Below are 57,514 nucleotides of genomic sequence, written 5' to 3' on the forward strand. Positions count from 1 at the left end.
ATTTTGCGTGAGGAGATATTCGGTCCGGTATTGGCGATCGCAACGTTCGACACCGACGATGAGGCGGTGTCGTTGGCGAACGATACCGAGTACGGGTTGGTGTCGTATGTCTACACCGAAGATTTCGCGCGCGGCCAGCGCATGATCGAGCGTCTGCAGACCGGGATGATGGGCTTGAACGTGGGTGTGGTGTCCAACGCCGCGGCACCGTTCGGTGGGTGGAAGATGTCGGGTCTGGGCCGTGAAGGTGGAGCCGAAGGCATCCACGAGTATCTGCAGACCAAGTACACACTGACACCGTCGCCGTTTTCCTGACGCCTGTCCGCATCTTGTTCGTGACGGAGCGGACCGTTCGCCACCGGGAACAACCGCATTCGACGTAGTCAGTCCGAGGTGAAACCTCCTGCATGACTGGGCGGATAGCGTGCGAGCAGGTCAGCACGTCGCTCTAGTGTGCCGATCCGGCTTCTATCAGGAGAACTCCTCCGACAATCAACCCGATGCCGACGAGCATGAGTCTGGTCAGTGGCTCTCTGAAAAGAAGACGGCTCAGCACAGCGGTCAGGCAAATTCCGACGGCAGTCCATATCCCGTACGCGACACCGATGGCCATGCCCCTCGCCAAGGCTCCCGACAGGCAGACGAAAGCGGCCGCATATCCGAGTATCACGACTAGGTACAACCGCCGCCGGCCCAACGCGGCGAGGCGAAGACATAGCGTGGCGGCCACCTCGATCGCGATCGCAGCTGCCAGAAATGCCCATGTCATGAGTCGGCCTCCACGGACTCCTGAGCCCACTTTGCACGCTGCGATCCGAGTTCGACAACCAGTACCCCGGCGATGATCAACATCATCCCTGCGGTCATCAGCGGTGTGAACGGGTCACCGTAGAGCCATGTGGACGCGACCGCTGTCGCAGCGACTCCGGCTGCACCCCAGATCCCGTAGGCGACGCCCAGTGCCATCCCGCGACGGAGGACGAAGCCAAGGCAGAGGAACGCGGCCGAAAAGCCGCTCACGACAACAATGTAGAGAGCAGGCTCGGTCAGGGCAGCCTCGAGCGAAAGGGACGCCGTTACTTCGGCGACGATCGCGATCGCGAGAACTATCCATTTGGCCATGTCTGCAATGGTATTCGTTTGCGTCCGGCGTTCGATGACCGCGTATAACGATCACCCGCATCCCTGAGGAATGCGGGTGATCGTCTGTTGCAGGATGTTCGTTCTCGTAGCCGAAATCGAGTATCGAAGCCACCGACGCTCAGTTGCCGAAAAGACCTGCGAGTATTCGGTCCAAGCCCATCGGGCCGGCGTTCGACGAACCTGCCGATCCGGAGCCCGGACCGGCAGGCGCACCGACCGTGACCAATGTGGGGGAACCCTGGGGCGATCCGGCGATCTGCTCGTAGACGATGCCGTCGTCGCCGAAACAGCCCCACATCACCGCGTAGGTGCCGGGATCGGTGGGGCCGACGATGATCGGGGCCGGTGGCGCATCGAAGGTGAGGGGAGTTGCCGCGCTGGCGATCAACGGTCCACCGCCCTCAGGACGAACGTCGTATTGACAGAACACGTTTTCGTACGCGCTCGACCGAAGTGTGAATTGCAGCGCGATCTGCGTCGCATCACCGGTGGCGTCCAGAGTGGCAGGTTGGGGAGCGGCACCGGCGGGTGCCGCAGCCAGGAAGCAAAGCGGGACCGCTGCAGCAGCAGCCAGGACGGTTCGGGTGACAGACGCTCTCACAGTAGAACTCCTCGACTATCTGGCCCCGACGTCGGAGTGTCCGACGGCCTCGCCAAGTAGACCACGTCCGCCGCCGCGTGGATGTCGTTTCGCGTGAGATTCGATAATTGTTGCAAGAGAATGTATTTCGAAGTTACTGAGGTCTCCGCCGGATAGTGCTCTATCGAACGTGCAGGGGGTGCGGAGTTGCACCTTCCGTAGCGCCATGTGGTGCAGTGGACGTATCCCGCCCACCGAGGAAGGCTCCGCACATGTTTTCGTCCTTCACCCCGCCGCGCCACGTCACTATCGGGGGTGCGGCCGCCTTCCTCGGCACCACGCCGCGAGCGATCCGCCACTACCATCAGATCGGCCTGTTGCCGGAACCGGAGCGGGGGAGCGACGATCGCCGGCGCTACGGCTAAGGCTAAAGTTACGACGAGATGATCCGGCTGCTGTGGATCGCAACGGACGCTGACATTCGGGCCCTCGCCGCGGCGTATCGCACACCACAACGGTGCACGAAAGAGGACATCGCCGTTTCTCGTGCCCCGTCTTGATCAACACACGCGTCGGCGTCTTAGCGGCCCTCTACCGGGGCGACAGGGGTCACTTGCGGTTCAGCGGTAGAACTCAGTGATTGCTGCGGCTACGGCCTCCGGGTTCTCGAGCGTCGGGAAGTGAGTTCGGCCCGGAATGTGGTGCGGGTCGAACCATGGGTTCTGACTGGCAAACTCCTCCTGGTAATCGCGGTATTCGGAAGAAAGCGGTTGTGAGTAGATGTGCCGGACGTCGAGGCGTTCGGACAGCGGTGTCATTCGTTTGAGCGGGTCACCCCACGTGGCGTAGGCCTTCTCGATCTCCCGGCAGGCGCGTCGCCACATCTCACCACCGAACCAGGTCATTTCCCGGTTGACGTGATCGACCACATCGAGGTTGTCCGTCGATGCGGTCCACTCGTCGAACATGCTGCGTCGGGCTGCGTAGTACGTAGCCTCCTGATGCCCTTCGCGGATCTGGCGATGGAATTCGTCGAATGGAGCCATCAGCCAGTCGATTACGACGGTTTTGCCCAAGCTGGCATCTCCCAGCCGATCGTGCACGTCGACGTTGACCCAACAACCGTGGGAAGTCGATACCAGTCGAACGTCCGTCAAGGAGAGGTGTTCGATGATGGCCAGGACGTCCGATGCCATGTCCGAAGCAGTGAAGTCGCCATTGTCGGTCAACAGTCCGTCGTGTCCTCTGAAGTTCACGCGGAGCACGCGAAATTCCTGGGCAAGAATGGGCTCGAGGTTCTTGAACAATCTGTGGTCCTGTGCCCAGCCGGTGAGCAAGATCAGGGTGCGTTCGTGCTCGGTGCCGGAGTCGGTGTATTCGATAGGCCAGCCGTCGACGGTGAGAGTCTTCATGGTGTGGATTCCTTTCGTGGTGATGTTTTACAGAGGGGCGATGTATTACAGAGTGGCGCTGGTAGTCAGTGGGGTGTCGAGCGGTCGTGTGGCTCGACGGGGCGTGGCGAGGGCAATGCAGGCGCACGCTGAACTCACCGCTGCGAGGCACACCCAGGCAGTGGTGTAACCCAGGGCTGGAACGAGAAGTCCGAACGCCCACGGCACAACGAAACCACCGACGCCGGCGATCGTGAGCATCAGTCCTACAGCCGTCGCTATATGGTGTGGCGGTATCGAGCCGTCCTCTCCCGGAACGGTTTGCCAGACTGCAAAGCAGCCGTTGAACCCGAACCCGATCAAGAAGGCGGCGGCCCACAGCCACGAGGGAGCGATGAATGGAACTAGCATCAAACCAATTGACATCAGCAGCAGCTGTCCGATGACGAAGGTTGTTCGCTGGCGTAAACGGTCTGACAGCCAGCCTGTGAGGATGCTTCCGGGGATTCCTGCGAGTCCGACTACCAGCGATGCGATGTTGGCCTGACCAACGTCGATACCCCGCTCATCGACGGCATAGCTGGAAATCAACTGTGACGCAGCAAAGTACGCACCGTAGCCGCCGAAAAATGCTAGACCGAAGAACCACAAGTTTCGATTCTGGAGAATCTGTCGAATCTCGCTGCCGGACAAGGCGATTCCGTGTAGAGATCGAGACCCAGCAGGTACCCGGTAGAACACGGCAATCGCCAAACCTGAAATGATGCACAGGACACCGCCGATGATCAGCGCTGTCCGCCAATCGGTCGCGGCTACGAGATCGGCCCAGGTGTAAAGGCCGATTGCAACTCCGAGGCTGAATGCTGCGGACACCAGACCCAGCGCCAACGCATGCGCGCGGCCTACGAACCAGATGCTGACTGCGGCGATGCCGAGTCCCGCGTAGACGGACGCACCGACGCCGCTGACTATGCGCAGCGCAAGCAGTTGTTCGTAATTGCGCGCAAGGCCAGATCCAGCTGCCGTCACCCCCTGCAGCACGAGTCCCGCAGCCAAGGCGGTTCGTAGTCCGATCTTGGCAGCAAGAAAGCCGGCCGGGACGTGCATCAAGCCGTACCCGACGACGAAAGCCGAGATCAACAGCGCAAGCGAGGGGATGCCGACGTCGAATTCGGTAGCAAGGTCTCCGAAGGTGGTGGAGATGTTGAACCAGTTCATGGTCATCATGACGAAGCCGACTGTCACCAGGGTCAGCATGGCCCATGCTTTGGTGCCTGCCAGATGCGGTTCTGTGGGTCGGGAGCCCACGACGGGATTATGCATGTTATGGAGTCCAATTCTGTAGGAAGTGCATCGAAAGGCGAAGGCTCGCAAGGATCTTTCCTCGCAGCGGTGTGCAGTAATCGATGCGTCCGGCAGGGACGCCCACGTGGGAACGTGCTAGGTGGTTGCTACGTCGCTTCAGGCTCCACAGCAGCTGAAGTCCACGCCTGAAAGCTATACTGCAAAATGGACGACCGTCAAGAGGGTGTCATGTTACATCTGGAAGTCAGCGTTCGGCGATCTGGTCTTCGATTATGGCCGTCAACTCGCGAAGCATCTCCACTACCTCCACGCGGCGGTCCGGGGCGAACCTTAGGAGTGCGTCCCTCTGGAAGTACCGGAGCAGAGCGCGTTTGGATTCCCACAATTGCCGGCCTGATTCGGTGAGCTCGACAAGAACGGCACGCTCGTCCTGCGGGGAGGGAGAGCGCACGACCACACCTTGCTTTTCGAGAGCGTTGAGCATGCGGGACACAGTCGGTTGCGCAACTCCGGCCAGGTCGGCGATCGCTTTGACGCCCAAAGGACCGTTCTTGGCGACCGATTCGAGCATGGCGATCTGCGACTCGCTCAAGGACGCACCGTCCGCTCTGGTGCCGACGGTGCCACGGCCCCTCTTGAGCACGAGGAACAGCGCGTTGCACGCATCTCCGAATGCTTCGTCGAGGTCGTGCTCGGTTCCAAGTAGTTCTGACACGGACCGAGTGTACCGAGGGGGCGAATACCAATTTAGGTAAAAACCACATTACATAGCTTGCTATCTATTAGGGTGGTGCGTAGCGTCCGACCTGTTGCGTGAGGCAGTCCCACAGCGAGACCTCAACGGCCACGGCAATTTTCGGCAGGTTTTTGCCCCGGTCGAACGTCACCCTGCGTTATTCGAGCTGTGAAAGGGAATTAATGAAACAGCAACCACGTAGAGCCGAAGTCATAGGCGGCGGGGTCGGCGGACTGACCGCCGCGGCTGCTCTGGCGCGCCAAGGCTGGTCTGTCATTCTGCACGAGCGGGATCCGGAGATACGAGCCTTCGGTTCGGGAATTTACCTCTGGAGTAACGGGCTAGCCGTCCTCGACCGGCTGGGTGTCCATGACCAGGTTATCGATGGCGCCCACTACGGCCAAGCCATCGAAACCCGCAACAACCACAACACCACTCTTGCGTCGATTCCCGTCAATGGCGCGGGCGGAGTCAAGGTACTGACCGTACTGCGCGAAAACCTGATCAATGGCTTGGTAGACGCCTGCCGTGCCTACGGCGTCAAGCTCGAAACGGGATCTGCGGCTGTCGCAGTGACGCCAGAGGGATCTGTGACGTTCGAGTCCGGACGCACGGAGTCCGCGGATCTCGTTGTCGTCGCAGACGGAATCAACTCCAGGCTGCGGGACGGACTCGGACTACTGAACCGTAGGCGTAGCATCGGACAGCGCTGCGCGCGGGTACTGATCGACAGAGCACCCGGACTGGTGCCGGATGCAGACGAAGCCAACTACGTCGAGTACATGTCCGGCAAGCGCTTCCTGCTCTACACCCCAAGCAGCGCGACTCAGGTCTACATCGCATTCGTCTGCCCGACGGACGATACGTCAGCACAAGGCCCGGTGCTGCCCCGACATCAGTGGATCAGTTCGTTCCCTCACCTACGACCACTCATCGAGGCGACGGAAGGAAAGCTCAGGTGGGACGAATTCGAGCAGACCGAGCTCAGGTCCTGGTCATCGGGGAAGGTGGCAATACTCGGTGACGCAGCCCATGCGCAACCGCCTTATCTCGGACAAGGCGGTGGCTGCGCAATGACCAATGCGTTCGGCCTTGCGCACGCGGTGAGCCACACGCACGATTCTCTGACTGCTGGACTGGCGCAGTGGGAGGCAACCGAACGACCGCTCATCGAGCACACACAACGGTTCTCGTGTCGAGTCGCTCGATTGAACAACGTCCCCAACTTGCCCCGCACCGCCCTGATGACCGTACTGAGCAAGTCATCGGCCCTGGGCCGCTCGCGCCTGCGTGCTGCCACCTCGGTGCCAACAGGCTTTTCTGCATAGGGATTGGGGGACGCCCACCGGAGTCCCCCAACCCCTTGTCTCACAAAGGCTTCAGCTCAGCAAATGCTCGATCGCCAACACAATATCCAGCCAGATTGGCGAATCTGGATCGATGACATGGAAGTGTCCGCCTACGCCCTCCACCACCTGTACCTGATCGGCCGCTGTCAGTGCGGCCGCGCAATAGGCGCGGCTGATCTCGAGCAGGTTCGGATCGTCCGACAGTGCGCACGCCACCACCTGTGGAATACCAAGTGGAAGACGCGATATGGGCGAGGATTCGTCGTAGATGGTAGGCATGTCGGTGTAACTTCCGCCAATGGCTGCTGATACAGCCCCTTCGCCGAGCCACCGTTCGTCCCCAAGTTTCAAATCCAGCACCCCAGCCAGGCTCACAGCCAATGCTGGTGCGACTCGGGAATCGACCGCCTGCGCCGCCAGGTGCAGAGCGAGTTGTCCACCGGCGGAGTGGCCCATAACGACTATTCGTCCCAGATCCAGGTCAACGGGCACAGCTTCCACGGCGGCGAGAGCGGCAGCAACGTCGGCGGTCATCGCCTCCCATCCATGGGCGTCCGGACGTCTATATTCGACGTTCCACGTTGCGAAACCGCGTGCGGTCAGATCCACCGCCAGTGCATCCATCAAGTCGAACTCCCACCGCGAACGCCAATAGCCTCCGTGCAGCAGCATCGCAACAGGAAACGGCCCATCACCTTCCGGCGTGCGCAGTTCTGCCTGCTGGTCAGGGTGATCGCCGTACTCGACGATGGTTCCGGGGTGGAAGCGATGGAAATATACACTGTCGATAGCGAACCGGAGTCCGTCGAGACCACGTCCGCGGATATGGGTACGAATACCATCACTACGGTCGGGCGGGCATTGTCCGAGATCTACCCGGACGACACTGTCGTAACCTGTTGTATCGCAGGGCCTTCCCGCGCCAGGAACGATGATGACCTCATCCGTCTCGCTCGGAGCCTCCGTGATCCCGCCGCCGAGTCCGCGCGCGTCGAGTGCTCGTGCGATCAGGGCCTCGGCCGTACCGGCATCGGCGAACACGTCGGGACCGATCAGCACGTCGATCTTCTTCGAGGGTTCATTCATGGTGTGGTTCTTCCTGTGTATGTCATGTACATAGACCCTCTCGTTCCACTACAGCCTCTTGTGCCGCACAGCATGCTCCAATAGTGACGGTAGCCGGATAGCCGACATAATTAGTTAACTTCACGCTTGCCATGCGACGCAAGCAGATCGCTGGATTCTGGTGCGTATATGTCGAGCGTAAGGGGCGTGCACACGAGGTCCGCGGTGAAAAGGAACCGATCGATGCTCCGACCGCGCAGGGAATCCGGCCACTGTCGACAGCGATGCGGTTTGGAATCGGGTGTCTCGCGGAAAGGCTGCTACACGTCGGGACATAAACGGCTGATGACCGACGTGCGAAGAATCTCGATTGTTATGTTCGATGGACTCGAATTGCTCGACGTATTCGGTCCCGTCGGCCTTGTCGGCCATGCACCGGGCCTGATTTCGGTGGAGTTCGTCGGCCCGTCCGCGGGACCAGTGCGGAGTAGTCAGGGCACCGAGACCGTGGCGACCGTGAGTTACGACGAGGCGGCGACGCTTGATGGCGTCGACCCACTCGCGTAGCTGTGCCGAACAGACGTTGTCGAGTTGCTCGTCGACCGCGTCGACGACTGGTTCGAACGGCACGACGACGTCCTCGCTGCTCGGAGCGCCTGCGTGTCCGGCGGGCGAGCACCGGGGGACCAAGGTCGTTCGATGACCGTGTGGTTGGATCGTCTGGTGGTGGATTTCGACGGCTCCGACATGATGGGTGATGCCGACTCGGGCGACGGTGCAGCAGAACTCACCGATCGGTCGCTACCGCCACGGTCGCTGATCGTCACCGTAGTGGGGCTCTACGTGCGCGAGTTCGGCGGATGGGTCAGTGTCAGCAGCCTGATCCGTCTTCTCGAGCCAGTGGGGGTGGACGCGCCCGCCGTTCGGTCTGCGGTGTCGAGACTCAAACGGCGCGGAATTCTCGTTGCCGAAAAGCGTGGCACCACAGCGGGATACGCGCTCTCGACGGTAGCCCGCGATATCCTGACCATCGGTGACCGACGGATCTTTGCCCGGCCGGCGGCAGTCGAGGAAGACTGGACCATGGTCGTCTTTTCGGTCCCCGAAAGCGAACGCCGCAACAGGCACGCATTGCGAACGCGGCTGGCGGGTCTCGGATTCGCCAACGTCACATCAGGAGTGTGGATCGCACCGACCCACCTCGCCGACGACTGCGCGACAGCCTTGGCGGCGGACGGGCTCGACGCGTACGCCGACGTTTTCGTCGGTGCGCGCCTGAGGTCCGAGGATCTGTCGACGCGGGTGTCGCAATGGTGGGACCTCGACGCGCTCGGTGCCGCCTACGCTCGGTTCGTCACCCAGTTCGAGGAACTCCGCGAAAGGTGGAACGAGGCGTCGCCCGCCCAGGATCCGGGGGAGGCGTTCGCGGACTACATTCGCGTACTCACTGCCTGGAGGCGGCTGCCGTATCGCGACCCGGGTCTGCCCGCTCACCTTCTTCCTCAACCCTGGCCTGGTGAGCGGGCCACTGCGCTGTTCGCGGATCTTCGAGCGCTGCTGGAGAAGCCGGCGCACACCTTCGTCGACCGAGTGTGACCGCAGGTCCTACGGACGGATCAGACGAGCCTCGGGAATCACTGCGACAGCGGTGATTTCGATCAAGGCCTCGGCTTGCCACAGGCCAGTGGTGCCAATTCCGGCCATTGCCGGGTAGACCGGCCCGGCGAGTTCGCGCCACACGCGTCCGATTTCGCTACCGTGCGCCTGATAATCGGGAATGTCGGTCAGGAAGATCGTGATGTTGACCAGGTCCTCGGGCTGCCCACCTGCTGCGGCCAACGTGGTCAGAACATTCGAGAACGACTGGCGGAACTGCTCCACTATCCCGCCCGGGACGATGTTCATGTTCTTGTCGAGGGCTGTCTGTCCGCCCAGGTAGAGCGTGTTGCCGGCCAGTGTGCCGTGTGAAAAGCCCTTGGGTGTCGGCAGTTCGGACGGATTTACGGTGTGGTGGGCCATGGATGGTCCTTCCCGAGAGTCGTCGAATGAGTACGTCGACGATAAGTATTGCGCACTCGCGACGATCGTGCAAAACTCGACACAAGATCACGTCGGAAGGAACACGATGAGGCTGGCGACACTTCGACTCGACAGCGGAGACACCGTTGCGGCGGCGGCGAGCGCAGACGGCTGGGTGGCGCTACCTGCGCCGTCGCTGTCCGAGCTGCTTCGCACAGGCTGGTCTGCGCCCAGCTCGGGCGTTGCCCTGGGCCCACAGGTGCTCGGCGCACTCGCACTGCCGCTCCCGTCACCGGGCAAGGTGATCTGCTGCGGCTTGAATTACGGCGAGCACATTGCCGAGACGGGTCGCGACCGGCCGACCCATCCGACGTTGTTCGCCAAGTTCGCCGACTCCCTCATCGGGCCTACGGACGAGGTAGTGATATCGGGCGAGGTCAGCGCCGACTGGGAAGCCGAACTCGCCGTGGTCGTCGGCCGAACGCTGACGCGTGCGTCGCGCGACGAAGCAGCGGAGGCGATCCTTGGCTACACCGTCGCGAACGACGTGTCGATGCGAGACTGGCAGCGTCGCACTCTCCAGTGGTTCCAAGGAAAGGCCTGGGACGCAACCACTCCGGTCGGCCCGGTGGTCGTGACGGCCGACGAGATCGACCCGGCCGCCGGCCTGACCATCACCTGCCGGGTCAACGGCATCGAGGTCCAGCGCGACAGCACGAACACATTGGTGTTCGACTGCGCCGAACTTCTCTCGTACATATCGACGTTCACCACGTTGCGTGCCGGTGATCTCGTACTCACCGGCACTCCTGGCGGGATCGGCATGGCTCGCGAGCCTGCCTGGTTCCTCGCCGACGGCGACGTTCTCGAAACGGAGATCGAGGCCATCGGCACTCTCACCAACACGGTCCGGGTCACCGAGCCGGCCTCTCGAGCAAGGAGAACAGCATGACCACGCAATTCGATTCCAACGCCGGATACCTTCTGGACGGGGACAACTCGATCTACGCAGGTGCCAGCGGGCAGGTCGTTCCTGTCGTGACGCGGGCCGGTGAAGAAGACGGCAGGACCGGTCAGACCGAGGGCGCGGTGCGCATCTCGGGCGTCAGTCCACAACACACGCCGGCGACGAAGATCTGGTACGGAAAGGTGAGCAACGAACCGGGATATCGTTCTCTTGCACACCATCACGGAGAAGCAGAGACCGGTGGTTACGTCCTCTCGGGTCACGCCCGCATCTACTTCGGCGAGAACTACTCGGAGTACATCGACATGAACGAGGGCGACTGGGTCTTCGTGCCGCCGTTCATGCCGCACATCGAGTGCAATCTCAGCCGCACGGAGCCGTTGCACTGGCTGACCACCCGTACGCCGGACAACATCGTCGTCAATCTTCCTGTGGTGGACGACGCCTCGCTTCCCGACTGGTCCGACCGACCGTGACGCAGTCGGTGGCGACCTCCGCCATGCTCACCCGGTGCGTGTCGTTGACCGAGACCGAGCCGCGCAGTGCGGATCTCGGTTTCACCGCACGGACTCAAGCGTGTCCGTGGCCCAAAGCGTACGGCGGCGACATGGTCGCCCAGGCGGCAGCCGCGGCCATGCGATCGGTGACCGACGGCAAGTCGATGAACTCGATGCACTCGTATTTCCTGCGGCCCGTCGACATCGATGCCGAGGTGCACTACGACGTGGAGGTGATTCGGGACGGACGCCGATTCGCCACCCGGCAGGTGCGCGCGTATCAGAACGACAAGGTCACCTACATCGGCATGGTGTCCTTCGCAGCCGGTGGTTCCGGCGGATCACTGAGCAGTACGGCCCCCAGCGATGTTCCTGCGCCCGAATCTCTTCCGTCGTCCGCGCAGTACCTGGACGACCACGCCATCTCGGACGCGAACACGATGACCGAGGTCTCCAAGGAGTACTGGTCGGTCGGTCGTAGCTTCGACATGCGGCACGTGCCCGGTCCGGTGTACCTCGATATCGAGGGCGGGCGAAGCGCGCACCAGGCAATCTGGGTACGCCCCTTCGACCGATTGCGTCCGGTGGACGGTCTGTCCGATGCACAGAGGGACCTCGCCGCCCTCGCGTACGTCTGCGACTACACCATCCTCGAGCCCGTGCTGCGTGCACTAGGGCATGCCTGGGCCGAGAAGGGGCTCGTCACAGCCAGTCTCGATCACGCGATGTGGTTTCACCGCACCCCCGAGCCAGGGGCGATGGACGGTTGGTTGCTCTACGCCCAGGAGGCAGTCGCCGCCGATGGAGGTCGCGGCGTCGGCCTGGGTAAGTTCTTCACCCCCGAAGGAATCCACCTGGCCACCGTCGTCCAGGAGGGCATGATCGATGCCGAGACGACAGGAGCCGTGAAATGACCGCGGACACAGTACAAGCCCTCACCCGTAGCGCACACGTGGACACGTTCGCGCGAGAGAACCTTCCGCCTGCCGAACTGTGGCCGGTCCTCGAATTCACGACCCCCGAGCTGCAGTACCCGGAGCGGCTCAACGCGGGAGCCGAGCTGATCGAGCGCGCTGTCGAGCGATTCGGCGAGCAACACCATGCTCTTCGCACCCCGGGCGGAATCGCCTGGACGCTCGGTGAACTCCGTGACCACACGCACCGGATCGCTCGGGTGCTCACCGAGGACCTCGGTCTCGTGCCGGGCAACCGCGTCCTGTTGCGCTCGCCCAACACTCCGATCGCAGTTGCCGCGTGGCTCGCGATCATCGAAGCGGGCGGGATAGCGGTGGTGGTGATGAGCGCCCTGCGCGCTCGCGAACTGGCACCGATCGTGGACAAGACCACGCCGGTCATCGCACTGGTGGACTCGAGATTCGCAGACGATCTGCGGACGGTACGCGACGAGGGCCATCCCGAACTGGTGGTGGTTCCCTTCGGAGGGGACGATTCCGACGATCTGATGGTGCGTTCGGCGGGCAAGCCGACCGGCTTCGTGGCAGTCGATACCGCTGCGGACGACGTCGCGTTGCTGTGTCCGACATCCGGCAGCACGGGAACCCCGAAGATCACGATGCACTTCCACCGCGACGTGCTGTCGATAGACAACACGTTCGGCACACACGGTCTCGGCCTCCGGCCGGACGACGTCGTCGCGTGCACTGCGCCGATGGCGTTCACCTTCGGACTGGGAATGCTGGTGGTGTTTCCGTTGCGGGCCGGGGCCTGCGCTCTGCTCACCGATGCGGTGGCACCTGCCGAACTCGCCGATGTGGTGCGCAGCGAGGGGGTTTCGGTGCTTGCCACCGCTCCCACGGCATACAAGCAGATGATCAAAGCCGGCAAGATCTCACAGCTGTCCGGCCTGCGCACAGCGGTCAGCGCGGGCGAGCACATTTCGGCCGGGGTGTGGAACCACATCCGGGACGCCGTCGGTCTCGAGATCGTCGACGGCATCGGTGCCACGGAACTACTTCACATCTTTCTGTCCACCGCTGCAGCGAGCGAGACACGGGAGGGCTCGACCGGTAAGCCGCTGCCCGGCTATCGGGCCGAAATACTCGGCGACGACGGCGAACCGGTGGCAGCGGGCGTGCCCGGTCGACTGGCGGTGATCGGCCCGGTCGGGTGTCGATACCTAGCCGACGATCGTCAGCACGAGCGGGTCGAGAACGGGTGGAACGTCACCGGTGACACCTTCTATCGCGACGAGGACGGCTACTTCTTCTACTGCGCCCGCACCGATTCGATGATCGTGTCCTCGGGTTACAACATCGGTGCTCCGGAAGTGGAGGCCTGCATCGATATGCATCCGGACGTCGTGGACTCGGCGGTCATCGCCGAGGCAGACGCCGAACGCGGGCAGATCGTCAGCGCGTTCGTGGTACTTCGGTCGGGAGTCGCTCAGGACTCGGAGGCCGTGAAATCCATTCAGAACCATGTGAAAGCCGAACTGGCACCGTACAAGTACCCCAGACGGATTCGCTTCATCGACGCTCTGCCGAGGAATTCGAGCGGCAAACTCCAGCACTTCAAGCTTCGCGAAACGATAGAGGAGAGCACATCATGAGGATTGCCATCGTGGGTGGAGGGCCCGGCGGTCTCTACTTCGCCGCCCTCGCCAAACAACTCGATCCCAGTCATCGAATCGACGTGTGGGAACGCAACGCGCCCAACGACACCTTCGGCTTCGGTGTCGTGTTCTCGGACGAGACACTCGGCAGCATCGAAGGTGCAGACGCCGTCGTGCACACCGAGATGGAGCGGCGTTTCGCTCGGTGGACGGATATCGATGTCGAGATCGACGGCCGTCCGTACACGGTGGGCGGGCAGGGATTTGCGGCCATGAGCCGCAAGGAGCTGCTGGCCATCCTGCAGCAACGCGTCGCCGAGTTGGGCGTCGAGGTGCAGTACCGGAGCGAAGCACCGGACACCGATGTGCTGCGGGCGTCGTACGACCTTGTGATCGCCTGCGACGGTCTGAATTCCGCCGTCCGTACCCGGTACGCGGATGCGTTCCGGCCGACGCTCGATCGTCGCGACAACAAGTACATCTGGTTCGGTACCGACAAGGTGTTCGAGGCATTTCAATTCCTCGTCAGGAACACCGAATTCGGAACGATGCAGATCCACGGATATCCGTACTCGGATCAGGGTTCCACCTTCATCGTCGAGATGCACGAGGATGTCTGGCGGCGAGCCGGTCTCGACGCGACGGAGGACCAGCACTTCCCTCCTGGCGTGTCCGATACCTACGCGGTCGAACGTATTCGCGAGATATTCGCGGACGATCTCGGTGGTCACGACATTCTGACCAACAACTCGAAGTGGTTGTCTTTCCAGACTGTTCGCAACGAGCGGTGGTTCGACGACAACGTGGTGCTGCTGGGCGACGCGGCACACACGGCCCACTTCTCCATCGGGTCGGGAACCAAGCTCGCGATGGAGGACGCGCTGGCACTGGCCGCCTGCGTGCACGAACACTCGAACATCGCCGACGCCCTCGCTGCGTACCAGGCCGAGCGGAAGCCGGTGGTGGAAAGCACCCAGCGGGCGGCGCAGGCTTCGCTGGAGTGGTTCGAGAACATCGGTCTCTATGCCGATCAGGAAGACACGCAGTTCGTCTTCAATCTGTTGACTCGTTCTCGCAGAATCACATTCGACAATCTCGGCGAGCGCGACGGCGAATTCGCTGCACTGGTGCAGCAGCGGTTCGCCGATACGGTTGCGGGTGGAAAGGCAGCCGATTCGGCACCCGCGATGTTCCAGCCGGTGCGTATCGGCGAACTCGACCTGGTCAACCGCATCATGCTCTCGCCGATGGACATGTACACGGCCGTGGACGGTCTGCCAGGAGAGTTCCATCTCGTCCATCTCGGTTCCAAGGCGCTCGGTGGAGCAGGTCTGCTCATGACCGAGATGACCTGTGTGTCGCCGGAAGCTCGGATCACACTGGGCTGCCCGGGATTGTGGACGGACGGGCAACGCGATGCTTGGGCTCGGGTGACGTCATTCGTACACGGCAACAGTGCTGCGAAAATCGGAGTGCAGATCGGCCATTCGGGTCGCAAGGGATCGACGAAGCTGATGTGGGACGGTATCGACGAGCCGCTCGATTCGGGCAACTGGGAGCCGATCGGACCGTCGCCGCTACCGTACGGCGACGGATGCCATGTTCCGCGTGAGGCAACTCGCGAGGACATGGACGTCGTGGTGGCCGATTTCGTCACAGCGGCGGAGCGGGCCGTGGCCGCCGGCTTCGACCTGATCGAAGTCCATGCGGCACACGGGTATCTGCTCTCGTCCTTCCTGTCTCCGGTGGCGAACGTCCGAACGGACTCCTACGGCGGCAGCCTCGAGAACCGCCTGAGGTTCCCGCTCGAGGTCTTCGACGCCGTCCGGCGCGCGGTCCCGTCGAGCTTCCCCGTCTCCGTTCGTATCTCGGCGACCGACTGGGCTCCGGACGGAAACACCGTGGAGGACGCCGTCGAGATCGTTCGGGCGTTCGTCGAACACGGTGCCGCCGCCATCGACGTGTCCTCCGGACAGGTGACCAAGGACGAGAAGCCGGCGTTCGGGCGGTCGTATCAAACTCCGTTCGCCGATCGGATACGTCACGAGGTAGCCGCGGCCGCGGGAGTGGCGGTCATCGCCGTGGGGGCGATTTCGTCGTACGACGACGTCAATTCCATTCTCCTTGCCGGCCGAGCAGACATCTGTGCGCTCGGCCGTCCGCACCTCTACGACCCACAGTGGACGCTGCATGCTGCAGCGGAGCAGGAGTACCGAGGACCCGGAGCGCAATGGCCGGTGCAGTGGCACGCGGGCCGGCGACGCCCACCGACCTCTCGTACCGACAAGGTCCCGCCGCGCCTGTCGTTGCTTCGGGACGGTTCGGAGAACGCCGCCCATGTGCGCTGGCAACCGAGAAGTACAGTGCCTGCATGACTTTCTCGTTGACGGGCCGGGTCGAATGGGTGGATACCGATGCCGCAGGCATCTACCACAACAGCACAGTCGTCCGGTTCGTGGAATCCGCCGAGGCCGCACTCGTTCGCGAGTGTGGCCTCGTCGGCTATTTCCCGGTGGCCCCCCGAGTTCGGTACGAGGTCGATTTCCACGCACCGCTGTATTTCGGGCAGGAGGTCACGACGGACCTCGACATCGCACACCTCGGATCGTCGTCGATGCGGTTCGAGTTCTCGATCTGGGGTGAGGCGTTCGAGGGGCGAGACCGTGAACTTGCGGCACGAGGTTCGTACGTGACGGTGCACATCGATCGCTCAGTCTCGAAAGCCGTTGCCACGCCGTGGCCGTCGCAGTGGCGAGACGTTTTGCAGCGTCTGGTGGAAGACCCTGCTGGGCCTGCTCAGGACGCGAGAGTCTGAGACGGGCTCAGGCCGAACTCGGCGCGATAGAACTGCGAGAACCGGCCGAGGTGGAAGAACCCCCACCTGGTCGCAACTTCGGTGACGCTGGTTCCGTCGGGAGCAGCGTCGAGTAGATCGGCGTGCGCTCGTGCCAGGCGAGCTCTCCGCAGTTCCTCGAGCGGCGTCGTTCCGCGCTCACGTTGGAAGGCGGCCTGCAGTGTTCGCGGACCCACGCCCACTCTGGTAGCCAATTCAGCAACGCGCCAGGGGTATTCGGGCTGTTCGTGGATCAGATCCAGTGCGCAACGAACTGTTCGAGACGTCACAGCAATGTGCGTCGACTGCGATGGCTGCGTGGAAGAGTTCGGTTGCGCTGCAAGCAGTCCCGCTACGATGACCTGCTCGAAGTGGCTTGCGGCCAAGGGGGAGGAGAGTATCCCGGTTTCTCGTTCGGCCTCGTCGCAGGCAAGATGCACGATTCTCATCCAGCTCGACATCGCCGGTGAATTCATGTCCACGAGTGGGTGGAACACGACGGGATCGGACGAGCCACCGGGCTCGGATGATGCTGCCGACTGAACCGCGTCGCGTGGGATGTGCACGAGAAGTTGTTCGCAGTCGGCCGACCATTCCATGTCGACGTGCAGGGTCGGTGACGGCAGGGAGGCGAACCGTCGGTCGGATTGCACGACGGTATCGCCCACCTGGACTCGCGCGGTGCCGTTGAGCGGGATCTGCACGAGGTAGAAGGACTCGAAGGCACCGGGGGTGATGCGCACGTCCTGCCCGTAGCGGAGGTAGTTGATGCCGATTCCGCCGACCGAGGCAGCATTGTGGACCACTGACAGCGCACCTTGACGGGACTTGACCGTCAGCCGATGCGGGCAGAACGACCGGCCGACGGACGAGCGTGCCTCGTCGAGGTCGGCTGTGGCCAGCACGGGGTGACGGCGAAGCAGAGCGGGCATGACGGTCCTCACCTTCCGGGCTGTGTGACCTCCATCATAGCCGCGGAATGTTGCGAGGATGTATCGATCGTCGAAAATCGACGATACTGTTGCTCGCCTCTGTGGGTCCGGCTTCTCAGTGACCCCGGTATCTCAATGACCCTTGAACGCCTCGGCGAGCCACCATGCACCGCCGTCTGCGGCGATCTTGGCATCGACGACCATGACCCCCTCCGGTGCTGCCGCCCAGCTACGCACCTCGTCCAGGTCGTCGAGACTGCGTACCGTCACGCCGCGGGCACCGAATCCTCGTGCGACAGCGGCGATATCGATGTCGGGGAAAGTGACTGTCGTCAGATCTGCAGGCGCTCCGTCATTCGGTAGGTGTTGGAAGTGGTGTACCTCTGCGCCGTACGCCGCGTCGTTGTACACCGCGACGATCATCGGACGGCCGAGTCGGACCGCCGTTTCGAGTTCCGAGATGCCCATCATGAATCCGCCATCACCGGTGCCGATCACCGCAAGGCGGTCGGGTTGTGCCAGTGCTGCTCCGATGCCACTGGACAATCCGAGGCCGATGGATTGAAACGCCTGGGTGAAGCAGAAACCCATGTGATCGGGTACGCGAAGGTACGTCGACGGATAGCCCATGAAATTTCCGGAGTCGATGGCCACTACACGGTCCGTGGGCAGCATCTCGTCCAAGGCCTTCGTGAACGGGCGCGGATCGATGGTCGCCGAGGTGGACAGGTCCTCGGTCTCGGTGTCGTTCCACCATCGACGAGCCTCGAGCTCGGTCGAGACCTCCGGCGTCCGGTAACCGGTGCGCGCCGCGGACCGACCACTCAGTTCGGTGAGAACGTCGATCGCGGTCGATGCGCAGTCGCCGTGAATTCCGAGGTCGACCGGTCGATGCGCACCGAGGGCGGAGGCGGTGTCGTCGATCTGAACCACTCGGGCGTGCGATCCGATCAACGATCCGTGTCGCATCGTCCACATGTTCAGCGCGCAACCCCACCCCACCACGAGGTCGGCGTCGGAGATCAGTTGTGCGGTCAGCGGCGCGGAGAACCCGCCGGAGATTCCCAGATCGAATTCCTCGCCCCGAAACAGGCCGTTGGCGACGGCAGAGGTCGCGACAAGTGCGCCGGCATGCTCGGCCAGGGCCGAGATCTGCGAGCCTGCAGCGCGTCCGCCACGGCCGGTGACGAACACCGGTCGCGACGCTCCCTCCAATAGGGCCACGAACTGCTCGACCGCCGACTGCGCCGGACGCACCGGCTCGGGAGCCGCGGGTCGCGTGGCGGTACCGACGTATTCCGGTGCGGGAGAGGACTGTACGTCGAGCGGTAGGTTTAGCACCACGGTACGACGGTCGTGCACGGCGGTCTGCCACGCTCGGGTCACGTCCGCGACGGCGGTCGCGGCCGAGTGCACCCGCTCGGACACAGCGCCGACGCTGCGGGCCAGTGCGTCCTGATCGATGCGGAAGTTCGACAATCGTGACGATGCAGCAACGTCTGCGGCCAACACGATGACGGGGGTGCGGCTCTTGGCGGCCTCGCCGATGCCGGTCATCGCATTCGTCAGCCCGCAACCCTGGTGCACGCTGACGATTGCGGGTAACGACGCAAGCCGAGCGAATCCGTCGGCCATCGACGCAGCGCCCCCTTCGTGGCGTGCTGCGGTGTAGGGGATGCCGCGTGCGATGAGGGCGTTGGTGACGTCGAAGTTACCGCTACCGACGACACCGAAGATGTGGCCGACGCCGAGATCGGCGAGAACGTCCGCCACCAGGTGCGCAACCGTGCGCGTCATGCCGGCACGAACGCGAGAACGCGTGCAGGAGAGCCGGTTCCGCCGACGATCGGGAGCGGTGACACCACGAGTACCGCACCCGTGACGGGGAGTTGGTCGAGGTTCTGCAGTTGGGTGACCCCGTACTTGTCCGCACCGAGCAAATGGTGGTGGACAGGAAACATCGGTTCCATCGCGGCCGCCTGGCCGGCGTCCACGCCCACGGTCTCGACGGCGAATCCGGAGATGGCCGACTCGGCGAGCCACTGCGCACCTGCCACCGACACGCCGGGACTGTGGGGGCCGCTGTCGTCTGCATTCAAGAACGCTTCTGCGTCCTGGTTGCGAGCACTCCATCCGGTGCGGAAGACCAGCCAGGCGTTGTCCGGAAGGGGGCCGTTCTTCGCTACGAACTCCTCCAGATGGGCGGGCTCGAGCAGAAAATCCGGATTCGACGCGACCTCGGCGGTGAAGTCCAGCACCACGGCGGGGCCGACGAGTCGCGAAGGGGGAATCGTGTCGACGGTGTGACCGCTGCGGCCCGTCGCCCAGTGGGCGGGCGCATCGACGTGCGTTCCGGTGTGCTCGCCGGTGTGAATGTTGTTCCATCCCCAGCCCGGTCCTGCATCGTCGAAGTTGCTGACGGGCTCGAGTGACAGGGAGATCGTGTTCGCGAACGGTGCCGGCAGCGCCAGCACCGGTGTCGTGGACGACAGGGGTGCCGTCAGGTCGACGACGCGTATTGCGCCGTTGGCCAGATCGGTCAACAGGCTGGTCAGTGTCGAGGTTGTCGCTGGAGCGGTCATCGGTCGAGCCTTTCGTCGGTTCTGTCGAAGTTGGTGTTCGAGCTGGGTCGATATCTCATGCCCGTAGGCCGCGCTGTCGCAGACGGGGCAGAACCTCGTCGACGAAGTACGGCAATTCTGCTGCATAGTCGACGAATGCCAATGTCGTCCCGGCCAACCCGCTCGCTGCCAGTTTCTCGATACTGTCCGTGATCTGATCGGGGGTGCCGACGAGGGGGTAGCTACCGTGGCCTGCGGCGAAGCGAGGGCGGAAGTTGGCGAGCATCTCGGGTGAGAACGATTGAGCATGCAAGCCCTGGAGCGCCATGAGGTTGTCGACGGCCTGCCAGTCCGCGTTGGTGTCCGCGTAGTACTCCAGGTAGTCCAGGGCCTCCTGCTCGGTCGGGCGACACACCACGTGGGAGAGCGTCAACACCCCGATCGACCGGTCGTTCGTTTCGGCAGCGGCGCGGACATCGGTCACCGTCGCGGCAGCATTGTCGAAGTCCTGCACCGGGGTGAACAGGAAGTCTGCGTTCTTCGCCGCGAACGCCCGACCCTGTGGTGATGCCCCCGCGTTGAGGACCGGCACCCGCCCGTTCACAGGCTTCGGATCGGAGTGGACGCCTTCCAGATGAAAGAAGTTACCGTCGAAATCGAACGGACCCACTTCGGTCCACAGCTTCGTCACGACGTCGAGCCACTCCTGCCCGAATGCATATCGGTCGTCGTGGTTGGACGGTAGTTCCATCCCGAACGCGCGGTACTCGGGCTCGTTCCACCCGGCGACGATGTTGAGCCCCGCCCTGCCGCCTCCGATGCGGTCGAGGGTGGCGATCTGCTTCGCGGTGACGATCGGGTGGTTGAACGCGGTATGCACGGTGGCGAACACAGTGATGTTCGACGTCCGGGCAAGCAGTGCAGCCGCCCACGCAATGGGTTCGAGAACACCTTCGTGGAAGTTCGTCTCGCCGCCGTAACCGATCCACCGGGCGATGGGGAGGAGAAAGTCCAGGCCGGCCTCGTCGGCGATCTGTGCGCCTGCGAGATTGTCCTCCCACGATCCCGACCACCGTTCGGGGACCTTGGTCACGGCCAGGCCGCTGCTGCAGTTCGCCGAGAACAAACCGAGCGCGAAGTGCGTGGAGTCGGAAAGAGAAGGCATCGCTTCGTCCTATCGTTCGTGGGTGCTCGGTGACCGAGCAACATGACGATATAGCGGCTAAATTACTGTCGTCATGTTTTCGATGTAAATTTCTCGATCGCGCTGCGGACGCGATCGACTCCGCGCGTGCGACGAGATCGCGCGAGCAGTTGCTGGGCAACCAGGTGGCCCGAGCCGCCGCCGAGTCCGGGACCGGGGTGCGTGAAGGCACCGATGTGGAACAGTCCGTCGACTCCGGTTCGATGGCCCGTGCCGGTGCCGGGACGCCAGAGCAATGATTGGTCGATTTCGGCCGCACCGCCGTAAGGATCGCCTGCGACGGCGTTGGCGTTCGCAGCCGTCAGCGCTGTCGGCGAAATGGAATACGAATCCAACACGGTCGAGCGCAGGCCCGGTGCGTAACGCTCGATCGAGTCCAGAACCCGATCGACGTATGCCGCCGTCGTGCCGGTACTCCACGTGCCGTCCGTCGAAATCGACCCCGCAGCATCACCTTTGGGCGCGAACGGTAGCTCCTGAAGCTGCACCCACAAAGTGGCCTTGCCCGCCGGAGCGCGGCTGGGATCGAGTGCGCACTGCTGACCGACGACGATCGTGGGATCGGCGGGGAGCAGACCTGATTCGGCTTGTGCACAGGCGATTCCGGTGCTCGATGCCCCGTTTCCGATGTGCACCAGCGGCACCTCGTCCAATCGCGAATCGGACCACCGAACGGGACGGTCCAGCGCGAAATGCAGCTGCATCGCGGCCCGGCCCGGGCGATGCCGATCGGCCGCGCGCTTGCCCGCAGCCGGAACGACCGCTGGATCGAGCAACGTGTCGTACAGTCTCGGCGTTGCCGCCGATGCGATCACCGCCCGCGTTGCCGACAGTTTCTCCTCGGCGAGATGTACGGCAACGGCGCGACCGGACCGAGTCTCGATTTGCGCCGCGGACTCACCGAGAATCACCGTCACCCCGCGCTCGCTGAGCACGCGCGCGAATGCGGTCACGAAATTGTCCGCGCCTCCGGTCACCACAGGGAGTCCGGCCGCATGCATGGTGAAGGCCATGATCGGCAGCATCAGCCCACCGGTCGCGTGATCGGGCGACAGGCCGGCGTGCAGAAGCCACGGAGACCAGAGGTGATCGGCTTCGAAGCCGCGAAAGCGCTCGCGAATGAGCGCGCGTCCGCTCTGCGCCGAGACCCGCAACATGTCGATGCTGCCGTCCACGCCGAGTGCGCGCGCCATCGATGCACCCAGGCGGGCGAGATCGAACGGCCGCAATTCCGAACCCAAGGCACCGAACACGTGCGGCGACCAGGACTCCAGCTCGGCCAACATCGCTGCATACGCCACGCGGTCGTGTTCGTGCTCGAAGCTGTCGGCGGTCTTCACCGGGTCGCGATGTGCCACTGCCACACCGTGATCGGACACCGCGGCTGTGACGGCGCCGTCGGTGTTGGAATACGTCAGGCCATGACGGTGCAGGTCGTCCCCGAGCGACGCGTACGCGCCACCGGTGACGAACAAGGGGTGCCAGGAACTGAACGTGTCGTGTACGAACCCGGGACGCGTCAACGAGTCCGAGGCAATGAATCCGCCCAGTTTCTCGCGCTCGTCGACCAGCGCTACCGACCATCCCGCGCCGGCCAGTTCTGCGGCTGCGACCATCCCGTTGATTCCTGCACCGATCACAACGGCGTCGAACGTGCGGGTGGTCACCCGTGGATCCGCTTCTTCAGTGTCTGCACGATTCCACGGTAGTCACTCGGGTTCACTGGAAACAGCCACTGCTTCGCCCGCGTCACCATCGACACGTTGATGCCGATGTCGTTGAGCGTTTCGTCGATGTTGTGCACGGAGAACGGAATGATGTTGGTTCCTCGCGCGTGATTGCCGTTGGTGCGTTCGCGCATCCAGGCAAGGCGTTTCGCAACGGACGCTCGCATCTCGTCATCGGACGGAAGTGTGTGATTGCCGCCGAGCAGTGAACCGATCCACAACGCGGACGTCTCTGCCGACAGCGGTGAGAAGAACGAGGAGTTGTACCCGGCGAAACTCAGATCCGACACCCCGACGGGATGGATCTGCTGATGCAGAACGTAGTCACCGTTGGCATCGGTGAACCGGCGCAGCACATCGGGGGACAGGAACGGGATGTTCTGCTTCCAACCGGTAGCCGCGAGCACGACATCCGCCCGGATGACCGTGCCGTCCGACAATTCGGCCTGCGGATATCCGTCCTTCTCGAGCAGCCGCACGATGGTGGTTTCGCGGCGCACGTCGATCGACCCGTGGGCGATTCCCTCGAAGAATCCTTCCGAGACCAGGGACACCGTCGATCGTGCGATGTCGGCGAACGAACCCTCGGGAACGAGGCCGAGCTTCTTGAGCCCGAGCTGTTTGGTGGTGACGCTTCCGACGCTGGACACCATCGAGTCCGCGATCGTGGAATCGGCTGCGTGGAGCACTCTTTCGACGCCGTTGACCGAGTGATAGCGAAACAGCCCCTCGCCGAGTCGAGTCAACATGATGAACTTGTAGTTGACGATATTGCGAATCTTGCGGGGCAACTTCCACAACAGCTCGCGTGCGACCACGGTGGTGGAGGCCGCGACTGTCGACACCTCGACGGTGATGTCGCAGGCGGACTTGCCGTATCCGACGATGATCGCGTGCTTGCCGTCCACCTGATCCAGGCTGTGCAGGTCCCCGGCGGGGAAGATCTGGCCCCCGGCCGCAAGGAAGACGTCTGCACCGTCGAACGCCGGAACGAAGGGGTCGGAGAAGATGCCGCTGGCGAGAATCAGATGATCGACGTGCTCGGTGTTGGTGATCGCCTCGTCTCCGTGCACCGCTGCATCCGTACGTTTCGTGGTGACGTCCCAGCCGCCGGTGGGGGTCGGGGAGGCGTCGATCACCTCGGTGTCACAGTGCACGCGATCCATGAGATCGAATGTGCGAGCGTAGTTTTCGAGATAGGACTGGACCTGCTCGCCCGATGGCCATTCGGGGTAGTGCTTCGGCATCGGCATCTCGGACAACGCGTAGGTGCCCTTGTTGTTCTGCGTCTTCAGTCCCGGGTAACGACGCGTCGCGCTCCATACACCGCCGACGTCGGGAGCCTTTTCGTACACGACGACGTCGTGCCCCAATTCGCTCAGTACCCGCGCGGAGGACAGTCCGGCGAACCCGGCACCGACGATGGCGATGGTCTTGCTGGGATGGATGCTGTGAACACTCATGAGGGATCCTGTTCGGCGAGAAGGGGAATGGCTGGAGTGGCTTGCTCGGGGCCCATGGCGGAGTAGCCGCCGTCCGCGGCCCAATCGGCACCGGTGACGACCGAGGCCGCGTCGGACACGAGGAAGGCGACGACATTGCCGACTTCGCTGGGGTCACCGACACGTCCGGTCAGGTGGAACGGCGCGGCAACCCGATCGGTCTTGACCCGATCGCCGCCGGAGAGGTTGTCCATGATCGCGGACCACGTCCAACCCGGGCTGACCGAGTTGACCCGAATTCCGTCGGGGGCGAGGTCCATGGCCATCGACCGGGTGAGCTGAGCTATCGCAGCCTTGCCCGCTGGGTACACCCAGCGACCGGTTTGCGCCACCGAGCTCGAGATCGACGTGAAGTTGACGATGGACGCGTGTCGGCTCGCTTTCAGGTGGGGGTGTGCGGCCTGTACCAGCGCAACCATGCTCACGACGTTGACGTTCAGAGCCGTGAGCCAATCCGCACGCGTGGTCGTGAAACCGTCGTCGATGTAAACAGCCGCCAGGTTGACCACGATGTCGAGGCCGCCGTGTTCGGCGACCGTGTCTGCGACGAGAGTCGCCAACGCCGCGTCGTCGGTGACGTCGACTCGGCGGAAGGTGACCGTGGAGCTCGACGCCTCCTGTGCGACGCGTCTGCCGTTCTCTTCGTCGATGTCGGCGATGACGACGGACGCGCCGTGATCGGCGAGCACCTGTACGACTCCGCGCCCGAGCAGCGTGGCTCCGCCGGTGACGATGGCCGTGCGTCCTGTCAGGTCTGCGGTTGTCACGGTGGCCTCCCTTGCGATAGGAGAGCCACAACTGGCGGGCCCTCGGTAGCGAGGGACATTACGGAGACCGGGGAAGCTCGAATATCCAAAATGCGCACCGATAGTCCCGATGACGCACCGATCACAATCGGAAGGCGTGAACCTCACCGGCTTGGGTTCCCACAGATCTGACTGGACGACCGATACAGCGGGTTTCGTTTCCGCTGAGTTGGTTCTGTCGCCCGCTAGCGGCCTGAATTAGCATCGCGAGTGCGTCGGTCTCGACCGACATCGCGGCTAATCCGCGCTGCGCGTCAATCGTTCGGGTTGCGTCGATCTGACGGCACGCGGCGGCGTCGTCTGCGAGAGCACGTCTCATACACCGCAACGACCGCCACCTCAGCCGAGCCGAAGAACATTTCCTCGCCCTCGTCTCCGATGGGGCACCCAGAAAAGGAGCTACACAATGAAGTCGCGCACGTTCAGCGTCAACTCTCGCAACTACGTTCTGCCGCAAGCGCCGGTGGTGGTGATCTGCATCGACGGAAGCGAGCCCGACTACCATGTCGAGGCGATGAAGGCCGGTCAGATGCCCTGGCTGACAGGCATTCTCGACGGCCAGTCGAGTTCCTGACCCGCCCACTGCGCAATGCCGGCCTTGACCAACCCGAACAACGTCTCCATCGCTACCGGTCATCCTCCCAAGGTTCACGGCATCAGCGGCAACTACATCTTCGACACCGCGACCGGTGAAGAGGTGTTGATGAACGACAAGCGATTCCTGCGAGCGCCCACCGTTTTCGGGGCCGCCAACGAGAGCCGGCCTCGACGTGGTGGTGGTGACCGCAAAGGACAAGTTACGCCGTCTCCTGGGGGCCGGACTCGTGGAAGAGGGGCCCAGCATGAGCGGTGGCGCCACATTCGAAATGCCCTCTCGGACCGGCATCTGCTTCTCGGCGGAGAAGGCCGATCAGGCCACTGTGGCGGAGAACGGGATCGAAAACGTTCTCGAGTTGGTTGGAAAGCCACTACCGCAAGTGTATCGGCGGACCTCTCGGAATTCGCGCTGGCTTCCGGGGTCAAGATCCTCGAGACCCGAGGTGCGGACCTGATGTATCTGACATTGACCGACTACATTCAGCACAAGCACGCACCCGGGACCGAGGTGGCGAACGATTTCTACGCCATGATCGACTCCTACGCAGCCAAACTGGATGCGTTGGGAGCAGTAGTCGTGCTCACTGCCGACCATGGAATGAGCGCAAAGACCGACGCTGCCGGCGTGACGCGCGTGGTCTATGTCGAGGACGAGGTACGCCGCATCCTCGAAGTGGCTTCGACAGATGCCAACAGCGAGGGCGCAGAGGGTATCCGCGTCATCCTGCCGATCACAGATCCGTACACGGTGCATCACGGCGCTCTCGGATCTTTCGCCAGCATCTATCTGCCCGGTGACGCGGACCAGGATCTGGTCATCGAACAACTGCGCACGTTGGACGGGGTGCAAGCAGTGCACACCCGGGAGGAAGCGGTCGACATCTACCAGCAGCCGGCCGACCGCATCGGAGACGTAGTGCTGCTGGCGGAAGCCGGTACGGCTGTGGGCCGGTATGCCGAGTGGCACGATCTGAGCGGATTGGACGCGCCACTCCGCTCTCATGCATGGAGCTCTCGGTGAACTGCACATTCCGTTCATCATCAACCGCCGTCTACCGCAGCCCGAGCCAATCGACGAGCCTTACGGCCAGCCGGCGGTGGTGCTGCACAACTACGACGCGTTCTGGATAGCAACAACATTGGTCAGCGAAGCAGAGGCCATCGCTTCCAGCTGAACAACGGCCAGCGTCTTGCTCGTCACAGCGCGAACCACCCGACCTCCGACGGTAGGTTCGCCCGTGGGGGCGGTAGCGCCGTTCAATCCCGGTAGATAGTTCTCCACCGCATGTATGCGGTTTGTGCACATCTGTTGCCCGCAAACGGTTTTCCCCGTTTCCGACAAGCTGCGCGACCGCCATGGGGGCCAGCACGGAGGTGGCCGGGTCTTCGTGAACATCGAAGTGTCCGCCTGCCTCGAGCGAGACGAATCCGTGCACCAGACTCCACAACTGGGCAGCGATCTCCTCCGGGTCGTCGATGTCGATTCTTTTCTCGGTCTTCATTCGCTCGCAGGCGCGCACGAGCACGCCGTATGCCTCGCGAAAATGATGCTGTGGCGGCGTTGGAGGCGGTGTTGCCCGGTACGTTCCGCGCGTGGACAGTCCGAACATCATGTCGTAGAGGTGTGGGTTGCTTCGAGCCATCTCGCGGGTGGCCAATGCCATCGCGAACAGTTGAACACTAGGATCGTCGTCGGATGCTTCGGCGTCGAGCAGTGCGGCGCGGAGTGACGAGTATCCGTGAATGACCACTTCGTCGAGTAGTCCGCGTACACCGCACAAGTGATGATAGACGGTGATCGTCGAAACGCCGGCCTCGTCACTGATGCGGCGCACTTTCTGCGGCCGAATTTCGATGCGCGGACTGTGGCGGGTGAACTGGGTACGATGTTCAGAGCGCTACGGGCGATCGACGCCACCGTCCTCACCATGACGTTTCCTCGACTCGCCCACCCCGTACCGGGTAAGGCGGTCATCGCCAGGCGTTTGACCGAGCTGAACGCCGAGATGCGCAAGGTGGCAGAAGAATTTGGTGTCGTGGTAATCGATCTCGAGCAGCACCACGTGGCATCGGACCCTCGGCTGTGGAGCTAGGATCGTCTGCATCTCAACGAGACAGGGCATACACGGTTCGCCGTCGCCGCCCCGTACGCCCTCGGTCTTCCGGGTGCCACCGACGCCTGGAATCGAGAGCTGACGCCTCTCGCGCGCACGCACCCGTTGGCGCGAGTTCGTGCCGACATGACCTGGGCTGGAATGTTTCTCGCGCCGTGGTTGACTCGCCGTGTCCGGAGGCGCTTCTCGCGTGACAGCCGTACGGCCAAACGGCCGGAGCTGACTTCGGTGCTCGGACGGGCCGTCGACCCGCATGGCGGCGGGAGCGGAATCGTCCAACCGCTATAGGTCCGGCAGACGAAGACAGCGATGCCTCCATCCGAACTGTCGGATGGAGGCATTGCTGTCGTCGGCCTATGTGGCCGATGTGGGACCTTTCACTGCTGGGCAGTGCCTGCACGTCGAGACCGAAGTTCTTCGGTGACGCTGGGCAGTCGCTTCTCCAGTCCGTACGTTCCGATCGCGACGGCCTGGAGACAGCCGATGGCCGCAGGCAGGATGATGTAGAGCCACATGATCCCGTTGCTCGTTGCCTCGGTGACCGCGGCGGGGTTGTACGAGATGGCGGCAAGGCTCCAGGCGAGCAGTCCGGAGCCGATTGCTGCGCCGATCTTGGTGCTCATGCTGTACCCGGCGAAGAGAAGGCCCTCGTCCCTGGAACCGCTCTGGTATTCGTTCCATTCGACCGTGTCAGCAATCAGAGCGGAGGTGGCAACGAAGCCGAATCCGCCGGCAATGTTGGCGACGAAGAAGACCACGAGGAACAGGATCAAATTCTCCTGAAGGAACACGAGGGAGAGGGTCAGCAGGATGGACACTGCCAGGCCCACGATAATTCCGCGGCGCTGACCGAGTCGTGCGAGTACCGGTGCGGTGACGAAGGATCCAGCGATCGCGGACACCGAGAACGTCAGCAGAATGTAGCCGATGGCTGCCGGGTTGTTCAGGACGTACAGGGCGTAGTAGATGGTGCCGCCGGTGATGACACCGAGGCGCGCGAAGGCGAGGAGTGAGAACGCGAAGACGGACAGCCACGGGCGATTGCCGAGCAGATTCTTCACCGGTGTCATGAAATGTCCACGGTTGCGCGAGACCGGCGTGAGGGGGACGCGCTCCTTGGCGGTGGCGAAGAAGAACCAGAGCATGGCCCAGGCGGCTACTGCGTACAGGGTGATGGTGAGCATGAAGCCGAGACGCGAATTGGGGGCGCCACCGAACAACACGATCAGCGGTTGCGTTGCCGTCGAGACGATCACGAGGCCCACGCCGAGGCCGAACGTCTTGTATCCGGCCAGCTTCATGCGGGTTCCCGAGTCGCGGGTGGACATCGCGATGGCAGCACCGTAGGGAACGTTGACCAGGGAGTAGGCCAACCCGACGAGCAGGAACGTGGCGGCCGCCCAGGCGATCGTCGGGAAATCGTCTCCACCGGCAGGTGTGGTGAAGGCAAGAACCGAGAGCACCGCCAGCAGCGGGGCACCGAACAACAGGAATGGGCGGGCGCGACCCCATCGTGTACTGGTGCGGTCGAGCATCAGGCCGACAACCGGATCGAAGAATGCGTCGAGTACGCGTGCGCCCAGGATGATCGTGCCGGCGATGCCGGCGCTGATCAGCGCGACGTCGGTGTAGAAGAACAGCAGGTACGTCGAGACTGTCGTCCAGGCGAGGTTGAACGCCAAGTCGCCGAGAACGTACGCGCCTCTCTCGCGACCCCGTACTGCCCTGGGATCGTCGGGGTCTCCGATATCCACAGCCACGGCATCGTTGGTGGGTGGCTGAGTCAGTCCTCGGGTGTCGGTCATGGTCACATTCCTCTTGTTGTGCGGCCTACGTCACACCATGTTGTGTCCCAGAAGGACATAAGTCAAGCCCTAGTTTCGAATGGCCTCCGTCCCACCTGTAGGGGCAGGCCTGTTGTAGTTCGGACCCAGTTGCACTTAACTGTGACGTGACCAAGGAGAACGACATGTCTTTGCAGCATTCGTACACACCCGACGGAGTACCGTTCCGGGATCTCAACCACAACGGTGTCATGGAGCCGTTCGAGGACGCCAGGCTCACCGCCGAGGAGCGGACCGACGATCTGTTGGGGCGGCTCTCGATCGAGGAGAAGATCGGACTTTTGTTCCAGACGGTCATGCCGTCGAACGATCCCGGTGATCACGACACTCCTGGGCCGTTCGGTCCGCACACGCAACGGGACCATGTTCTCGGCCGTTTCATCAATCATTACAACGTGATGGCGCTGCCCGATGCTCGAACGACCGTCCGTTGGTACAACGCCTTGCAGACGCTGGCCGAGCAAGCACCGCACGGCATTCCGATCACGATAGCCAGCGACCCGCGGCACGGTTTCACCGAAAACGTAGGAATGGCTCTGTCGGCGGGATTCCTGTCCCAGTGGCCGGAGCTGTTGGGGCTCGCGGCAATCGGCGACGAGTCGCTCGTGCGTACCTTCGCCGACGTGGCCCGACGCGAATATCGCGCACTGGGAATCCGGTCGGCCATTCACCCCCAGATCGATCTCGCGACGGAGCCGCGCTGGGCGCGTCAGATGCAGACGTTCGGCCAGAGCGCTGAGGTCACGTCACGATTGGCATCGGCGTATCTCGCTGGGCTGCAGGGGGATACCGTCACACAGGACAGTGTCGCCACGTGCGCGAAACACTTTCCCGGAGGTGGTCCACAGAAAGACGGCGAGGACCCACACTTTCCGTACGGCAGGGAGCAGGTCTACCCGGGCGAACGCTTCGAATATCACCTCGAGCCCTTCCGTGCAGTCATCGCTGGTGGCGTCAGCGCGATGATGCCGTACTACGGCATGCCCGTCGGGCTCGTCCGAGGCGACGAGGACATCGAAGAGGTGGGGTTCGGGTTCAGCGAGCAGATCGTCACGGGACTGCTTCGCAACGAGCTCGGATTCGACGGAGTCGTCGTGAGCGACTGGGGCATCATCACTGATATCACCGTGGGAAACAAGCCGTTTCCCGCCAAGGCCTGGGGGCTGGAAGATCGCACCCCGCTCGACCGTCTTGCCGCTGCGATCGCAGCTGGTGTCGACCAGCTCGGCGGTGAGGCATGTACCGAGCTGTTGTCGGAACTGGTGAGCACAGGAGCCGTGAGCCTCGATCGTGTCGATGCGTCGGCTCGGCGTGTACTGCTCGTGAAATTCCGCCTCGGACTGTTCGACGATCCGTACGTCGACGAAGAGACGGCCGCCACGACCGTCGGTCATGCCGACTTTCGAGCCGCCGGCCATCGAGCCCAGGCCGAGGCGATCACCGTGTTGACGAACGACGGCGTACTGCCGTTGCGCGCCGATGTTGCGGTGGTCGTCGCGGGGATGGACGCCGACTCGGCGTCAGGGTACGGGCGGGTGGTCGACACCCCGGAGGAAGCGGACGTGGCGATAGTCCGGCTCGCCGCTCCGTTCGAGCCGCGCGATACGTATTTCCTCGAAAACGCAACGCATCAGGGTTCACTCGACTTCCCCGACGATGTCATCGCACGGATCACCGAACTGGCAAAGAAGGTCCCCGTGGTCGTCGACGTCTATCTGGACCGACCCGCGATTCTCGCACCGATCACCTCGGTTGCCGCCGCAGTCGTCGTCGATTTCGGAGCCTCGGACACCGCCCTTCTCGACGCGTTGAGCGGTCGTATCCAGCCGCGAGGCCGACTGCCGATCGAGATCCCCAGGTCCATGGATGCAGTTCGTAACAGTAGGCCAGACGTGCCGTCGGACACGGTCGATCCGTTGTTCCCCTTTGGATTCGGACTCGATCTTCCGCGGAGGGAAGCAGGTCAGTAAACCGCGAAACCCCGGTAGTGCCGATGGAATCGGTACTACCGGGGTTCTGTGAGGCTGTTCCCCAGCTCCGAATCAGTCCGAGGTCTGCGCGAAGGCCGAATCGAACGCTGCTGTCGGCGGGTCGAAGAGTTTCGACCGAACGAAGTTCAACGCATCCGGTGCGCCGACCAGACGATTCATGCCGGCGTCTTCCCATTCTATGGAAATCGGCCCGGAGTAACCGATCTGGTGCAGCGCACGAAAGCATCGCTCCCAGGGAACGTCGCCGTGGCCGGTGGAGACGAAGTCCCATCCGCGTCGGCCGTCCGCCCATGCGAGGTGTGACCCCAATCGACCATTACGGCCGTTTCCCACCGCAAGCGAAACGTCCTTGCAGTCGACGTGGTAGATCCGATCCGCGTAATCGAGAATGAAGCCGACCGGGTCGATTTCCTGCCACATCATATGGCTGGGATCCCAATTCAGTCCGAACGCCTCGCGGTGCCCGATGGCGTCCAGGGTTCGCTGCGTCGTCCAGTAGTCGTACGCAATTTCGGACGGATGCACCTCGAGCGCGAATCTGACTCCGACCTCGTCGAACACGTCGAGAATCGGATTCCACCGATCGGCGAAATCGCGGTATCCGGCGTCGATGACCTCCTGGCTCACGGGCGGAAACATCGCCACGTACTTCCAGATCGCAGAACCGGTGAACCCGACCACAGTGCGCACGCCGAGTCTCGCGGCGGTTCGGGCTGTGTTCTTCATTTCCTCGGCGGCGCGCTGCCGCACACCCTCGGGATCGCCGTCACCCCAGACCGAGTCCGGAAGCATCGCGCGGTGACGATCGTCGATGGGGTCGTCGCAGACTGCTTGACCCTTCAGATGGTTCGAGATGGCGAACACCTGCAAGCCGTGCTCGGCGAGGACGGCCTTCTTCTCCGCGATGTACTCGTCGTCCACCGCACCGCGATCAGGGTCGAGATGGTCTCCCCAGCAGGCGATTTCGAGACCGTCGTATCCCCATTCCGCGGCCAGTCGGCAGACCTCGACGAAAGGTAGGTCTGCCCATTGCCCGGTGAACAGGGTGACCGGACGAGCCGCGGTGCTCACCGCCGGCTCGCGAGGGTACGCAGCAGCGCGTGCGAACGGCGAACCTGATCGTTACCCCGGTAGGGCTCGCGACGGCCCTCGTATTCACTCGACAACCATCCGTTCCAGCCGGCATCCTGCAGGGCCGCAATGATCTGTGTCCAGGGGACATGCATGTCGGTCAACGTGTCGTCCACCTCGGCGAACTTCGCCTGAATGAAGTGGACGTGGGGAAGTACCGCGACGAGGTCCGAGATCGGTACTGCCAGCGGACGCAGATGCGGTGGGATTTCTCCGCCGTCGCCGATCTCGACCTCTTCGGACATCTCGAGAACCGGTGCGGTGTTGAAGATTCCGGTATCGATCAGAAGTTTGAAGTGATCACTTCCGGTGCGTTCGATGAAGTCGATGTAGCCCTGGGTCACCGGGTGATCGATCGGGGTGGGTGCATGAATCTCGGGACAGATCACCACGTCGAGTTCGGCAGCGAGTTCGAGCGATCGCTCGACGACGTCGGACCAGATCGGGTGCGGGTCCAGATTCCAGGATACGACACCGAATTTCGGTCGCACGGAGTCGAAGCCGAGGCGGTGGGCCAGGCGAAGGTCCGTCTGCAGCTGCGCCGCGCCCTCCTCGACGGTGAGTGTCCGATCGTGCCAACGGGTGGTATCCACCCAGGACCCGTAGTTGTTCGGCGTCAGTCCGAGCGTGTCCAGTCGCTCCCGCCAGTGCTCGATCCACGTTGGATCGGGGTTCGGGTACGACGGGATATTGCCCTCGCCGAGAATCTCGATTCCGGTGGCACCCATGTCCGCGACATCGGCCAGGACGTCGTCCAGGGTCATCGTCGAGTAGATGTCGCCGGTGTAACTGTAGGTCGAGACACCGAACTTCAGACCACCCTCGGGTGCATCCGGAACGATCACCATGCTGCGCTCGGTGGTGAACGGCGTACGCGAGACGGCCGGCGGGAAGTACGAACGACGGACGTGTATCACGATTTCGAGCCGATGGACTCCTGGGCCGAGGCCGCCCGGACGCGGAACGGTGATCGTCGCCAGCTCGTCGAGTTGCCAACGCAGATCGACCGATTCGCGCAACTGGTCGAGGTCGACCGTGCGTCCCTGCAGTGTCCACAGCGGCACGTGGGAAGGAATCTTCTCTCCGTCGACGATGACGTCGATACCGTCGAGCAGACTGGCTGCGAAGCCCCGGTAGTTCGGGTTGCGCAGCTGGAACTGGAAGCCGGTCGTACGACCGTCCTGCACGACGTTGCGGAAACCGCGGCCTTGAATGACTGGTATTTCGAGCACGGTCAGACCTCCTGAGGTACGAGAACAGCCGAGGTGTGGGTCAGCTGTAGAGCGATGTGGCGTGCGCCCGCGACCGCGAGCGCCACCGATGTCAGCGTGGGATTACAGGCTGTCGACGTGGGAATGACTCCGTTGCCGGCGACGTGGAGACGTTCGACGTCCCATACCTGGGAGCGCGGATCGCAAACAGACGTGCCGTCCGCTACCGTGCCCATTCGGACGGTTCCCTGCACGTGCAGGGATGCCCCGGGGCCGAAGGTGAACGGCTTGTCGCCCAACGGCTCTCCGAGCGCCTGGGCAGCTCGCTCGACGGCAGCCGTTGCCGCCGCGATGTTCTCGTGGTCGCGGTCGGTCAACGTGTAGTGGATGCGCATGGCCGGCAGTCCGTAGCGATCCATCTCGTTGTCGTCGAACTCGATTCGGTCACTGGCTTGCAGTTCCTTGCCGCAGAACCAGCCGAGTCCGACGATGGTTCCTGGTGTCGGAACGTCGTCCTCGGCCAACGGCACCGGTGACGCATCGAGCTGCATCACCTGACCGTGGAACGGTTCGGCGTCGGTGTAGGGCACCCAGCTCACGCCGCTCTGCTGCACGATGGTCGAGCGGCCTCGCGGGTCGACCTCGCTCGCGGCGTCTTCGGAGACGTCACGCAGGCGAACGGCATAGACGGTCTGCGGCTGATCGTTGAGGTACCGTCCCAGCGCTTCCGGGCGAATGCCGGACGCCCACAACAACTGTGGAGTGCGCAGACTGTCCGCCGCCACCACCACGAACCGCGCCCGAACATCGTGTTCGGCACTGGTACGGGTGTCCTTGACCCGGACTCCCTCGACTGCTCCGTCTCGCGTCAGGACCCGAGTGACGAGCGCTTCCGGGGCAAGAACGTGGTTGGCGTTGTGTCGGGTCACGTCGCCGTAGACCACATCCGAGCCCGACCAGGACAGCCGGCCGTCGTCATGCCTGGTCACGGCCAGAGGCATAGGCGCCACCTTCCGGTCGTCGGTCCTGCCCACATTCAGCAGGTCCGCGAGCCGCGTACGTACTTCGGCCGCGAAAGGGGCGTCACCGAACGGGTCTCGGTCCACGCCGAGAAGTCGTTCGGCTTCGTCGAGCAGCTCGTCCAGGTTGTCGAGCGAAGAGATTCGCTCGCCGTCACCGGGCCGGGGGCACGCTCCGGTCCAGTGCGCGCCCATGCCGCCGACATTGCTCGACATGGCCGCGTTCGGTAGTCCGTCCTCGCCGTCGAACTGGTATCCCGAGTCCAACAGGAACGTTCCGGGCCGCGCGATCCGTGGTGATTCGTCGGAGTAATCGGCTGTGCGAACAACGGTTTCGGACGAGGCGAGCGGTCCCTCGGACATCCTCTGCGCGCGCGCCCGGGCGTCGTCGTCGACGATGTTCTTGATGTGCGTTCCGGGCGGATCGGTCAGCAGCGGACCGACCTCGAAGGTGACCAGCGAGGCATCGGGACACAGCTCGCTGAGAATGCGGGCGTAAGCGGCACCGCTCGGGCCACTACCGACTATCGCGACGTCGACCGAGGTCGGAAAGGATCGGTCCGGGCCCGTGTCGGGTGATCGGTGTGCAGTCATCGTAGGGTCGCTACTTTCTCGATAGTGTTGTGGCGCATGGATACATCGATCCACTGTTCGGTACGAGCGGAGGTCAGGACGGCTTCGGTCAGGTGCGCGGCACGCACGCCGTCGGCGAAGGTGGGAAGCCCGTCCGGGACGGTGCCCCCGATCGCGCGGTAGGTGTCGGCGACGAACGCGTCGAAGCAATCCTGGTAGCCCTGCGGATGCCCGGGCGGGAGAACCGAGTACGCGTCCGCGCCGCCGCGGGTCAGCACCTTGTTGTCGTCGAGGCCACCGACCCACAGGGTCTCCGGGTTTTCCTGATCGAACGACATGCTCTCGGCCGCCGCGTCGATCGAGAACCACAACCGGTTCTTTCGGCCGACGCTCACTTGGCTGACCGTCAGTGTGCCGGCACTGCCTCGATCGGTCTCGAACATCAGCAGAGCAGCGTCCTCGGTGGTGACGCGTCGACCGCCGCGCTCGGGAATCGCGATCATCGTTCGCGCCGACAATCGGGTGATCCGGTGGCCGGTGACGAACTCGATGAGGTCGCACCAGTGGACGCCGATATCGGCGAACGCTCTCGACGGCCCGCCGCGCTCCGGATCCACTCTCCAGTCGCTGTCGGTCGGAACCGCGAGCCAATCCTGCAGATACGAACCGTGCATGAGGTACGGCCGTCCGCTGGTGCCGTCCGCAATTCGGGCGCGCGCCCGTCGGACCGAGGGGTAGAAGCGATAGACGAACGGTACGGCTGCAACGACGCCCATGGATCGAGCGAGGTCCGCGAGTTCGGTCGCCTCCTGAGCATCGACCGCCAGCGGCTTTTCGCACACCACGTGTTTGCCTGCTTCGAGTGCTGCCCGTGCCAACCCGGCGTGGGTGGCGTTGGGAGTGCAGATGTGTACTACGTCGACATCGTCGGCTCGAATCAGCTCCCACACCGTCTCGGTCGAGAATTCGGGGTCGAAGGACGGGGCCGTGGCGCGGGTCGATTCCGGGGTGGATCCGACGACTCTCGATACGACTGCTCCGTTACGGCGGATCGCGCGGCTGTGTACTGCGCCCATGAAGCCTGTGCCGATAATGCCTGCGCGTGGGTGAATGCTCACGATTCCTCGTCTCCAATGGTGCCGGACCATCTCGGTCACTCACCGAACGGTCGAGCCAGTTGTGCTCGGACGCTGCGGGATTCGCGGAAAACCGTGTCGCCGACACCGCGTCGACGCTGGGCCGAGGTGGGAGAGAAGTCGTGAGCAACGCGAGACTGAAATCGAGTTTAGTTCATTTGGAACATATGTCAAGGATCACGCTGGGATGGTTCCCGAGGTCGATTTTTGCAGCGGTGCCGCGTAACCGAGCGGTGAACCACTCGGTGCCCACAGGCCGAGTAGGTCCGGATCGAAGAGATGCTCGATGGCAAGAATGGCCGCGCCGACGACCCCTTCGGTGTGGTCCAGCGACGCTCGACGGACGGTCAGGCGCCGACCGGCGAGAGCGGTGGTTCGGTGCCGCACGGCATCCTCGAGTTCCGTGAAGAATTCGTCGCCCAGCCGAAGCGCGCCCCCGCCGATCACGACCGTGCCCGGGTTGGCGAAGTTGACCAAGTTCGCCGTTGTCGTCCCTACCGTGACGGCGCTCGCGTGCAGCATCGTGACGGTCAACGGATCACCCGTGGAGAACGCCTTGGCGATGTCGCCGGCCGACAGCGCTTCTCTGCCGCGGAGCGCTGCGGTGAGAACAGGGCTCTCGGAGGCGTGTGCAGTCAGTCGGCGAGCGATACTCCATCCGCCGGCGGCCGCCTCGAGGCAACCGGTTCGTCCGCAGCGGCACAGGATCGTCGGGTCGTCGGTGACCTGAATATGGCCGATGTCGCCCGCCGCGCCACTGTCCCCACGGAACACCTTGCCGCGAGATACGAGCCCCCCACCGATGCCGGTGTCCAAGAATATGTACAGCAGATCGCGCCCGTCGGCCGGATGTCCCCGGTGCCACTCTCCCAACGCCATCAGATTCACGTCGTTGTCCACCCACACCGGCGAGTCGTATCTTTCGCGCAGCCACGAGCGGATGCTGTAGTCGTCCCAGCCGGGCATGATCGGTGGATCGACCAGCCGGCCGGATCCGAAATCGACCGGACCCGCGACACCGATGCCGAACCCCCACGGGGTGGTGCCGGTTCGGCGAGCGAGGTTGACGAACAACTCGTCGAGTCGTTCCATCGTCGCGTCCGGACCTGTCGACGCGTTCCAATCCATGTGTTGCTTGGCTTTCAGGTTTCCGTCCAGGTCGGCAACGGCAGCGGTGAGCTCCTCGGCTCCGATCACGCCGGCGAAAACGTGCCCGGCATCGGAGCGGAAGCGGAGCGACCGTGACGGCCGGCCACCCCCCGAGGGGGTCAGCTCGCCGTCCGCGAGCAGGCCCGCCGAGAGGGCCGTCTGAACGCGCTGGTGAACGACCTTGCGGCCCAGACCCGTCTCCAGTTCGAGTTCCGGCCGCGTGCGTGCGCGGCCGGACCGAACGAGATTGATGATGCGGCCTTGAACGAACGCCTCCTGAGGGGACGGTGCTGGCATGCTCACGGAGACCTCCATCTGGCTGGTTAGCCCATGTTACGTTCCTTTCGGACGATAGGGCCAGCCTTCAGGCGGGTGTGCGGTGGAATTCTGCTTCGGCCGCATCGATCAACGCGAGCTGATCGAGGATCTCCTTGGGACTCGACTCTCCCACTACCTTCTGAAGCAGCGGCGTGCGATCGAGAACGAGGTCCCGGACTGCCTGCAACGGGCGGGGGGCCTGATGAAACATCTGGCCCAGAACGTAAGCCTGCTGAGATTGGCGCGCCGTGTGAGGGCGGCGAGGCCCTTCGAATGCCGCCAATGCCGTTTCGACGGCGGCCTGATCGGAAAGATCGACACCCGCAAGTCGCCGACCGAGGAAGTAGCCGTCCTCGGTTGCCATTCCGGCTCCGTAGGCTGCATACGGAGACGTCGGGTGCGCCGCATCTCCGACCAAGGTGGCGCGTCCGATCGACCACTGCTTCAACGGTTTTCGATCGCGAATGGGCCACCGCTGCACATCCTTCGACGACGTCGACCTGATGAGTTCCGGGATGGGTGATACGAATTCGCTTCCGAGGCGGGTGGCTTCGGAGTGTAGATCGCCCTGGAATTCGGTCGACGCGGCCAGCATCCACCACTGGAATCCGCTTCGGCCGTGGTTTCGGATGGAGGTCCAGGCTCCCTGGACCGTGCGGCTGTGGGAAAGTATGCACATTCCTGCTGTCGCGCTGGGGACTTCGTCGAAGGTGAATCCGCCGAAGATGTGCAGGTTGTGTTCGCGCTTGGGTGCATCACCCCACAGTGTTCGGCGGACCATCGAATCGATGCCATCGGCACCGACGACGACGTCGACATGTTCGACACTGCCGTCCGACATCGTCAGGGTGACTCCGCGCTCGTCCTGAACGAAGCTCTCGACACCCCGGTCCACCTGCAACACTCCGCTCGGAAGTGCGGACAGCAGGCGTTCGTAGAGCTCGGGACGCAGGAGTCCGATGAATCCGCCGCCGTACTCGTCGACGATGTCCTGCGGCATGTCTATCTTGACGCGTCGACGGCCTGTGGCACTGCGGAATTCGGTTGCGCAGGGTGCACCGAGATCCTCGGTGTCGACGCCCATCAGGCGCAGCGCTTTGATGGGCGGCGGCCACAGGTTCAGGATGTTTCCCGCGGGACGTGCCTGCTTGTAGCGCTCGAGTAGCAGCACGTCATGGCCGGCCTGGTGAACCGACAGTGCGGTCGCCATTCCTGCCGGGCCCGCGCCTATGACGGCGACGCGGCCTCGCGGTGTAGATGGTCCGGGCATGTCGATCCACTCCTGTCGTCGGTGAATTCGCTACGGTCCGAGAGTTATTCGGATTCGGATGGCTCGGGGTCGCACGAGCGGCCGCATTCTGTTCCGGGGCCGCACGCAGAAAGCGTAGCGAGCACTACGGTATCAGAGCGCTGTGTCTTGTGTCACGCTGTTCGCCTACCTGACACAATCGGAAGAAATTCACCGATCACGGAAGTGCGCCATGAACCGATCGTCCGACCGCTCCGACGACGTCTTGGCCGTCAGGCTCCCCAGGCAGCAGCGCAGCCGTGAGGCGTGGGATCGAATTCTCGACGCGGGTGTGGCGATCGTGGAAGAGGGCGGCCACGACGCGTTCACCATCGCGGCGGTGTGTGAACGCGCGCTGGTTTCACCGCGCGCAGTATACGAGCGGGTGAACACCAAAGACGGTCTCTTTCTTGCGGTCTACGAACGAAAGATTGCCGTCATCGAGGCGGATCGCGACGAGTTGTTCGATATCGCGCGGTGGCGCGGTCGAGGTCCGCGCGAGGCGGTGGCGATGGCCGTCGCCGCGATGGTGGATACCTTCGCGCAGCATTCGGCGTTTCTTCGATCGGTGATCCTCATTTCCGGCGTTCATCCCGAGATCTATCGCCGAGGAAGTGTTCTCGCGCGCGGATTGGGGGAGAGGTTCGCGGAGGTGTTACGACCGTCGACATCCGAGTCCCATGCTGTCGGTCGCGAGTTGGCGCTGCGCATGGCGTTCGATGTGGCGTTTTCCGGCCTGGTCATCCGTACCAGTTACGGCACAACCTTTCTGGGCCCGGAACTCGACGATGGCGTCTTCGTGTCCCAGTTGTCTGGCTTGGTCGCGAACTACTTGCTGGTGCCGGAGGCCGAGTGAACGACCTCGGTCCCAGCTTCACGGGGTGTATTCCTGTCGCTGATAGTGGTCATATCTGTTACTTGTTTGACTGATGACTGCACGGCGCGGGACAGTGGTGGCCATCACACCACTTCCGACAGAAAGCCGTCTCTCCCGTGGATATTGCGTCTTTGCCTCTTCCCTCCTTCGCACTCGCCGTGGCGAATCTCGCCGACGGCCCGCACGCGGTGGTTCTGTCGGCCGGAAACCTCCTCAACCTGGACTCCGTGGCGGACAGCCTGAAGCTGACGGCTCCGATCAGCACACGCGCAGTCTTGGATGACTGGGACAGGTTGCTACCGGCCCTGCGCGCCGTAGTTGCGTCCGGCGACGGTGAGTGGACCGCACTCTCGGACGCCACCATGGCGGCTCCGGTCGAGCCGCGCCAGATTCTGCAGGCCGGTGCCAATTACCGAAAGCACGTCATCGATCTGGCGGTCAAGCACGCCGATATCGCGAACGGGCGTACCGAGGACCAGGTTCGTGCGGAAACCGCCGATTTGATGGACAAGCGTGCAGCGCAGGGAGATCCGTACTTCTTCATCGGATTGCCTTCTGCGGTGACCGGCCCGTACGACACCGTGACGCTTCCGGCGGGAACGCACAAGAACGACTGGGAGCTCGAGCTGGCTGCGGTGGTCGGACGCCCCGCATACCGCTTGTCGCCGGAGGAGGCGCTCGACGCCATCGCCGGCTACACCATCGCCAACGACCTCACGACCCGCGAATTGGTGTTTCGCCGCGACATGCCGGAAATCGGCACCGACTGGCTGCGCGCGAAGAATGCTCCGGGCTTCTTGCCCATCGGTCCGTGGATCGTGCCGAAGGACGACGCCGGTGCCGTGTCCGCGATGCGCTTGACTCTGGAGCTGGAAGGCAAAGCGATGCAGGACGAATCGACCGAGGACATGTTGTTCGGTGTCGCGGAATTGGTCTCTGCGGTGTCGCAGACCGTGCAGTTGCTGCCGGGTGATCTGATCTTGACCGGTAGCCCCGCGGGCAACGGAATGCACTGGGGACGACTCCTGCGAGACGGAGACGTCATGACGTCGACCATCACCGGACTCGGATACCAGCAGACGCCGGTGGTGAACGCATCATGACATCGGTACTGGTGATCGGTGCCGGCATCGCGGGTGCGGCATCGGCGATCGCACTGGCACAGGGCGGCGTATCGGTCGACGTGGTCGAGAGAACTCCACGTGAAAACACCTCCGGCTCCGGAATCACTCTGCAAGGCAACGCCCTACGTGTCCTGCGTTCACTCGGGGTGTGGGATCGCGTTCGAGAACACGGCTACGGTTTCGACACACTCGGCCTGCGGGCACCGGATCCGCACGGGACGTTGCTGGTCGAGATGAACGACGCCCGTACCGGCGGGCCCGACCTGCCCGCAACAGTGGGCATGGAACGCCCGGTCTTGGCGTCGATCCTGCACGACGCCGCCGAGAGCGCCGGTGCCAAGCTCCGATTCGCTGTCACCGCAGACTCTTTCGCGCACGACGAGGACGGCGTCACCGTCACGTTCTCCGATGGCACGTCCGGTCGATACGACCTGGTCATCGGTGCGGACGGTGTGCGCTCGGCCACTCGCGCAGCGATCGGTATCGATGTCGCGCCGCAACCGACCGGGATGGGAATCTGGCGGCTCGTCGGACCGCGTCCGGACAGCATCACGCGAACCGACCTCTATTACGGCGGTGCCGGCTACATCGCGGGCTACTGCCCGACAGGCGAAAACTCGCTCTACGCATACATTGTCGAGGACGCACAGGATCGGGGCGGGTTGTCTCCGGCGGAGCGACTGAGCGTCATGAAGGGTTTGGCCGAAAACTATCACGGGCCGTGGGACGACATCAGGGCCGATCTCGACGATCCGAGTGCCATCAACTACACCTGGTTCGAGTCTCACGTGATCGACGGCCCGTGGCACCGCGGACGGGTCGTGCTGATCGGCGATGCCGCGCACTGCTGTCCGCCCACCGTCGCTCAGGGCGGGGCTCAGGCGTTGGAAGACGCGTTCGTCCTCGCAGAAATGGTGCTGGCCGCCGATTCGATCGACGACACTCTGCTCGATGCGTTCACAGCTCGGCGGCTGCCGCGGGCTCGCGCCGTCGTGGAAGCGTCGGTACAGATCGGAACCTGGATGCTCGCGCACGACAGAGATGCCGACGTCCCCGGGTTGATGGGCCGCGTCGCAGCTCTGGTCAGTGAGGCACCGTGAACGGCCGCGTAGTCGATGTGCACGCGCACGCTATCGTGCCCGAGGTCGAGGCAGTCGTAGCCGGCCAACCGGGTCTCGAGGCGCACCGAGCTCTCGATGCCCGGCGCAACGGTGCGGAGTCCCTTGCGGTTTCCGGAAAGATGGTTGCGGAGCGCATTTCTCAGCTCATGGGTGTAGATCGACGGCTCGCCGACATGGACGCCGCGGGAATCGACGTGCAGGTGGTGTCGCCCTCGCCGTCCCAGTATCACTACTGGGCCGATCGCGACTCGGCACAGCTGGTTACGTCGAGTGCGAACCGCGGTATCGCGGCTCTGGTGGCGGAAGAACCGTCGCGGCTCGTCGGGCTGGGGCTCGTACCCCTCGGACAACCGGCGGACGCGGTGACCGCGCTCGATGATGCGGTCGGCAACTGTGGTCTTGCGGGCGTCGAGATTTCGTCGTTTGCCCCGGGAGTGGAACTGTCCGACGAAGCACTCGAACCGTTCTGGGCGCGAGCAGCCGAGCTGGGCGCAATCGTCTTCCTGCATCCGTTCGGGTGTTCCCTGGACGAGCGGCTCGACAAATTCTACCTGTCCAACACCGTAGGACAGCCGACGGAGAACGCGGTTGCGTTGTCGCACATCATCTTCAGTGGTGTCCTCGACCGTCACCCGACCCTCAAATTGTTGGCTGCGCACGGCGGCGGGTACCTGCCTACCTACATCGGTCGCTCCGACCACGCGTGGAAGGTACGTCCCGAGGCCCGTCGATGCGCGGATCTCCCCAGCAGCTACCTGTCTCGCATCACGTTCGATTCGCTCGTGCACGGACCGGGGGCGCTTGCCGCGCTCGTGGACGCGGTGGGAGCCGAATCGGTGGTACTCGGGTCGGATTACCCGTTCGATATGGGCAACGAGGACCCGGTTGCCGAGGTTCGCGCGGCAGAGTTTTCCGAAGAAGTCACACGATCAATATTGAGCGACAATGCCTTTCGCCTCGGCTTGTCGCCCGCTGAAGCAGGAGTCGTTTCGTGAGCAACTACGCATTCACCCATCTACGCCACGTCGATCTCGCCGTGCCCGATTATCAGCAGCAGCTCGACTTCTACACGCGCCAGTGGGGACTCACCGACGTCGGCTCCGACGGCGACGTGACCTACCTGGCGGCGGAGGGCTCGCCCGAGCAGTACGTGGTCCGAATCCGCAAGGATGCCGATAAAAGGCTCGATCTGGTCTCCTACGGAATGGCCGACGCGGCCGGTGTCGACGCACTTGCCGAGCGGCTCGCAGTCGGCGGTGTCCAGCTGGTCGATGAGCCGGGAACATTGCAGACGATGGGCGGGGGCTACGGTTTTCGCTTCTTCGACGTCGACGGGCGCACCATCGAGGTGTCCTCGGACGTCGCGGTACGTCAGCACCGCAAAGTCGAAGAGGGCGAATCGATCCCGGTGAAGCTCTCCCATGTGGTGTTGAACTCGCCGAATCCCGAAACCACAGTTGCCTTCTACGACAAGTGGTTCGGCTTCAAGCTGTCCGATACCCTCATGCACCCGAGGATGGGTGAGATGATGTGGTTCCTGCGGACCAATCCGCAGCATCACAGCATGGCGGTTGCTCGCGGCCCCCACGTATCGCTGCATCATGCCTCCTTCGAGCTCCGCGGCATCGACGAGTACATGCGAGGCACCGGACGAATGCTGCGTGCAGGTGTGGAGAAGATCTGGGGGCCGGGCCGGCACCAGGCCGGTAACAACACCTTCTCCTACTTCCTCGACCCCAATGGAAACACGATGGAGTACACCACCGAGCTCGAGGTTCTCGACGAGGACACCTGGCACCCGCACCTGCTCGACTTCTCGGCACCCGAGGTGTCCGATCAGTGGGGTACCGCGAACGCAATGGACGAGTTCGTGGCCAAGAAATCCTTCAACGACCCTGACAAGGGTCTGTTCGTGGCACCGCCGGTATGAAGTTCGCGACGTACGAGTACAAGGGAACGACGCTGTCGGGAGTGGTCGACGGCGACCAGGTCTGGCCGCTGGACCGACCGATGCGGCAACTGCTCGACGCCGGCCTCGATCAGGCGTTGGACCTCGGCGCTCAGGCTCAGCAGGGGCTGGCCGTGGCCCTGAACGAGGTGACGCTACTGGCACCTCTGCAACCGTCCACCATTCGCGACTTCGTTGCCTTCGAGGAGCATGTGGAAGGCGTGCGTCGCAGCATCGACGGTGCGAGCGGTGTGGTCGATGCGTGGTACGAGGCCCCGCGCTTCTACTTCACCAATCCGTACACGGTCAGCGGACCGGACGCGGTGATCTCGCCTCCCGCTGCCTGCCGCGCCCTTGACTTCGAGCTCGAAGTTGCGGCCGTGATCGGCAAGTCCGGATCCGACGTGACGATGGACGAAGCAGCGGGTCACATCTTCGGGTACACGATCCTCAACGATTGGTCGGCGCGAGACCTGCAGCGCCGTGAGATGCAGGTCAATTTGGGGCCGGCCAAGGGTAAGGACTTCGCCAACACCTTGGGGCCGTGGATCGTCACCGCAGACGAAATCCACGCCCATCGCGATGCCGACGGGTTTCTCGATATCCTCTGCACCGTCGAGGTGAACGGCCAACTCGTCGGCCATGATTCGCTCGCCAACATGGGATGGAGTTTCGATGCGCTGGTGGCGTATGCATCGCGCAATTCCTGGGTGCATCCCGGAGACGTCCTCGGCAGTGGCACCGTCGGAAACGGTGGCTGTCTCGCCGAACTCTGGGGTAGGCGTGGCGAGCAATCTCCGCCTCCGTTACAGGCAGGCGACGTCGTCACGATGACCGTCGAAGGAATCGGCACCTTGACCAATACGGTCGGTGAATCGCGTGCCGTCCCCGACGTGCCGGCAGCCCGCACCGTCGACCACCCACGAATGCGAGACCGTCGCAGTGTCGCCGGTTCGTCCACCACGAACGGTTCGTCCTCGCACGAACCGAGAGGAGCGTCCGCATGACGACCGCTGATGCTCAGCGAGCTCTCGATCGCACCGACCCCGAAGGAGAGATAGCGAAAGCCGCACTCCGGAACAGAAATTGGGGTAGGTGGGGCGACGATGACGTGCGCGGAACGATGAACTACCTGACCGATGATCTTCGTACGGCGGCTGCCTCGCTCATCGTCAAAGGGGCGTCGTTCTCGTTGTCGCAGAGTTTCGACATGGACGGTCCGCAGAAGGGCTGGCGTCGACGAACCAACCCGGTACACACGATGCTCGACACGGGTACCGACGCCGTGACCGGAATCCAAGGCTTCCCGCACGGAATCGGCGGTGCCGACGACGTCGTCTCGATGCCGCTGCAGTGCTCGACTCAATGGGACGGTCTGGGGCACATCTTCGACCACGGGATGGCATGGAACGGTCGGCCGGCGGAGAAGGTCGTCACCAGCCTGGGGGACGGTGTCACCGGCATCGAGACGGTGGCCAACGGAATCGTCGGTCGCGGAGTGTTGTTGGACGTCGGCCGACAGTTCGGTGAGAACGGGGAGTTGCCCGACGGGTTCGCGATCACGACCGAGCACCTGACGGCAACGATCGCCGCGCAGGGCCACACCTCCGAGGTCCGCAGCGGCGACATGGTGCTCGTTCGTACCGGTCAACTCAGTCGCACTCGACGCGAAGGCTGGGGTGATTATGCCGGGGGAGCAGCGCCCGGTCTGTCCTTCACCACCGCAGATTGGTTGCACGACAGCCAGATCGCGGCGATCGCGACCGACACCTGGGGCTTCGAGGTTCGTCCGAACGAATTCGATGTCGCGTTTCAGCCTCTGCATCAGGTTGCCATTCCCAACATCGGGTTGTTCCTGGGCGAGATGTGGGATCTCGACGCGCTCGGCGACGACTGTGCGGCGGACGGAATCTACGAGTTCTTCCTCACGGCCGCACCGATTCCGGTGACCGGTGCCGTCGGTGCTCCGGTGAATCCGATCGCGGTGAAGTAGGGGCCGTCACCTCGTGTCGGCGGTGGCGGCGTCTGCTGCTCGAACGACGATGTCGCGCAGAAAAGTATGCTCGGGATCGCGGTCGTAAACGGGGTGCCACCACATGGTGTCCACCAGTGCACCCAGTTCCACAGGACACTCCATGGTGCGCACCCCCGAGCCCGCGGGAAGAAGATTCACCAGCTTTTCTTGAAGCAGCGCAATGCGATTGCTGCCGGCAACGAGGTTGGGCACGGTGAGGAAGCTCTCGGTGATCACCTGGACGTTCGGCTCGATGCCGAGCATCCGCAGTTGCCGGTCCGCCGGCGTGGCCGCCGACTGGCCATGGAACACCACAACCCAAGGAGAGTTCTTCAAGTCGTCGACGCTCATGGTGGAACCGATGTGGTCGTTGTCCGAGGACACGATCATCACCCAACGATCGCGATACAGATCGCGGTGTGGCAGATCGGTCACGAAACCGTGTGGCACCAGCATCAGGTCGGTGCCCACCAGCGTTTGCTCGGCACGGGCCACCAGATCCGGACTGGTCGGGCTGAAACGCAGACGAGCATGGGGCGCGGCCTCGGCAAAAAGCCCGGCGAGCGTCTCGCCCAATACGGTGATGCCGTAATCGCTCATCAAGACGCCGAACTCACGCGTCGACTCGTACGGGCTGAATTCCGGTCGAGCAGAGAAGACCCGCTCGACACCGTCCAAAGCCAGTCCGGCGCGTTGGCGGAGTTCGGCAGCCAGCGGCGTCAGGTGGTACTCGTTGCCGACCCGATAGAGAAGCTCGTCGTCGAAGTGCCGTCTCAACCGGGCCAGCGCTGCCGACAACGCAGGCTGACTCAGGTTGAGCTGCCGCGCAGCGTTGGTCACGCTCTTGTGCTGCAGAAGCGCGTCGAGCGACACCAACAGATTCAGGTCCAGGCTCGCGACACTCGTCACCTTTCGCACCGGCCGAGCATAGCCTTCTTCGGGGCGTCCGGGTCGGAGCTCAGTGCACTACGTGCCGAAGACGTCACCAACCTGTCGTCAGCACTCTGTCCAACGAGTCGACGAAGTAGTCGACCGATTCTCTCGAAACGCACAGCGGTGGCTTGATTTTGAGGACGTTCTGGTAGTCGCCGGTGGGTTGCATGACGACTCCCAGTTCGAGGAGACGGTTGCAGATGGCTTCGGTTTCCTCGGTGGCGGGCTCGAGGGTGGTGTGGTCGCGAATGAATTCCAGTCCCAGATAGAGTCCGGATCCGTGCACGGCACCCACGATGGGATGTTGGGCGGCGAGCGCACGGAGCCGAGACTTCAGGTGGCCACCGATCACGCGAGCGTTCTCCTGCAGGCTCTCTTGCTGAATGACGTCGAGTACGGCGAGACCGATCACCGACGACACCGGGGACCCGCCCGTGGACGAGAAGAAGTAGCCACCGGTGCGGTAGCGGTCGGCAATTTTTCGGGTGGTGACCACGACACCGACGGGTTGGCCGCTGCCGATGGATTTCGCGACGGCGACGACGTCGGGAATCGCCTGCTGTTGCTGAAAGCCCCAGAACCATTTTCCGAGTCGGCCGTAACCCACCTGCACTTCGTCGGAGATCGCGACACCGCCGTGCCTGCGCACCGCGGCGTACACCTGCTGGAGGTAGCCGTCGGGAAGTGCGACACCGCCGGCGTTGCCGAAATAGGACTCGGCGATGAACCCGGCGGGGAGTGTGCCTGCCGCGGCCAGGTCGTCGATGAACTGCACGGCTTCGGGGGCGTAGCGGGCCGCATCGTCACCGCGGTGCTTACCGCGGTAGGAATTGGCGGCATCGACGGTGTGTACCCAGTCCGGCCGGGTGGCAAGCGCATTGGGATTGTCGGCTATCGAGGTCGAGACGGCATCGCTGGCGAAGGTCCACCCGTGGTAGGCCTCCTTCATGGCCACGATATCGGTACGTCCGGTCGCGGCCATCGCGATGCGGATGGCGAGATCGGTCGCTTCCGAGCCGGAGTTGACGAAGAACACGGTGTCGAGCTCGTCGGGAAGGGTCGCGGTGATGCGTTCTGCGAACTCGGTGATCGCACGGTAGTTGAAGCGCGAGTTGGTGTTCAGCAGGTGCATCTGTCGATTGGCGGCTGCCACCACCTTCGGGTGGGCATGACCGACGGAGGCGACGTTGTTGACCATGTCGAGGTAGACCCGGCCGTCGACGTCGGCGAGGTACTCACGCCAGCCTCGCTCGATACGGGGAGGCTTTGCGTAGTAGTGCTCCTGAACCTCGGCGAGCAGTCGTTCGCGCCGCTCGAGGGTGTCGTCCTCGGGGGCGACGACGGTAGCGGGCAGCCCGAGCGCCGGTGCCGGGTCACCTGTGAGTACCGACCACCCGTGGGCGTACGAGGGCTGAACGCGCAGTGGTATCGGACCCGAGTTCGACCGGGTGAGCTGGACGTCGATCGGTGTGCGTGCCTGCAGCACAATGGAATTCGCCGAGTTCGGCACTCCGCCGAAGTGGACTTCGTCGTCACCGGACGTGACGGTGATGCCGTCGTCGGTGTGCGTGGTGTAGCAGTCTGCGGGCACGTCGAGCGGGGTGTCCTGGGCGAGCCAGATGGTCAGCGCAGTGGAGATCGTGGCCGGCTCTGCGGGAGTGCGGCTGGGGCCACCGGTGAGCCGAGCAGACCACGCGGGTACCACTGCTGCGGGAGCGCCGGCATCGAGCGCGGCAAGCGCGGCGGCCGTCAAGGTGTGGCGGTCCAGCCAGCGTCCTTCGTCGTTGACGGTCGACGTGGTGCCAGCGTCGATGGTCACTGCGTCGGACACACCGGCGACCAGCGGTGCGCCCTGCCATGTCGGTCGCGGACGGTCAATGAAACCCAATGCCCGACGGATGGTTTCGGTCATCACGGCGCACGGCACCGATGCTGCCTGGGTGAGGATGCGGAACTCGCGATCCAGCGCGGCGTCGGCGTACGAGTTTCCGGCGTCGAGCCTTACCTGCTGACGGCCGCTGAGCACCAGGACCACTCCGCGCAGCGTGACCAGCGGCCACAGTGCCTCGATCTCGTTCTCGCTCAGCGGCCGTGCGGCATGGAAGGCGCGGATGGCGGGGACGGCGTCGACCGGACTGAAACCGTCGTGGTGCAACAGTGAAGACACCGTGACTGCGATTTCGTTTACCGCCCACGACTGGCTGACGTCACCGAAGTCGATGACGGCGTCGGGGAGCGACCCGGGTGTCGTCGACGCAAGGACGTTGTCGTCGGTGATGTCGAAGTGACCGAGCTGAACGGGCAGGTCGGCCGACACTGCCTGCAACTGGTGCATGGCCGATGCGGTGACCTCGGTGATGAATCCGCTGACCTCCTGGTCCGGCTCGTCGGGCATCAGTGTTGCGATGACGCGATCGGCGTGGCGCAGATCCCACTGCAGCACCCGGCCCGATGCTGGGTGGTCGACATCGGAGAGCGCGACGCTCACCTTGCCGGCGAGCTCGCCCATCCGTGCGGCCGTGGCGGGGGAGAGATAGTTCGAACCCATGAGCGTTGTGCCCGAGATGAATTCGATGACCCGGCCGTGGATGCGCCCCTGCGAGGAATTCCACCATGCAGACATCGGTCCGCGCGGGCCGGTGACCACCTTCGGGGTACGCAGCATCGGCTCTCGCTCGGCAACGATATTCGCGGCAAGGTCCTGCAACTCGATCTCGGACTCACTGAAAACAGGGTTGCTGAGCTTGAGAACACCGACCGGGGCACCGCTGCCGATGTCGCGGACCACGAAGTTCTGATCCTGCTGGCTGCCGAGCTCGGTGAGAGTGCATGCCAGTCCGAAGTTCTCGTCCATCAGCCGGCACACTTCGTCGGACTCGAGAGTGGGCGTGGGCAGCTCGGGCTGCGCGAAGAAATCGAACACGGTGTCAGACATTGCTTTTCTCGGTCTCTTTCTCGAACACCGTCTTACCGCCGACGATGGTCCGTGCGACGGACACAGCCAACAGATTGCCTTCGGCGAGCACGTCACCGTCCAGTACGACGAGGTCGGCGTACATGCCGGGGCGGATTCGACCGACCCGCGAATCGGCATCGAAGGACGCGGCGGAGTCGAATGTCGCGTGGCGCAGGGCGGCGTCGAGCGGCACCGCGAACTGCGGCTCGTTCGGTGGCAGCGAGTGGTCGGTGGCCGAGCGTCTCGTCACGGCGATGTACAGATTCGCGATTGCTTCGTGGGGCGCGGTCGGGGCATCGGTACCGAATGCGAGGCGTGCACCCGCAGCGGTGAACAACGTCCACGGGTAACCGCGTTCGACGCGGTCGTCGCCCAACTGGGCACGCCAGTTCGGTTGAATCGCAGGGTCGGAGTGCACCGGCTGCACCGATGCCGTGATGCCCAGCCGAGCCATTCGATCCGGTGTCTGCGTGCTGACGATTTCGAGATGCTCGAGCCGTGGTCGTCGGTCCCACATGGGATTGACGTGGATCATGCCCTCGAGAACGTCGAGAGCCATGTCGCTGGCCTGATCGCCGATCGCGTGAATGGCCAGACGCAGGCGAGCAGCGTCCGCGGCGACAACGACAGGGAGCAGGGCGTCGGCGGACCAGAGCAGATCTCCGTTGGTGCCGTTGGCGTACGGGTAGTTCAATGCTGCAGTGCACGCGTCGATCACCCCGTCGAGGACGAGCTTGATGCCGACGAGCTCGAGCCACGGTGTCGGGTCGTTGCGTAGCTCGAGAACCCGGTTCACCTGTTCCAGATTGCGGCGCGCGTCGCCGGTGTCGACGACGAGCCAATGCGCCGAGACACGGACCGGCAACCGGCCTCCCGACCGCTCCGCAACACCGCACAGCGCACGCCAGCCGTCTTCGTCCATTCCCATGTCGACGACCGAGGTGACACCGGCGGCGGCGAATGCGTCCAACGCCACCACCATGTGCTGCTCGCGATCCTCGTTCGAGGTGACCGAAGACAGATAGCTCCAGCCCAATTCGTGCGCGGCACGTTCGTACAACATTCCGGCGGGGGAGCCGTCGGGCAGACGCGAGATCCGACCACCGGCTGGATCGGTTGTCGTGGCGTCGATTCCCATGGCCTCGAGTGCGGCGGTGTTGGCCCAGATCGAGTGCATGTCGTTGGAGTCGAGAAGTACCGGGATGTCCGAGACGACATCGTCCAGCATGGCTGCAGTGGGTTCGCCGTCGACGGCATCGAAAAGCCAGCCGCGGCCGCGCAGCATGGTCGCGTCGGGGCCGAGGGATTCTCGTGCCTCGACCAGCCGTCGCCTGATCTCCGTGAAATCGCCTGCGTCGGTGAGAGCTACGCTGCTCAGTCCGGCACCGAGCCACAACAGGTGGACGTGTGAGTCGATGAATCCGGGGAGTACGAATCGGCCGTCGAGATCCTCTGTCACGTCGGCGGACGATGCGTGCGCAGTGCCGGGCAGGTGGACCTCGGCGATGTGGTCGCCGTCGACCACCACGCAGTCGGCCTCGGCCAGGGTGCCGTCGGCGACGGCCTCCAGCGTGCCGACGGAACTGAGGATCCTGCCGTTCACCAGTGCGGTGCGAGTGGTGGGGGTAGTCATCGAGGGGTCTCCTGCGGTAGCGAATTCGATTGTCTTGCTTGCTTTTCTGCTTGTTCGACGCGGGTGGACAGGCGTGCGACGAGAACGACCGGTACGACCAACAGCCAACTGGCCACGCCTACGACCCAGCCGAAAGTGCTGTAGCCGAACGACTCCACGAGCCAACCGCCGAACGCGGGAGCGAAGCTGGTGCCCACGAGATACACGCCGAGCGAGGGGCCGGAGAATCTACCGTTGGCATCCAAGGCGGCCGCGGTGGCGATGAAGAACAGGAAGGCCGCCAGGTACACCGAGTTCCAGGCGACGAGGAGTACGCCGTACACCGTGGGGTCGGTGGCAAGGGATGTACCGAGTTTCAGGGCACCTCCGACGACGAGCAGAACGGCCATCGGAAGTGCGCGCCCTACTCGGTCGCCGAGAAAGATGAGCACGAGGGCGGCGAAGAATCCTCCAGCGCTGGATGCGCTGAGCACCACGCCGAGAGCCGCGTCGCTCAGCTGTGCATTGTCCGCGCCCATGGTGCCGGCGATCGCCCAGAGGGAATCCTCGCTGATCGCCCACACTGCATACATCACCAACAGGGACACTCCGGCAACAGTGATGCGCCGCTGGTTTACCGAGGCATGCGGATCGACAGTCCGTCGCACGGGGTCAGGTGAGTCGAGTACGGGTGCCGAGGGCAGCCAACCGGACGTCGCCAGCAACACGATCGCCAGACCTGCGACGAAGCCGTAGACACTGCCCAGACCCACCCCGACGAGTGGGATCACCGCGAGTACGAGCGTCACGACGGCTCGGTTCACGAGACCGTTCGCAGCCGACATCCGGTTGGGATTGCGCAGTGCCGCAAGCGCTGCCCCGCTCGCGGCCAGCGCGCCGCCGGCTCCGGCGCCTCCGACGATCACGCCGACGACGGTAGCGGTGGTGCCGAGTGGGAATGCCGCGACACCGAATCCGAGTGCGGTCACCACGAGGCCTACTCGGGCCACCGCGATTCGCTGTGATCCCTCGGCCAGCCGGGTCACGGCGATACAGGCCAGCGCGGTGGCGAGCAACGAGCCCGTCATGATGGTTCCCGCCTCGGCGACGCTGACGCCGAGGGAGTCCTGAAGCGCAATCACCATGAACGGCAACAGGTTCGCCGTCAGCAGCCCCAGTACGGACATACCGAACGTCGAGGTGCCTCGACGGGGATCGAGCGGAAGGCGGGTGGCGTCGGGCGTCAGCGGAACGGTCATGAGCTGCCTCGTTGTCGGTGGGCCGAATGCCCGAATGGGTAGAACAGGCACCGTCGGTTCACGTGCTGCCGGCTTCTGTCGCGGCAGCGGGAAGCGACGATGAAATCGTGGTCAGAGAGGCGATCCCTCGGTCGTGGCCACGGTGCCGGCAACCCCACCGTTGGCGCCGCGAGCGACGGCGACAACAAGCGGCCCGTACGGTGCCCGCCACTCGCTGTGCCGGGCATCGTGCGCACCCGCTGGGACCGACATCGATGCGGTGGCAATGCCGTTCGTCACCGACAGCGGCACACGAACGCCGTCGACGAAGGCCTGCACGTCATCGGCACTCCCGTCGGTGACCTCGACGACGAAGGACAGCTCGTCGCCCGCAGAACCCGGCAGCAGCTGCACGTCGCGCACCGAGACGGCCGGCCCGCTGCCGGCTCCAGCGCGCTGGTCGAAGATCTGCTCGTCGCTCAATGCCGGGGTGCGTGTGGGTGCCACTCGTCGTGCCCCGAGGGCGTCGACGGAACGGGCAAGACGCAGCAGGGTCGAATCGGAGTACGCGGCACCGGCCAGGGTCAGGCCGACCGGCATGGACGTGTCGCTCATCGATCCCATGGGAACGGTGACGGTCGGGATACCGAGGTGGCGGGGGACGAGATTGCCGTTGGCCACCCATACACCGTTGCGCCACGCGATATCGGCGGATGCCACGTCGACATCGGCATCGGCGGGACCGACGTCGGCAACGGCCGGGAAGAGAACCGCATCGAACCGATTGTCCTGCAACCACTTCTCGAAATCGACGCGGCGGACTTCCTCCAGCCCACGCATTCCCGCCTCCACGGACGGGATGCGATCGAACGGTGTTACTCCGGCCGCAGCCATGGGAACGTAGTCCGCCAGATCGTAGGCCGTGTCGAACGGGAGAATGCCGTAGCGATCGGGGAGCGCGCCGGTGGGATGCGGGAAGATGCGCCCCGCGTCGGTCTCGGTCAACCCGCTCAGGCCGGGCTGACCGTTCGCGGCGAGGAAGCTGTCGAACGCCCACACCGACAGTTCTTCCAACTCTCGCTCGAGGAACTCGGCGGGAACCAAGCCGCGGTCGACCATCGTGCGAGAGTCCGGGTGCAGGCCTTCGTAATTCTCCGCGACGGGGAAGTCGGTTTCGATCACCTCTGCACCTGCCGCAACCAAGGCGTCGCGCATGGTGCGCCACAGAGTCATCACCGAATCGCGGGTGTGGATCGGGTACGCACTGTCGGGATCGCCGTTGATGTACAGCCGCGGCACGGCGAGTCGGAGTCCCTGCAGCGGCAGTGGGGGTAGATCGGTGAAGGACGCGGGCCGGACCTCCGACGCTGTTGGAATCGGAACCCAGTCCTGCATGCGCCAGAGGTCGCCGTCGGTGACGGCGTCGTCCGCGACGACCACGTCGAGTAGGCGCAATAGATCGTCGACCGTACGCGCATGCGGCACAACGACATCCATGGTGGGGACCAACGGCCAGTTGCCGCGCACCGAGATGACCCCACGGGAGGGCGTGTACGCGACGAGGGCGTTGTTCGACGCGGGTGCGCGTCCGGAAGACCAGGTTTCTTCGGCGAGTCCGAAGGCGGCGAAGCTCGCAGCCGTCGCTGTACCCGAGCCGTTGGAGGAACCCGAGCCGAATGCCGAGGTGAGAAATTCTGCGGCGTAGGGGCTTTCGGCGCGCCCGTAGAGTCCGCGTTGCATTCCGCCCGCTGCCATCGGCGGCATGTTGGTCAGGCCGAGGCAAATCGCACCGGCCGCTCGCAATTGGGCCACGGCGAACGCGTCGTCGGTCGCGACGAGGCCCTCGAAGGCGGGCGAGCCGGCCGTCACCGGTAGTCCGCGCACCTTGTAGCTGGACTTCGCCGTGTACGGGATGCCGTCCATCGGGCCCAGGGTCTGTCCGGCGGCTCGGCGTCGGTCGGATGCGGCTGCTTCCTCGAATGCGTCGGGGTTGAGTACCGGTACGGCGTTCAGGGCGATACCCGTTCGGTCGAAGTACCCGATGCGGTTCAGGTAGCGCGCCACGAGTTCGACGCTCGTCACGGTGCCCTCGGCGAGCGCGGCGGCCACGCCGGCGACATCGGCCTCGACCACGGTGAAGGAAGGAGAAGTCATGACCAGAACTAAAACACACACTGTCGGTTTTGGGAACGGGTGAACAGAAAAAACTGCCGACATGCAAAGCTGTCGGTACGTCGACGACCGCCCGAGAGGAGGCGACCATGGCACGACCACCTCGCGCCCTTTTGAGCCGTGACCTGATTGCGCGCACCGCATTGGCGCTGGTCGATCGGCATGGAGCCGAGGGTGCCAGCATGCGGGGAGTGGCGCTGAAATTGGGCGTGAACCCTACTTCCCTCTACAACCACGTGGCCGACCGCGCGGCAATGATCGAAGACGTTCGAGCTTTGGTCTCGGCCCGAATCGACTCCGCACCGCTACGCGAATTGCACTGGGAGGACGGCCTCGTCGCCTGGGCCAGGTCCTATCGATTCGCCTTCGCGCAGCATCACCGCGCGGTTCCCCTGCTGATGACCACGCGCGCATCGTCCCCGGTGCTGTTGGCGGAGTACGAGGATTTCTCGGTTGCTGCCGAGGCGGTGGGCTGGACCAGCCGGGACGTCCTGCCTTTGCTGACCGCATTCGAATCGTTCATCCTCGGTAGTGTCCTCGACATGTCCGGCCCGAGTGTCGTGTTCGATCCGGCAGGCCAGGAGGAGGCTTTTCCGCGACTGGCCGCGGCCTACGAGACGGTGCAGGACGAGGACGTCGATGACCCCATCGCCACCCGCGCCTTCGAGATGGGTCTGACGATGCTCGTCGCGTCGGCACGTCCGCGCGCGTGACATGCGCGCGCCGCACCGCGTGGCGTGCAGCGGGTGTCGACTGCGGCCGGCCGGCGGTCAGCGATCGACGAGACGCTGCCTGAGGCCGACGAGTAACGCCGACAGGCCGAGTTCGAAGGCCACGTCGGTGGGATCCGGTTGTTCCTCGGGGTCGCCCACCGCTGCCGTCAGTGCCGGGTGCGCCTGCGAATCCGGTGTGTAGAGGTTTCCGCCGCTGCCCATGTCGAGGGCAGAGCCGAGAATGAAGTTGTCGAACGCGATGATGATCGGCAGCACTTCGGGCCAATCGAAGCCCGCCGCGTGCAGACCCTCGGCGATGCGCTCGTACTCCGAGAGTGATTCACGGTCGCGCACACGCGAGGTGGCGAACAGGCGAATGGACCCGGGATGTTGGGCGAATGCCGCCCGATAGGACCATGCCAGCCTGATCAAGGCCTCGTCCCACGGGCAGGTGCCGAATCCCGAACTGTCGATCGTGCGTCCGATTCTGGCTCGCATTCGGTCGATCACCTCGTCGCGTCCGGTCACGTGATGGTAGAGCGAGGACGGGTGTACGTGGAGCTTCGATGCGAGCTGTTTGACGGTGAAATCGCCTGTGGCATCGGTGATGTGCAGCGCCGCGTCGACGATGCTGTCTACGTCGAGCAGTGCTGTTCTTGGCCTTGCCACATCGACTCCTTGTCGTTCGGGGTCTTGTCGAACTGCGAACTGTGGTCTAGGTTACAGCAAAACCAAACGTCGTTGGATTAACCACACGGAGCCGGCCATGACCATTCCCCAACATTCCGGGCAGCCCAACGCCCTCGACCGCGCCAGTCTGAACTCGCGCGACATCGTCTTCTTCGTCATCGCTGCCGCGGCCCCCCTGACCGTGATGGTGGCCGTTGCTCCCATCGCGCTGCTGGTGGGCGGCATCGGTGCGCCCGCGGGATACCTGTGCGCAGGCCTGATCAGCACGGTATTCGCCATCGGCTTCACGAAAATGGCCCGGCACGTGCACAACAACGGCGCGTTCTACTCCTACATCCGGATGGGGTTGGGCAAGGTTGCCGGTCTGGGCAGCGCACTGGTGGCCGTCGTGGGCTACACGCTTCTACAGATAAGCACCTACGGACTGTTCGGCGCGGTGACCAAGGCGACCGTGAACGACTTCGTCGGAGTAGACCTGCCGTGGTGGTTGTGGTCGTTGGTTGCTGCTGCCATCGTGTCGGTGCTCGGCTACCGATCGATTCGGGTGGGAGCGAAG

At 63.8% G+C, this 57,514-nt stretch carries 53 protein-coding genes and 1 pseudogene (2 of these 54 only partly in view); 25 read left to right on the forward strand and 29 right to left on the reverse strand.

What is annotated here, in order from left to right; genetic code table 11:
- On the forward strand, positions 1-315 hold the 3' end of the coding sequence (locus ACIGGF_RS07825) for an NAD-dependent succinate-semialdehyde dehydrogenase (protein ID WP_397520814.1). It extends 1,155 nt beyond the left edge of the window; only the last 315 of its 1,470 coding nucleotides appear in the window; its start codon lies beyond the left edge, outside the window; the stop codon is at positions 313-315.
- A gap of 133 nt (positions 316-448) precedes the next feature.
- Here the strand turns inward: ACIGGF_RS07825 and ACIGGF_RS07830 are convergent, their stop codons facing one another.
- The 3 genes from ACIGGF_RS07830 to ACIGGF_RS07840 all read right to left on the reverse strand — a co-directional run bounded on the left by ACIGGF_RS07830 (position 449) and on the right by ACIGGF_RS07840 (position 1,744).
- Complete coding sequence (locus ACIGGF_RS07830; RefSeq protein ID WP_397520815.1) at positions 449-769, reverse strand: DMT family transporter; 321 nt, start codon at positions 767-769, stop codon at positions 449-451.
- Positions 766-1,122: a DMT family transporter gene (locus ACIGGF_RS07835; protein WP_397520816.1), complete on the reverse strand. Its 357-nt coding sequence runs from the start codon at positions 1,120-1,122 to the stop codon at positions 766-768. Before ACIGGF_RS07835 ends, ACIGGF_RS07830 begins: the two co-directional genes overlap by 4 nt.
- A 139-nt stretch (positions 1,123-1,261) precedes the next feature.
- Positions 1,262-1,744, reverse strand: a complete 483-nt coding sequence (locus ACIGGF_RS07840) for a hypothetical protein (RefSeq protein WP_397520817.1) — start codon at positions 1,742-1,744, stop codon at positions 1,262-1,264.
- Positions 1,745-1,995: 251 nt separating this feature from the next.
- On the opposite strand from ACIGGF_RS07840, the gene ACIGGF_RS07845 reads away from it, so the two are divergent.
- Positions 1,996-2,148: a MerR family DNA-binding transcriptional regulator gene (locus tag ACIGGF_RS07845; protein ID WP_397520818.1), complete on the forward strand. Its 153-nt coding sequence runs from the start codon at positions 1,996-1,998 to the stop codon at positions 2,146-2,148.
- Between the two features lie 195 nt (positions 2,149-2,343).
- Here the strand turns inward: ACIGGF_RS07845 and ACIGGF_RS07850 are convergent, their stop codons facing one another.
- From ACIGGF_RS07850 to ACIGGF_RS07860, 3 genes are all read right to left on the reverse strand, one after another.
- Positions 2,344-3,135: an alpha/beta fold hydrolase gene (locus ACIGGF_RS07850; protein WP_397520819.1), complete on the reverse strand. Its 792-nt coding sequence runs from the start codon at positions 3,133-3,135 to the stop codon at positions 2,344-2,346.
- Between the two features lie 45 nt (positions 3,136-3,180).
- On the reverse strand, positions 3,181-4,422 hold the full coding sequence (locus tag ACIGGF_RS07855; RefSeq protein ID WP_397520820.1) for a nitrate/nitrite transporter: 1,242 nt from the start codon (positions 4,420-4,422) through the stop codon (positions 3,181-3,183).
- A 241-nt stretch (positions 4,423-4,663) separates the two neighbouring features.
- Entirely contained in the window at positions 4,664-5,134 is a 471-nt protein-coding gene (locus tag ACIGGF_RS07860; protein WP_397520821.1) for a MarR family winged helix-turn-helix transcriptional regulator, read from the reverse strand.
- A gap of 203 nt (positions 5,135-5,337) precedes the next feature.
- Here ACIGGF_RS07860 and ACIGGF_RS07865 point away from each other — a divergent pair, with 203 nt between their 5' ends.
- On the forward strand, positions 5,338-6,483 hold the full coding sequence (locus tag ACIGGF_RS07865) for an FAD-dependent oxidoreductase (protein WP_397520822.1): 1,146 nt from the start codon (positions 5,338-5,340) through the stop codon (positions 6,481-6,483).
- A gap of 51 nt (positions 6,484-6,534) precedes the next feature.
- Here the strand turns inward: ACIGGF_RS07865 and ACIGGF_RS07870 are convergent, their stop codons facing one another.
- Positions 6,535-7,590, reverse strand: coding sequence for an alpha/beta hydrolase (locus ACIGGF_RS07870; protein ID WP_397520823.1), 1,056 nt, complete (start codon positions 7,588-7,590; stop codon positions 6,535-6,537).
- Between the two features lie 354 nt (positions 7,591-7,944).
- Here ACIGGF_RS07870 and ACIGGF_RS07875 point away from each other — a divergent pair, with 354 nt between their 5' ends.
- Together ACIGGF_RS07875 and ACIGGF_RS07880 are read left to right on the forward strand one after the other, a co-directional pair.
- Positions 7,945-8,136: a hypothetical protein gene (locus ACIGGF_RS07875; protein WP_397520824.1), complete on the forward strand. Its 192-nt coding sequence runs from the start codon at positions 7,945-7,947 to the stop codon at positions 8,134-8,136.
- A gap of 132 nt (positions 8,137-8,268) precedes the next feature.
- The gene (locus ACIGGF_RS07880; protein WP_397520825.1) at positions 8,269-9,165 is read left to right on the forward strand and encodes a PaaX family transcriptional regulator C-terminal domain-containing protein; all 897 of its coding nucleotides are present in this window, start codon (positions 8,269-8,271) and stop codon (positions 9,163-9,165) included.
- Between the two features lie 9 nt (positions 9,166-9,174).
- Here ACIGGF_RS07880 and ACIGGF_RS07885 read toward each other — a convergent pair whose 3' ends face one another.
- Positions 9,175-9,588 carry a RidA family protein gene (locus tag ACIGGF_RS07885; RefSeq protein ID WP_397520826.1) on the reverse strand — a complete coding sequence of 138 codons (414 nt, stop codon included), beginning with the start codon at positions 9,586-9,588 and terminating at the stop codon, positions 9,175-9,177.
- Positions 9,589-9,694: 106 nt separating this feature from the next.
- Here ACIGGF_RS07885 and ACIGGF_RS07890 point away from each other — a divergent pair, with 106 nt between their 5' ends.
- Genes ACIGGF_RS07890 through ACIGGF_RS07915 form a run of 6 tightly spaced genes read left to right on the forward strand, consistent with a single transcriptional unit; the run spans position 9,695 to position 16,439 of the window.
- Entirely contained in the window at positions 9,695-10,540 is an 846-nt protein-coding gene (locus ACIGGF_RS07890; protein WP_397520827.1) for a fumarylacetoacetate hydrolase family protein, read from the forward strand.
- Positions 10,537-11,031: a cupin domain-containing protein gene (locus ACIGGF_RS07895; RefSeq protein ID WP_397520828.1), complete on the forward strand. Its 495-nt coding sequence runs from the start codon at positions 10,537-10,539 to the stop codon at positions 11,029-11,031. The genes ACIGGF_RS07890 and ACIGGF_RS07895 overlap by 4 nt, the downstream gene beginning before the upstream one ends.
- Positions 11,028-11,966 carry an acyl-CoA thioesterase gene (locus ACIGGF_RS07900; RefSeq protein WP_397520829.1) on the forward strand — a complete coding sequence of 313 codons (939 nt, stop codon included), beginning with the start codon at positions 11,028-11,030 and terminating at the stop codon, positions 11,964-11,966. Before ACIGGF_RS07895 ends, ACIGGF_RS07900 begins: the two co-directional genes overlap by 4 nt.
- A complete protein-coding gene (locus ACIGGF_RS07905) occupies positions 11,963-13,621 on the forward strand; it encodes an AMP-binding protein (RefSeq protein ID WP_397520830.1) in 1,659 nt (552 codons plus the stop codon). Before ACIGGF_RS07900 ends, ACIGGF_RS07905 begins: the two co-directional genes overlap by 4 nt.
- Positions 13,618-15,999 (forward strand): bifunctional salicylyl-CoA 5-hydroxylase/oxidoreductase, encoded by a 2,382-nt coding sequence (locus ACIGGF_RS07910; protein ID WP_397520831.1) that lies wholly within the window; start codon positions 13,618-13,620, stop codon positions 15,997-15,999. The genes ACIGGF_RS07905 and ACIGGF_RS07910 overlap by 4 nt, the downstream gene beginning before the upstream one ends.
- Complete coding sequence (locus ACIGGF_RS07915) at positions 15,996-16,439, forward strand: acyl-CoA thioesterase (protein WP_397520832.1); 444 nt, start codon at positions 15,996-15,998, stop codon at positions 16,437-16,439. The genes ACIGGF_RS07910 and ACIGGF_RS07915 overlap by 4 nt, the downstream gene beginning before the upstream one ends.
- Here the strand turns inward: ACIGGF_RS07915 and ACIGGF_RS07920 are convergent.
- From ACIGGF_RS07920 to ACIGGF_RS07950, 7 genes are all read right to left on the reverse strand, one after another.
- Positions 16,421-17,389, reverse strand: coding sequence for an AraC family transcriptional regulator (locus tag ACIGGF_RS07920; protein WP_397520833.1), 969 nt, complete (start codon positions 17,387-17,389; stop codon positions 16,421-16,423). The genes ACIGGF_RS07915 and ACIGGF_RS07920 overlap by 19 nt on opposite strands.
- Positions 17,390-17,521: 132 nt before the next feature.
- Positions 17,522-19,186, reverse strand: coding sequence for a thiamine pyrophosphate-binding protein (locus ACIGGF_RS07925; protein WP_397520834.1), 1,665 nt, complete (start codon positions 19,184-19,186; stop codon positions 17,522-17,524).
- Positions 19,183-19,971 carry a cyclase family protein gene (locus ACIGGF_RS07930; protein ID WP_397520835.1) on the reverse strand — a complete coding sequence of 263 codons (789 nt, stop codon included), beginning with the start codon at positions 19,969-19,971 and terminating at the stop codon, positions 19,183-19,185. Before ACIGGF_RS07930 ends, ACIGGF_RS07925 begins: the two co-directional genes overlap by 4 nt.
- Positions 19,972-20,026: 55 nt before the next feature.
- Complete coding sequence (locus tag ACIGGF_RS07935; protein ID WP_397520836.1) at positions 20,027-21,115, reverse strand: LLM class flavin-dependent oxidoreductase; 1,089 nt, start codon at positions 21,113-21,115, stop codon at positions 20,027-20,029.
- 71 nt (positions 21,116-21,186) lie between these two features.
- Positions 21,187-22,821: a phytoene desaturase family protein gene (locus ACIGGF_RS07940; protein WP_397520837.1), complete on the reverse strand. Its 1,635-nt coding sequence runs from the start codon at positions 22,819-22,821 to the stop codon at positions 21,187-21,189.
- Complete coding sequence (locus ACIGGF_RS07945; protein ID WP_397520838.1) at positions 22,818-24,344, reverse strand: flavin-containing monooxygenase; 1,527 nt, start codon at positions 24,342-24,344, stop codon at positions 22,818-22,820. The genes ACIGGF_RS07940 and ACIGGF_RS07945 overlap by 4 nt, the downstream gene beginning before the upstream one ends.
- Positions 24,341-25,150: an SDR family oxidoreductase gene (locus ACIGGF_RS07950; protein WP_397520839.1), complete on the reverse strand. Its 810-nt coding sequence runs from the start codon at positions 25,148-25,150 to the stop codon at positions 24,341-24,343. Before ACIGGF_RS07950 ends, ACIGGF_RS07945 begins: the two co-directional genes overlap by 4 nt.
- Positions 25,151-25,595: 445 nt before the next feature.
- On the opposite strand from ACIGGF_RS07950, the gene ACIGGF_RS07955 reads away from it, so the two are divergent.
- The 3 genes from ACIGGF_RS07955 to ACIGGF_RS07965 are packed head-to-tail and all read left to right on the forward strand — an operon-like array spanning position 25,596 to position 26,961.
- Positions 25,596-25,763 (forward strand): hypothetical protein, encoded by a 168-nt coding sequence (locus tag ACIGGF_RS07955; protein WP_397520840.1) that lies wholly within the window; start codon positions 25,596-25,598, stop codon positions 25,761-25,763.
- Positions 25,764-25,778: 15 nt separating this feature from the next.
- Entirely contained in the window at positions 25,779-26,807 is a 1,029-nt protein-coding gene (locus tag ACIGGF_RS07960; RefSeq protein WP_397520841.1) for an alkaline phosphatase family protein, read from the forward strand.
- Positions 26,788-26,961: a hypothetical protein gene (locus ACIGGF_RS07965; protein WP_397520906.1), complete on the forward strand. Its 174-nt coding sequence runs from the start codon at positions 26,788-26,790 to the stop codon at positions 26,959-26,961. The genes ACIGGF_RS07960 and ACIGGF_RS07965 overlap by 20 nt, the downstream gene beginning before the upstream one ends.
- A gap of 204 nt (positions 26,962-27,165) precedes the next feature.
- On the opposite strand, the pseudogene ACIGGF_RS07970 reads toward ACIGGF_RS07965, so the two are convergent.
- Positions 27,166-27,450 (reverse strand): annotated as a pseudogene (locus ACIGGF_RS07970) (TetR-like C-terminal domain-containing protein); the annotation flags it as partial.
- Between the two features lie 120 nt (positions 27,451-27,570).
- Here ACIGGF_RS07970 and ACIGGF_RS07975 point away from each other — a divergent pair.
- Positions 27,571-27,879: a GDSL-type esterase/lipase family protein gene (locus ACIGGF_RS07975; protein WP_397520902.1), complete on the forward strand. Its 309-nt coding sequence runs from the start codon at positions 27,571-27,573 to the stop codon at positions 27,877-27,879.
- 398 nt (positions 27,880-28,277) lie between these two features.
- Here ACIGGF_RS07975 and ACIGGF_RS07980 read toward each other — a convergent pair whose 3' ends face one another.
- Positions 28,278-29,705, reverse strand: a complete 1,428-nt coding sequence (locus ACIGGF_RS07980; RefSeq protein WP_397520842.1) for an MFS transporter — start codon at positions 29,703-29,705, stop codon at positions 28,278-28,280.
- A 164-nt stretch (positions 29,706-29,869) separates the two neighbouring features.
- Between ACIGGF_RS07980 and ACIGGF_RS07985 the strand changes: the two genes are divergently transcribed.
- A complete protein-coding gene (locus ACIGGF_RS07985) occupies positions 29,870-31,714 on the forward strand; it encodes a glycoside hydrolase family 3 protein (RefSeq protein WP_397520843.1) in 1,845 nt (614 codons plus the stop codon).
- A 72-nt stretch (positions 31,715-31,786) separates the two neighbouring features.
- Here ACIGGF_RS07985 and ACIGGF_RS07990 read toward each other — a convergent pair whose 3' ends face one another.
- From ACIGGF_RS07990 to ACIGGF_RS08015, 6 genes are all read right to left on the reverse strand, one after another.
- Entirely contained in the window at positions 31,787-32,806 is a 1,020-nt protein-coding gene (locus ACIGGF_RS07990) for a sugar phosphate isomerase/epimerase family protein (protein ID WP_397520844.1), read from the reverse strand.
- Positions 32,803-34,098, reverse strand: coding sequence for a DUF6379 domain-containing protein (locus ACIGGF_RS07995; RefSeq protein WP_397520845.1), 1,296 nt, complete (start codon positions 34,096-34,098; stop codon positions 32,803-32,805). Before ACIGGF_RS07995 ends, ACIGGF_RS07990 begins: the two co-directional genes overlap by 4 nt.
- Positions 34,099-34,100: 2 nt before the next feature.
- On the reverse strand, positions 34,101-35,690 hold the full coding sequence (locus tag ACIGGF_RS08000) for a GMC oxidoreductase (protein WP_397520846.1): 1,590 nt from the start codon (positions 35,688-35,690) through the stop codon (positions 34,101-34,103).
- Entirely contained in the window at positions 35,687-36,787 is a 1,101-nt protein-coding gene (locus ACIGGF_RS08005) for a Gfo/Idh/MocA family protein (RefSeq protein ID WP_397520847.1), read from the reverse strand. Before ACIGGF_RS08005 ends, ACIGGF_RS08000 begins: the two co-directional genes overlap by 4 nt.
- A 195-nt stretch (positions 36,788-36,982) precedes the next feature.
- A complete protein-coding gene (locus tag ACIGGF_RS08010) occupies positions 36,983-38,251 on the reverse strand; it encodes an ROK family protein (RefSeq protein WP_397520903.1) in 1,269 nt (422 codons plus the stop codon).
- Positions 38,252-38,318: 67 nt separating this feature from the next.
- On the reverse strand, positions 38,319-39,542 hold the full coding sequence (locus ACIGGF_RS08015) for an FAD-dependent oxidoreductase (protein ID WP_397520848.1): 1,224 nt from the start codon (positions 39,540-39,542) through the stop codon (positions 38,319-38,321).
- A gap of 211 nt (positions 39,543-39,753) precedes the next feature.
- On the opposite strand from ACIGGF_RS08015, the gene ACIGGF_RS08020 reads away from it, so the two are divergent.
- From ACIGGF_RS08020 to ACIGGF_RS08050, 7 genes are all read left to right on the forward strand, one after another.
- A complete protein-coding gene (locus ACIGGF_RS08020) occupies positions 39,754-40,416 on the forward strand; it encodes a TetR/AcrR family transcriptional regulator (RefSeq protein ID WP_397520849.1) in 663 nt (220 codons plus the stop codon).
- Between the two features lie 152 nt (positions 40,417-40,568).
- Positions 40,569-41,540, forward strand: coding sequence for a fumarylacetoacetate hydrolase family protein (locus ACIGGF_RS08025; RefSeq protein WP_222092580.1), 972 nt, complete (start codon positions 40,569-40,571; stop codon positions 41,538-41,540).
- Entirely contained in the window at positions 41,537-42,661 is a 1,125-nt protein-coding gene (locus ACIGGF_RS08030; protein WP_397520850.1) for an FAD-dependent oxidoreductase, read from the forward strand. The genes ACIGGF_RS08025 and ACIGGF_RS08030 overlap by 4 nt, the downstream gene beginning before the upstream one ends.
- Entirely contained in the window at positions 42,658-43,677 is a 1,020-nt protein-coding gene (locus ACIGGF_RS08035) for an amidohydrolase family protein (RefSeq protein WP_222092582.1), read from the forward strand. Before ACIGGF_RS08030 ends, ACIGGF_RS08035 begins: the two co-directional genes overlap by 4 nt.
- The gene (locus ACIGGF_RS08040; RefSeq protein ID WP_397520851.1) at positions 43,674-44,612 is read left to right on the forward strand and encodes a VOC family protein; all 939 of its coding nucleotides are present in this window, start codon (positions 43,674-43,676) and stop codon (positions 44,610-44,612) included. The genes ACIGGF_RS08035 and ACIGGF_RS08040 overlap by 4 nt, the downstream gene beginning before the upstream one ends.
- Entirely contained in the window at positions 44,609-45,637 is a 1,029-nt protein-coding gene (locus ACIGGF_RS08045; protein ID WP_397520852.1) for a fumarylacetoacetate hydrolase family protein, read from the forward strand. The genes ACIGGF_RS08040 and ACIGGF_RS08045 overlap by 4 nt, the downstream gene beginning before the upstream one ends.
- Entirely contained in the window at positions 45,634-46,623 is a 990-nt protein-coding gene (locus ACIGGF_RS08050; protein WP_397520853.1) for a cyclase family protein, read from the forward strand. The genes ACIGGF_RS08045 and ACIGGF_RS08050 overlap by 4 nt, the downstream gene beginning before the upstream one ends.
- A gap of 6 nt (positions 46,624-46,629) precedes the next feature.
- Here the strand turns inward: ACIGGF_RS08050 and ACIGGF_RS08055 are convergent, their stop codons facing one another.
- The 5 genes from ACIGGF_RS08055 to ACIGGF_RS08075 all read right to left on the reverse strand — a co-directional run bounded on the left by ACIGGF_RS08055 (position 46,630) and on the right by ACIGGF_RS08075 (position 55,537).
- Positions 46,630-47,562: a LysR family transcriptional regulator gene (locus tag ACIGGF_RS08055; RefSeq protein WP_397520854.1), complete on the reverse strand. Its 933-nt coding sequence runs from the start codon at positions 47,560-47,562 to the stop codon at positions 46,630-46,632.
- 64 nt (positions 47,563-47,626) lie between these two features.
- Entirely contained in the window at positions 47,627-50,512 is a 2,886-nt protein-coding gene (locus tag ACIGGF_RS08060) for an aminotransferase (RefSeq protein ID WP_397520855.1), read from the reverse strand.
- Positions 50,505-52,166: an amidohydrolase gene (locus tag ACIGGF_RS08065; RefSeq protein WP_397520856.1), complete on the reverse strand. Its 1,662-nt coding sequence runs from the start codon at positions 52,164-52,166 to the stop codon at positions 50,505-50,507. The genes ACIGGF_RS08060 and ACIGGF_RS08065 overlap by 8 nt, the downstream gene beginning before the upstream one ends.
- Entirely contained in the window at positions 52,163-53,404 is a 1,242-nt protein-coding gene (locus ACIGGF_RS08070; RefSeq protein WP_397520857.1) for an MFS transporter, read from the reverse strand. Before ACIGGF_RS08070 ends, ACIGGF_RS08065 begins: the two co-directional genes overlap by 4 nt.
- Positions 53,405-53,515: 111 nt before the next feature.
- Complete coding sequence (locus tag ACIGGF_RS08075) at positions 53,516-55,537, reverse strand: amidase (protein ID WP_397520858.1); 2,022 nt, start codon at positions 55,535-55,537, stop codon at positions 53,516-53,518.
- Between the two features lie 107 nt (positions 55,538-55,644).
- Between ACIGGF_RS08075 and ACIGGF_RS08080 the strand changes: the two genes are divergently transcribed.
- A complete protein-coding gene (locus tag ACIGGF_RS08080) occupies positions 55,645-56,268 on the forward strand; it encodes a TetR/AcrR family transcriptional regulator (protein WP_397520859.1) in 624 nt (207 codons plus the stop codon).
- 57 nt (positions 56,269-56,325) lie between these two features.
- On the opposite strand, the gene ACIGGF_RS08085 is transcribed toward ACIGGF_RS08080, so the two are convergent.
- Complete coding sequence (locus ACIGGF_RS08085) at positions 56,326-56,937, reverse strand: TetR/AcrR family transcriptional regulator (protein ID WP_397520860.1); 612 nt, start codon at positions 56,935-56,937, stop codon at positions 56,326-56,328.
- 97 nt (positions 56,938-57,034) lie between these two features.
- Here ACIGGF_RS08085 and ACIGGF_RS08090 point away from each other — a divergent pair, with 97 nt between their 5' ends.
- Positions 57,035-57,514: the 5' end (the start) of an APC family permease gene (locus tag ACIGGF_RS08090; RefSeq protein WP_397520861.1), read on the forward strand. Its footprint extends 1,050 nt past the window's final position; the window shows 480 of its 1,530 coding nt (coding positions 1-480); its start codon is at positions 57,035-57,037; its stop codon lies beyond the right edge, outside the window.

The organism is Rhodococcus sp. NPDC078407 (assembly GCF_044542515.1).
GTDB lineage: Bacteria > Actinomycetota > Actinomycetes > Mycobacteriales > Mycobacteriaceae > Rhodococcoides.

Coding starts and splice junctions, on each gene's coding strand:
- ACIGGF_RS07965 (WP_397520906.1), top strand. CDS start 26,788: ATGCATGGAGCTCTCGGTGAACTGCACATTCCGTTCATCATCAACCGC.
- ACIGGF_RS07910 (WP_397520831.1), top strand. CDS start 13,618: ATGAGGATTGCCATCGTGGGTGGAGGGCCCGGCGGTCTCTACTTCGCC.
- ACIGGF_RS07920 (WP_397520833.1), bottom strand. CDS start 17,389: ATGCCCGCTCTGCTTCGCCGTCACCCCGTGCTGGCCACAGCCGACCTC.
- ACIGGF_RS07850 (WP_397520819.1), bottom strand. CDS start 3,135: ATGAAGACTCTCACCGTCGACGGCTGGCCTATCGAATACACCGACTCC.
- ACIGGF_RS07905 (WP_397520830.1), top strand. CDS start 11,963: ATGACCGCGGACACAGTACAAGCCCTCACCCGTAGCGCACACGTGGAC.
- ACIGGF_RS07935 (WP_397520836.1), bottom strand. CDS start 21,115: ATGCCTTCTCTTTCCGACTCCACGCACTTCGCGCTCGGTTTGTTCTCG.
- ACIGGF_RS07870 (WP_397520823.1), bottom strand. CDS start 7,590: ATGAATGAACCCTCGAAGAAGATCGACGTGCTGATCGGTCCCGACGTG.
- ACIGGF_RS07915 (WP_397520832.1), top strand. CDS start 15,996: ATGACTTTCTCGTTGACGGGCCGGGTCGAATGGGTGGATACCGATGCC.
- ACIGGF_RS08060 (WP_397520855.1), bottom strand. CDS start 50,512: ATGTCTGACACCGTGTTCGATTTCTTCGCGCAGCCCGAGCTGCCCACG.
- ACIGGF_RS08030 (WP_397520850.1), top strand. CDS start 41,537: ATGACATCGGTACTGGTGATCGGTGCCGGCATCGCGGGTGCGGCATCG.
- ACIGGF_RS07895 (WP_397520828.1), top strand. CDS start 10,537: ATGACCACGCAATTCGATTCCAACGCCGGATACCTTCTGGACGGGGAC.
- ACIGGF_RS07865 (WP_397520822.1), top strand. CDS start 5,338: ATGAAACAGCAACCACGTAGAGCCGAAGTCATAGGCGGCGGGGTCGGC.
- ACIGGF_RS07930 (WP_397520835.1), bottom strand. CDS start 19,971: ATGACCGCTCCAGCGACAACCTCGACACTGACCAGCCTGTTGACCGAT.
- ACIGGF_RS08075 (WP_397520858.1), bottom strand. CDS start 55,537: ATGACTTCTCCTTCCTTCACCGTGGTCGAGGCCGATGTCGCCGGCGTG.
- ACIGGF_RS08020 (WP_397520849.1), top strand. CDS start 39,754: ATGAACCGATCGTCCGACCGCTCCGACGACGTCTTGGCCGTCAGGCTC.
- ACIGGF_RS07925 (WP_397520834.1), bottom strand. CDS start 19,186: ATGACGCGCACGGTTGCGCACCTGGTGGCGGACGTTCTCGCCGATCTC.
- ACIGGF_RS07835 (WP_397520816.1), bottom strand. CDS start 1,122: ATGGCCAAATGGATAGTTCTCGCGATCGCGATCGTCGCCGAAGTAACG.
- ACIGGF_RS08000 (WP_397520846.1), bottom strand. CDS start 35,690: ATGACTGCACACCGATCACCCGACACGGGCCCGGACCGATCCTTTCCG.
- ACIGGF_RS07880 (WP_397520825.1), top strand. CDS start 8,269: ATGACCGTGTGGTTGGATCGTCTGGTGGTGGATTTCGACGGCTCCGAC.
- ACIGGF_RS07955 (WP_397520840.1), top strand. CDS start 25,596: ATGAAGTCGCGCACGTTCAGCGTCAACTCTCGCAACTACGTTCTGCCG.
- ACIGGF_RS07885 (WP_397520826.1), bottom strand. CDS start 9,588: ATGGCCCACCACACCGTAAATCCGTCCGAACTGCCGACACCCAAGGGC.
- ACIGGF_RS07960 (WP_397520841.1), top strand. CDS start 25,779: ATGCCGGCCTTGACCAACCCGAACAACGTCTCCATCGCTACCGGTCAT.
- ACIGGF_RS07945 (WP_397520838.1), bottom strand. CDS start 24,344: ATGAGTGTTCACAGCATCCATCCCAGCAAGACCATCGCCATCGTCGGT.
- ACIGGF_RS08015 (WP_397520848.1), bottom strand. CDS start 39,542: ATGCCCGGACCATCTACACCGCGAGGCCGCGTCGCCGTCATAGGCGCG.
- ACIGGF_RS07890 (WP_397520827.1), top strand. CDS start 9,695: ATGAGGCTGGCGACACTTCGACTCGACAGCGGAGACACCGTTGCGGCG.
- ACIGGF_RS08065 (WP_397520856.1), bottom strand. CDS start 52,166: ATGACTACCCCCACCACTCGCACCGCACTGGTGAACGGCAGGATCCTC.
- ACIGGF_RS07975 (WP_397520902.1), top strand. CDS start 27,571: ATGATAGACGGTGATCGTCGAAACGCCGGCCTCGTCACTGATGCGGCG.
- ACIGGF_RS07980 (WP_397520842.1), bottom strand. CDS start 29,705: ATGACCGACACCCGAGGACTGACTCAGCCACCCACCAACGATGCCGTG.
- ACIGGF_RS07830 (WP_397520815.1), bottom strand. CDS start 769: ATGACATGGGCATTTCTGGCAGCTGCGATCGCGATCGAGGTGGCCGCC.
- ACIGGF_RS08045 (WP_397520852.1), top strand. CDS start 44,609: ATGAAGTTCGCGACGTACGAGTACAAGGGAACGACGCTGTCGGGAGTG.
- ACIGGF_RS08080 (WP_397520859.1), top strand. CDS start 55,645: ATGGCACGACCACCTCGCGCCCTTTTGAGCCGTGACCTGATTGCGCGC.
- ACIGGF_RS07985 (WP_397520843.1), top strand. CDS start 29,870: ATGTCTTTGCAGCATTCGTACACACCCGACGGAGTACCGTTCCGGGAT.
- ACIGGF_RS08070 (WP_397520857.1), bottom strand. CDS start 53,404: ATGACCGTTCCGCTGACGCCCGACGCCACCCGCCTTCCGCTCGATCCC.
- ACIGGF_RS07845 (WP_397520818.1), top strand. CDS start 1,996: ATGTTTTCGTCCTTCACCCCGCCGCGCCACGTCACTATCGGGGGTGCG.
- ACIGGF_RS07875 (WP_397520824.1), top strand. CDS start 7,945: ATGTTCGATGGACTCGAATTGCTCGACGTATTCGGTCCCGTCGGCCTT.
- ACIGGF_RS08050 (WP_397520853.1), top strand. CDS start 45,634: ATGACGACCGCTGATGCTCAGCGAGCTCTCGATCGCACCGACCCCGAA.
- ACIGGF_RS08010 (WP_397520903.1), bottom strand. CDS start 38,251: ATGCCAGCACCGTCCCCTCAGGAGGCGTTCGTTCAAGGCCGCATCATC.